This is a genomic window from Rhodopseudomonas faecalis, assembly GCF_003217325.1.
Classification (GTDB): Bacteria; Pseudomonadota; Alphaproteobacteria; order Rhizobiales; family Xanthobacteraceae; genus Rhodopseudomonas; species Rhodopseudomonas faecalis.
Genome location: NZ_QJTI01000003.1, coordinates 111,066 through 167,204, shown reverse-complemented (window position 1 = coordinate 167,204; position 56,139 = coordinate 111,066). Strand labels below are relative to the sequence as shown.

The following is a 56,139-nucleotide window of genomic DNA, read 5'->3' as shown; positions in this document are numbered from 1 at the left end:
CGCTTCGCGCTCGGCGACATCGCGCGGCATCAGATCGCCCTCGCTGATCACGCCGAGCGGCGCACCATCGGCATTGACCACCGGAACGCCGCTGATGCCGTGTTTCAGCAGCGTTTCGGCCACCGCCCGCGCCGGCGTCTCCGGCCGCACCGCGATCACGTGAGTCGACATCACATCGCAAGCTTTCATCACCGTCCTCGTCATTCGTCAGCGTCGCTCCGCGGCACCCCATGCGCGCGCGGGCTGTTGACGTTGATCATGAGCAGGCGCCGTGAAATTTCCTTGGCGGTTTTCCAGCAGCTTCGATTGAATTCTGATCGCTTCGCGTAACTCGGTTGAAAAACAAAGAGCGCGCAGCCCTGCGGCTGCACGCTCTGCGAACGAGATCGGAAATCGCTGGCGCGGCGATACGCCAGCGATTTGAGGGCGCGTTAGCGCCAGACGTCGGCCTGGATCACCGCGTCTTCACGCCAGGCTTCGCGCGCGGCCTTGTTGGCCATCCAGTTCGGCAGGAAGCCGAGCGCTTCATCAATGATATGCGGCGTGTGCAGACCCGGCGAATATTCCAGCGCGCGCTTGTAGTATTCCTTAAGCGCCGGCCGGAAGGTCGGATGCGCGCAGTTCTGGATGATGACCTTGGCGCGCGCCTTCGGGCTCAGGCCGCGCAAATCGGCCAGGCCCTGTTCGGTGACGATCACCTGCACGTCGTGCTCGGTGTGATCGACATGCGATGCCATCGGCACGATGCACGAGATCTTGCCGCCCTTGGCCGCCGACGGCGTCATGAAGAACGACAGGAAGCTGTTGCGGGCGAAGTCGCCCGAGCCGCCGATGCCGTTCATGATGCTGGTGCCCATGATGTGGGTCGAGTTGACGTTGCCGTAGATGTCGGCCTCGATCAGCCCGTTCATCGCAATCACGCCGAGCCGGCGGATCACTTCGGGGTGGTTGGAAATCTCCTGCGGACGCAGCACCAGCCGCTCGCGGTAGAAGTCCAGGTTGCTGGTGAACTCGTCATAACCCTCGGGGCTGAGCGACAGCGCTGTGGCGGAGGCATGGATCAGCTTGCCCTTGCGCAGCAGGTGCAGCATGCCGTCCTGCATCACTTCGGTGTAGGCGGTGAGGTTCTCGAATGGAGCGTCTTCGAGGCCGGCCATCACCGCATTGGCGACGTTGCCGACGCCCGATTGCAGCGGCAGCAGATTCTCCGGCAGCCGGCCCTTCTTCACCTCATGGCTGAGGAATTCCAGGATGTGGCCGGCGATCGCCTGCGAGTTTTCGTCCGGGGCGTTGAACGCCGAATTGCGGTCCGGCAGGTTGGTCTCGACCACCGCGACGATCTTGGAGGGGTCGCAGCGCAGATACTTTTCGCCAATGCGATCGCCCGATTCCAAAATCGGAATCGGCTTGCGATGCGGCGGCAGCTGCGTGCCGTAATAGATGTCGTGCATGCCTTCGAGGCGGATGTCCTGCCACGAATTGACTTCCAGGATCACCTTATCGGCAAGGTCGAGCCAGGTCTTGTTGTTGCCGACCGAGGACGACGGAATCAGGCTGCCATCCTCGCGAATGCCGGCGACTTCGACGATCGCGACGTCGAGCTTGCCGAGAAAGCCGAACCAGACGTGCTGCGCGACATGGGACAGATGGATGTCGATATAGTCCATCCGCCCGGCATTGATGCGCTTGCGGCAGGTCGGGTCGGATTGATAGGGCAGCCGCAATTCGATGCCGTCGACCTTGGCGAGCGCGCCATCCAGCTCCGGCGCCGTGGACGCGCCGGTCCAAACATTGAGCTTGAACTTCTGGCCGCGGGCGTGATGGGCGTTGATGCGTTCTGCCAGCGCCAGCGGCAGCAGTTTGGGATAGCCCGCTCCAGTGAAGCCGCTCATGCCGACAGTAGCGCCGGACGGGATCAATGCCGCGGCATCTGCCGCGGTCATGATCTTGGAACGCAATTGCGGATGGAGAACACGGGACGAGATCGACATGCGGGAATTGCTCCTGGCGCGCGAACGAAACGGATAACGGTGAACCGATTGATCGGTCTGCTGTAATCGGTTCCGCCTGAGGGTCCATCCAACCAACGGCGGAGCTGCTGTCCCGGCTCTGCATAACGGAGCGTTGCAACGGGGCTTTCAGAGCCTCAACGACCGCGAAATATCCGTCTAATTTACTGATTTGCCGAGGAAAAAAATTACGCAACCGGCCCCGTCTCACGATCGATTATTGCGGCATGCTGTTACGCAGAGCAGGGCCGCGTGGGGCGCGGGGCACCAAATTGCTGCCATTTTCCACCGAAAATGCCTCGAAATCGATCCGATTAACGGACAATTAGCCCAATCCCTAACCGAGCACCGTCACGAGGAGCGTCGGGAAACGGCTATTAGGAACTGGCTGCAATGGTGGCCGCATGAACCGCCAGGTCTTGTCAGAGCCGCAAAGCGCCCATCCGACCGTTCGCCGCGAACTGGTCGACCTGCTTTATACTGCCTTCCCTCAGGTGCTGGCGCTGTGTGTCACCTCGGCGATCGTGGCCGTGACCCTCACGCTGGTGACGCCCGACCCGGTCTATGCGCTGACGGCGGTGTTGATCGTGGTGATCGGGGCCGGGCGTCTCCTTAGCCTGTGGCGCTATCCGCGGCGCGCGGCGCTCAGCGACCGCCAGGTGGTTTATTGGGAGCGGGTATACGGCATCGGCGCGGCGTCGTTCGGCTCGGTGCTGGGGCTGTTGGCATCACGTGCGCTGCAGATCGGCGATCTGCCGGGCGCCTGGCTGGCGTTCGGCCTGTCGATGTCGTTCTGCGTCGGCATGGTGTCGCGCGCCGCGGTGCGGCCCTGGGTGGTGTCGCTGACCTCGGGCTTGATGCTGGCGCCGATCCTGGTGACCGCGCTGTGGCAGCCGGAAATTCAGTTCAAGGTCGGTGCGGTGCTGGTGGTGCTGTTCTGGACCACGATGCAGGAGGCATCGCGCCATCTCAGCTCGGCCTTCATCGAGCGGCTGGAGTCCAGGCAGGCGCTGGCGCAGCGCGCCAATCAGGATTTTCTGACCGGCCTGCCGAACCGCGCGGCGTTCCTGTCGGCGCTCGGCGGCGCGACCGGTCACTTCACTATCGTCGCCATCGATCTCGACGGCTTCAAGCCGATCAATGACAAGCATGGCCATCTCACCGGCGATGAACTGCTGCGCCAGGTCGCCACGCGGCTGCGGCAATGCGTGGCCGAACGCGGCCTCGCGGCGCGGTTTGGCGGCGACGAATTCATGCTGTTGCAATATGTGCACCCCGGCCAGAGCGGGCGTGACGAAGCCGCGACGCTGGCGCGCAACGCAATCACCGCGCTGTCGCTGCCGTTCCACGTGATCGGGCTATCCTTGCGGATCGGCGCGTCGGCCGGCGTGATCGTCACCGATCATAAAGCGCTGGCCGCGACCTGCATCGAAGCGGTGCTCGATCAGGCCGATCATGCGCTCTATGTCGCCAAGCGCGCCGGTGGCGGCTGCTGGAATTGGGGCGATTATGTCGACGACGGGCCGGGCGCCGTCGTCCAGCGTCTCTCCGCTTAGCTCGCCCACGCGGCGGCCAGCCAGTCGCTGACCGCGTTCGGCATGGCGTGGACATGGCCCGGCCAGCGCCCGGAAGCAAAGCCGACATGGCCGCCATTGTCGGGTTGCCATAGCGTGACGTAGCCGCCAACCTCATTGGCACTGGGCAGCGAGGCCGCCGGCACGAACGGATCGTTGCGGGCGTTCAGCACCAGCGCCGGAATCCGGATCGTGTGCAGATGCGGCTTGGCCGAGGCGCGTCGCCAATAATCATCGACGCCGGCAAAGCCATGCAGCGGCGCGGTGAAGCAATCATCGAACGCGCGCAGCGTGGTCGCCGCCATCATCCGGTCGCGGTCGAACAGCCCCGGATGGCGCTGCCATTTCTGCAGCGCATTCGGCTTCATGGTGCGCAGGAAATGCCGCGCATAGGCGATGCGGTTAAAACCGCTGTCGATCGCCGCGCCGGCCGCGGTCAGATCAAGCGGCGCTGAGATGGCGGCGATGGCGCGCGCGGTGGCGGCGGCACGGTCGCCGGCTTCTTCGGCCCAGCGCAGCAGCGCATTGCCGCCGAGCGACACGCCCGCTGCCAGCACCGGCGCGGCGGCGCGTTCGCGGATGCGCGCGAGCATCCAGTCGATCTCGGCGAAATCGCCGGAATGATAGCTGCGCGGCGCCAGATTGGGCTCGCCAGAACAGCCGCGGAAATGCGGCACGCTGAAATTCCAGCCGCGCGCCTGCGCTTCCCGCGCGAACGCGATGGCATAGTGGCTCGACGAACTGCCTTCGAGGCCGTGGAACAGCACCAGCCACGGCGCGCCCGCCGTGCAGCCGAAGTGATCGACATCGATGAAGTCGCCATCCGGGGCCTGCCAGCGCTCGCGCTGATAATGCGGCGCTTCGCGGCGATAGGGCCGCGCAAACAGCGCCGGCCAGATGGTCTGGGCATGGCCGCCCGGCAACCAGCGCGGTGCCTGATAATCCCACGCTGCACTCATCGGATTCGAACGATCATCGCGAGGCATGACCGTAATTTTCTATCGGTCGGCGCCAGCGCTTTCCAGTGGCGCGCGCCGCGATTCTTCGCCATCGTGCAAGAAAACAACTGGCGGAAACACCCAATGACCATCCTCAGCGAGGCCGGACGCGGCCGCATCGCGCCGCTTGGCTTTTTGTTCCTCGCGATCGCCTCCGTGGGATGGGGCCTCAACTTCCCGATCATGAAGCAGCTGCTCAGCGAAGTGCCGCCATTGTCGTCGCGCGGCCTTGCTGGGCTGGTCGGCGCCGCGGCGCTGGCGTTGATCGCGCATCACCGCGGCCAGCGCCTCACGGTGCCGAAACCGCTATGGGGGCGGCTGATCCTGGTGTCGATGCTCAATATCGGCGGCTGGGTCGCGTTCATGGGGCTGGCGCTGGTGTGGCTGAAGGCCAGCGATGCCGCGGTGCTGGCGATCACCATTCCGGTCTGGGTGGCACTGCTGGCCTGGCCGCTGCTCGGCGAGACCGTGTCGGTGGTGCGCGGCCTCGCTTTGCTGGTGGCGCTCACCGGCATTTGCGTGCTGCTCGGCGGCGGCGGGATCAGTGTCAGTCTTGAAAAACTGCCCGGCATTCTGTTCGCGCTTGCCGGTGCGATCGGCGTGGCGTTCGGCACCGTGCTGACCAAGCGCTTTCCGCTGACCTTGCAGCCGATCGCGCTGACGGCATGGCAGGTCGGGATCGGCTGCGTGCCGGTGGTGATCGTCGGGCTGGCAATCGAGCAGCCGCATTTCGCGGCGCTGTCGCCGCGCGGCTGGGCGTCGATGGCCTATCTGACCTTCGTGCAGTTCTGCGTCTGTTATGTGTGCTGGTTCGCAGCTTTGGAACGGCTGCCAGCGGCGACCGCCTCGATCGGCACGCTGCTGGTGCCGGTGGTCGGCGTGCTGGCGGCTGCGGCGATGCTGGCCGAGCCGATCGGGTTGCGCGAGTTGCTGGCGCTGGCGGTGACGCTCGGCGGCGTGGCGCTGGCGCTGCGCCATTAGCGTTAAAACGGCAACGCCCGCCGCCTGCTTGATCAGGCGACGGGCGTGCGGCTGGTTCTTGGCTGGCGCGCGTCAGTCTTCGAGCAGGCTGCGCAGCATCCAGGCGGTCTTTTCGTGCACGTCGAGCCGCTGGGTCAAAAGGTCAGCGGTCGGCTGGTCGTTGGCTTCCTCGGTGAGCGGGAACAGCTCGCGCGCGGTGCGCGCGGTGGCTTCCTGCGCGGCGACCAGATGGCGGACCATGTCCATCGCCTTCGGGGTGCCCTCGACCTCTTCGATCGACGCCAGCTTCACAAATTCCTTGTAGGTGCCGGGGGCCGCAAAGCCGAGCGCGCGGATGCGCTCTGCAATCACATCGAGCGCCGTCCACTGCTCGGTGTATTGCGCCATGAACATCGCGTGCAGCGTGTTGAACATCGGCCCGGTGACGTTCCAATGGAAATTGTGCGTCATCAGATAGAGCGTGTAGGAGTCGGCCAGCAGCTTCGACAGCCCTTCCGCGAGCTTGGCGCGCTGCGCCTCCGGAATCCCGATGTTGATCGCCGGGGTCTTCTTCGTCATCTCATTCCCTCATGCATTGTCGACCGCCGCCGGCTTGCAACATGGTTCGCGCTGCGGGGCTTGAGCGCGGTCGGCTTGTCCTGTGCAATCGAGCCGAGCCCTCGATTGCCTGCGAGCAGATAGCATTCTCGCCGGTAAAGGCCACCCTCTCATTCGACTGAGACCACAGCAAGGCCGACATCGCGGTATCATGGTATGATGATCGTCCGACGTGCAGTCTTGAGTTGCCTGCCAAGTCCCCCGTAAAGACAATGTCGGCGCGCGGTGCGAAGGCATGACGGCATGGGTCGCGCCAGTCGGGATCATTGGGGGGTGAATGTCATTTCAGGTCCACGCCGTCCGGCGCAGCCGCAGCGCGCAGCAAGGCGCATCCGCATGGCCGCTGGCGGCGCTGTTGAGCGTCGCCCTGATGCCGACGGCGCAGGCCGGCGATCTGCCACGGGTCTCAAGCGCTGAGGCGCGCGCGGCCGCTGCCACGGCTGGCAAGCCGCTTCCCGCCGCCGATCATGACGAAATCGATACCGAGCATATTTTCGGCATGACGATGGGATCGGACATCGGCGAAAAGGGCGAATTCGAGCTGGAGTTGGAAACCTTCAGCGGCATCGGCAAGCGGTCCGGCTATTATCTCACCACCGCGACCCACACCCATTTCAAATACACGCTGACCGACAATCTGCGGGTGGCGCCGGGCTTCACGCTCGGCACCCACAATATCAGCGGCGTGCCGGAGCTTGAGGATCGCAACGCGATCGGCATTCACGAAGCGTCGGTCGAAATCCGCTACAAGCTGCTCGACCGCCACGTTGCGCCGTTCGGCTTCACGCTCAATTTCGAGCCGATCGTTAGCCGCATCGATGACGTCAGCGGCCGCCGCATCGAAGGCTATGGCGCGGTGCTGTCGGCGCTGATGGATAAAGAATGGGTTCCCAACAAGCTGTTTAGTGCACTCAATGTCGGCTACATCGTCGGCGCCTCGCAGCTGCGCGGCGGCAATCCGTGGTCGCATGATTCCGATCTGATGATCAGCACGGCGGTTTCCTACAAATTCTTCCCATCGGTGCTGTTTGGTGTGGAAGCGCGCTATCTGCAGGCCTTTGATGGCTGCGGCCTCGATCGGCAGAAGGGCGCCGCCTTCTATGTCGGGCCGACCTTTTCCATCGCGCTCGCCAAGAATGTCGGGCTGTCCGGCAGCTGGAACATTCAGGCCGCGGGCAAGGCGCTCGATGATCCGCGCGCGCTCGATCTCAGCAATTTTGAGCGTCATCAGGCCTTGCTGCGGCTGACCGCGCATTTTTAACGTTACGCGCAGCTTGTGTGCCGCGCGTATTGCACGGCGGCCATGCGCCGGCGTGCACCGATAGCCGTGCGTTGAGGCCATGCGCTCGTTCGGCCAGCGCCGTAAGGAAGTTGTCAGGTGAAATAGTGCAAGAAGGAGCCAGCCGCGGCGTCAATGAGCCGTAAGTGAGAGTGTCGATGTCGATCCGTCTGTTTGCCTGGCTTTGCCTGACCTTGATGCTGAGTACGGGTCTGGCCCGTGCAACGGAAGAGGGCGGCGACGGCAAAGTATCGATTTCGCCGGCCCAGGCCGAGCTGGTCGGGATTGAGACCGCGCCGCTCGAGCTGCAACCGGTGATCACCGGCTTGCGGTTCCCCGGCCGGGTCACGGTGCCGCCTGATCGCACGCGCTTGATGAATGCGCCGCTCGGCGGCCGCGTCGAACGGCTATTGGTGCGCGTCGACGCCACTGTGAAGCGCGGCGATGTGATCGCCGAATTACAGAGCCCGGCGCTGGCCAAGGCGCAATCTGATTTTCTCGTCGCCTTTAAGAAGGAAGCCTTGCTGCGCACCACATTGGAGCGCGAGGAGAATCTCGCGCCCTATGGCGCGGTGCCCAAGAAGCAGCTGATCACCACTCAGAATGAATATGAGCAGGCGCGCGCCACCTCCGCGGAATTCCGCCAGGCGCTGCTGCATTACGGCATGACCGAGGATGCGATCGCCAAGCTGGCCGCCAGCCAGTCGCTCGATCCGCGGCTGGTGATTGCCGCGCCGATCGATGCGGTGGTGCTGGAAACATCGGTGGTGCCCGGCCAGACGGTGGAAGCGCTGGCGCCGATTTGCCGATTGGCGCAGCTCGCGCCGCTATGGGTGGAGATCCAGGTGCCGTCAGCGCGCGCCGCCGATTTCGCGATCGGCGCCGAGGTCGCGTTGCGTGATCAGCAAGTAACTGGCCGAGTGGTGTCGATCGGCACCAGCGTCGATCCCTCGGCGCAGACCGTCAATGTTCGCGCTGAATTTGCCGCGCCGGCGGGTGAAGTGCGGCCGGGCCAGGTGGTCGAAGCCGTGGTGTCGCCGCGCGCCCATGCCGGCAGCGAGTGGCGGGTGCGGATCGGCGCGCTGGTGCGGCGCGGCACTGACGCCTTCGTGTTCGTCAAAACCGACGGCGGCTTTATGCCGACCCCGGTCACGGTGCAGGAAGAGATGCCGGAATTCGTGGTGGTGACGGGCCATTTCCAGGGCCATGAGCTGATCGCGGTGCGCGGTCTCGCCGCGCTGAAAGGTGCCTGGCAAGGGCTGGGCGGAGTTGAGTGATGCTCACGCGCCTCGTTGAATTTTCGCTCGGCCATCGACTGCTGGTGATCCTTGCGACTCTGCTGCTGATCGGCAGCGGCATCTATGCGTTCCGGCAATTGCCGATCGACGCCTTCCCGGACGTGTCGCCGGTGCAGGTCAAGGTGATCGTCAAGGCGCCGGGCATGACGCCGGAAGAAGTCGAGACCCGCGTCACCACGCCGATCGAGCTGGAAATGCTCGGCATCCCCAACAAGACCGTGATGCGCTCGGTGACCAAATACGCGCTCGCCGACGTCACCATCGATTTCCAGGACGGCGTCGATATCTACTGGGCGCGCAATCAGGTCGCGGAGCGGCTGACCGGTGTCGTCAAGGACATGCCGCCCGGCATCAACGCGGGGCTGGCGCCGATCACCACGCCGCTCGGCGAAATGTTCATGTTCACCATCGAGGGCGGTGATCTGTCGCTCGCCGAACGGCGCACGCTGCTCGATTGGGTGATCCGTCCGGCGCTGCGCACGCTGCCGGGCGTCGCCGACGTCAACTCGCTCGGTGGCTTTGTGCGCAGCTTCGAGATCGTGCCGGACAATCTGGCGATGGCCGCGCGCGGCATCTCGATCGAGATGCTGCAGAAGGCGGTGGAGGCCAATAATCGCAATGGCGGCGCCGGCCGTCTCACCGAAGGCGAAGAAGTGCTGCTGGTGCGCGTCGATGGCCAGGTGCGCACGCTCGATGATCTGCGCAACATCGTGGTCAGTAATCGCGACGGCGCCATGGTGCGGATCGGCGATGTCGCCGAAGTGCGGATCGGCAGCATCACCCGCTACGGCGCGGTGACCCGCAATGGCGAAGGCGAAGCGGTGCAGGGCCTGGTGCTCGGGCTGCGCGGCGCCAATGCCCGCGACGTGGTCGAGGGCGTGCGCGCCAAGCTCACTGAACTGGCGCCGACGCTGCCCAAGGGCGTCAAGGTCGATATCTTCTATGATCGCGGCGATCTGGTCAGCCGCGCGGTCGGCACGGTGTCGCGCTCGCTGCTGGAAGCGACGCTGCTGGTGGTGGTGCTGCTGGTGCTGTTTCTGGGCGATTGGCGCGCGGCCCTGGTGGTGGCGCTGACGCTGCCGCTATCGGCGCTCGCCACCTTCCTGCTGATGCGTCAGGTCGGCATGTCCGCCAATCTGATGAGCCTCGGCGGCCTTGCGATCGCGATCGGCATGTTGATCGACGCCTCGGTGGTGGTGGTCGAAAACATCGTCGCCCATCTCGACAAGGATCGTTCCGCCGATCGCAGCCCGCTGCTGCATCGCATCTATCATGCGCTGCGCGAAGTCGCGGTGCCGGTGACCTCGGGCATCACCATTATCGTGATCGTGTTCCTGCCGCTGCTGTCGCTGCAAGGGCTGGAGGGCAAGCTGTTCATCCCGGTGGCGCTCGCGATCGTGTTTGCGCTCGGCAGCTCGCTGCTGCTGGCGCTGACCGTGATCCCGGTGCTGGCGTCGCTGCTGCTCAAGACCGGCGGTCATCACGAGACCTGGCTGGTGCGCAACATCAATCGTCTCTACACCCCGGCGCTGCAATTCAGCCTGAAGCATGAACGCGCGGTGGTGGGCTGTGCGATCGCGGCGCTGATTGCGACCGTGTTTGCCTATGGCCAGCTCGGCAAGATCTTCATGCCGACCATGGATGAAGGCACGCCGATCGTCAGCGTGGAAAAGCTGCCGTCGATCGGCCTCGATCAGAGCACCGACCTCGATCTGAAAATTCAGCAGAGGCTGATGAAAGAGGTGCCGGAAGTGGCGGGCATCGTGGCGCGCACCGGCTCGGACGAGCTTGGGCTCGATCCGATGGGGCTGAACCAGACTGACACTTACGTGCTGCTCAAGGAGCCGGACACCTGGCGGCAGCCGTCCGACATGAACTGGCTGCTGGGCGAGCTGCGCAAGGCGCTGGCGCCGATTCCCGGCATCGGCTTCAGCTTCACCCAACCGATCGAAATGCGCGTGCAGGAGATGATCATTGGCGCGCGCGGCGACGTGGTGGTGAAGATTTTCGGCCCCGATATCGCCACCTTGAACAGCCTCGCCGAGCGCATCACCGCAACGCTGCGCGGCATCCGCGGCAGCGAGGACGTGCGCACCACGCTCAACAAGGGATTCCAGTATTTCAGCGCGCGGATCGATCGGCTGCAGGCCGGCCGGCTCGGCCTCGACGTCGATGCGCTCACCGAGGCGCTGCGCACCCAGGTGGAAGGCAAGTCGATCGGCATCGTGGTTGAGGAAGGCCGGCGCACGCCAGTGCTGGTGCGCGGCACCGATGCGCTCCGCGATTCACCTGCGCAATTTGCCGGGCTCAGTCTCGCGCTCGCCGATGGCAAGAACGTGCCGCTCGCCACGGTGGCGCGGCTCGAGCGGCTCGACGGCCCGGTCAAGATCGACCGCGAGAACGGCCGCCGCGTCGCGCTGGTGCAGAGCAACGTCGCCGGGCGCGATTTGGTCGGCTTCGTTGAAGAAGCCAAGCGCATGATCGCCGAGAAGGTGCCGCTGCCGGAAGGCTACACTCTGACCTGGGGCGGCCAGTTCGAAAATCAGCAGCGCGCCGCGGCGCGGCTGGCGGTGGTGGTTCCGATCGCGCTGGCGCTGATCTTCCTGTTGCTGTTCGTCACCTTCGTCTCGGTGCGGCAGGCGCTGCTGGTGTTCGTCAATATCCCGTTCGCGCTGGTCGGCGGCGTGTTCAGCCTGCTGATCTCCGGCGAGTATCTGTCGGTGCCGGCGTCAGTCGGCTTCATCGCGCTGCTCGGCATCGCGGTGCTGAACGGCCTGGTGCTGGTGTCCTATTTCAATCAGCTGCGCGATCAGGGTTTTGACCGCGACCACATCATCATCGAAGGCGCCCAGCGGCGGTTGCGGCCGATCCTGCTGACCGCCAGCATCACCGGGTTTGGCCTGGTGCCGCTGCTGTTCGCCACCGGTCCGGGCTCGGATGTGCAGCGCCCGCTGGCGATCGTGGTGATCGGTGGCCTGGTGACCTCGACGGTGCTGACCTTGATCATCCTGCCGATCCTGTATCGAAGGTTCGGCATTCCTGCGGGCAAGAAACCATGACCAGCGTGCTGCTGACCCTGACCGCACCGGTCGCGCTCGAAGAGCAGCTTACCGGGCTGCTGTCGACCCATGAGCCGTCGTCCCGCGCCGGCTTTCGCATCAGCGATGTGCGCTGCCATGGCGAGAACGTCGCCTATCGCGACGTGTTCGAGCAGATCCGCGGCTATGTGCGCATGATTGAGATCGCGGTGGTGCTAGCGGAGCGCGACCTGACCGAGCTGCTGGCGCTGCTCGCCAAGGAGCTGCCCTTTGCCGAGATCAGCTACCGCGCCACCCCGATCGTGCGCGCCGGCACCGTGAACCCCCGCTGATGGTGTCTGGCTACAGTTTTGCGGCCTTAGGTAGCGAATGCACCAAGTCCCTGGTGGCACGGAAGCTCGCATGACGGCACCTTACTGTCATGAGCGAGCCAACATTGTCAGAACGCTTGAGACCAAGCGGAAAGAAATCGAGCGGACAATCTCTGCGCCAATGAGAAACAGATCGAAATCTGCCGTCGCGATCTGCCGCGCGAGATGGCCACAATCTGCCGCGAAGCCCTAGCCAAAGAAAGGCCGCTAGATGTCCGCGAACTCGCTACCCGTGTCATCCGGGCCAAGGGCTTAGACGTTTATGATCCAATGCCTAAATGCCGGGCACAAAGGAACTCAAAATAGACTAACGCAAGCTAGGCGCCGAAGTCCGTTGGTCCCGTGCTTGAATGATGGGTTTCCATCTTCACAATCTGATAAATCACCTGATAGGTGTCACACAGCACGAGCAAGTTAGTTAGCAGTACAATTAGCCCGAACGAATGGACGAACGACAGCACAAACACAGTCGGCGCCTCATACGCGCCTTTTAAAAATAAAAGTCCGCAAGCGGCAATGAACAGCCAAAACAGAAGCCACCCGTTTTGATTGATTTCACTTCGAACCCTGTTCGCCGCTTCTGTTCCTTTGGCTCGGTCCTTGAAGGCTGCTCTCACTATCCTGTTAAGTGACAGGTGAATATTTGCTATTGAAGCAAGAGTGACCGTCAGAATGACCGCAAGGATGTTCAATAGTTCGAACGTTATAAACGAACCAAGGAATGCATTCTTCGCAAAGAATTCTGGCTCTGCGAATGTTGCACATAGTGCAACAGTGATCATCGCGATTACTGCCGCAACCTTTGTCATTTCGCCATCAACCGTTTGAAGAAATCTCGAACCTTTTCAATGCTGGACGGTTTCGGAATGTCTTCCGAGTTGATCTCTTTGGTTCGTCTGTTTGCTGACGAAGAATAGATGACTTTCTTCCCTGCCCGCATGGTGATCGCCCCGCCACCCGCAGTCGCGGTTGAAACCGACGCTTCCACAAGCGAGCCAGAAGGAACTAAATTTCCATGAGGATTTTTGAGCTTTAGTTCAGTTTCCTCGGAGAGCGCCTCTTCGGACGCGGCCTTAACGAGGTCGTCTATCGCCTCTTTAGCCCCCAGCATGTTTGGGGGCACAAAGACGAAGCTTAGCGACGTGATCTTCCCGGCGTAGTTATTGGCAGCAATCCAAAAATCGGATGCTGACGAAATATACTCAACGCTTGGCTTCCAAGACGCAAATTCTACTGAGCGGACAGCGTGCTCAAGCAAGCTCTTCAACAACCCGTAAGGAGACCCTACTCTCTGGTGGTTCTGAATCGCTGCGATCTGCTCTCGCTCCGCCAAATCTAAGCTTAGGTAGGCAATCGGCCAGTGTCTTTGCTCAATAACATTCCAATGCGTGTCAGGTCCATCGTTTCTGAGTTCCGCGATTTCTCGGCCGATCACGCCCCCGATGTAGTCGCCTGAATCAGGTATTGGATCGTAGGTGTAAACGCGGCGGCGGTAAGAGAAATCCCATCGCCTCGAAAAAATATTTCTTAGAAACTCTTGGCGCGACAATCCAGGATCGAAAAGGTCTGCCTGTTTCGCTAGTGAAATTCGAAGATATTCAAAGGTGGGCATTGTCCCCCTCACACATGCCAAACGAGCATAAGGAGAGTGACACAACCTTTTCACTTCTACGAGATATACCAATTAACGCTGCCATCGCCATTTGACAGCGCCCAGATCCATCATGGTGCTCTACGAAAGGGCCTTGGTGTATCTGCTACCTAAGGCCGCGTTTTGCGCGCTCAAGTTCCATCGCGGCGGCCCGTCCTTGTTGCGAGTCAAATTTAGGATGGTTCTAATTTATTGAACTTACAAAACTAATTCTTTGACTGCGAAGTACTCGCAAATGCATTGGTTCCCCCAGATCAAGTGTTGCAGTCATTGGGGGTTGAATGCGTTTCTCGGCCAAATCGTCGGCGTTGTGGCGTCAGGTCATTGTCAAAACCGGGCTGACGCTCGGCGTGGTGTCCGCGGTCGGGCTGTCGGCGGCAATTGCTCGCGCCGAGGAGCGACCGTCCTGGCTGTCCTATGCGTCCTCGGTGTCACCTGCTGCGCCATTCGGCCAGCCGCGCGCGGTAGCCGCTGCCGCCAAGCATGACGCCGACGACGTCGATACCGAGCACATTTTCGGCTTCAGCATGGGCTCGGACATCGGCAAGGCCGGCGAGGTCGAACTGGAAGTCGAGAATATCGGCCGGTTCGGCAAGCGCTTTGGCTCCTATTTCGGCGGCGGCACGCTGGCGCAGATGAAATTCGTGCTGACCGACCGCTTCCGCGTCGCGCCCGGCGTCAGCTTCGGCACCAATCAGATCAGCGACATTCCCGGCATGGCCAATAATCATCGCAGCGCCTTTGCGGGCGCCTCGATGGAATTCCGCTACAAGGTGCTGGATCGCAACGAGATGCCGTTCGGCCTGACGGTGCATGCCGCGCCGGGCTGGTCGCGGGTCGATGACGCCACCGGGCTCGATCAGCTCAGCTATGGCTCGGAATTCGCAGCGTTGATCGACAAGGAACTGATCGAGGACCGGCTGTTCGCGGCTGTCAATTTCTGGTTCTCGGCCGGCAGCGCGCGTGACCTCGCCAATAGCTGGACCCACGCCTCGGACTTCGCCGTGCACACCGCGCTGTCCTACAAGGTCAATTCCGATCTGATCATCGGCGGCGAAGCGCGCTATGTGCGCGCCTATCACGGCGCCAGCCTCGACAATCTCGCCGGCAACGCGCTGTTCATCGGCCCGACCTTCTCGGTGCATCTGGCCAAGAATGTCGGCCTGTCAGGCACTTTTAGCACGCAGGTCGCCGGCAAGGCGATCAACGATCATAATCGCTACGATCTCGAACATTTCGAGCGTCACGAGGCGCTGCTGCGGTTCAATTATCTGTTCTGAGCAACAGCCCAAGGGATGGCGCGGTGCCTGCGCCATCCCGATGGTTGGTCGTCACCAGCTGGCGAGGTAGGTGCCCTTGAAGCGGGTTTCGATGAACTGCTTCACCGGGTCGGAGTGATAGGCGTCGATCAGCGCTTTCACCCACGGCTTGTCCTTGTCCTCCTCGCGCACCGCCAGGATGTTGACCCAGGGGCCATCGACGCTTTCGCGGGCGATGGCGTCGCGCGACGGGCTGAGCCCGGCCTGCACCGCGTAGTTGTTGTTGATCGACACCAGATCGACATCGCCGAGCGAGCGCGGCAGTTGCGCCGCGTCCAACTCCACGAATTTCAGCTTCTTGGGATTGTCGACGATGTCGGCGACCGACGCGGTGACGCCGGCGCCATCCTTGAGCTTGATCAGCCCTTGCGAGGCCAGGATCAACAGGCCGCGCGCGCCGTTGGACGGATCATTGGCGATCGCCACCGTGGCGCCTTGCGGCAGATCGGCGAGCGTCTTGTATTTTTTGGAATAGACGCCCTGCGGCGACAAGATGGTGCCGGCGACCTTGACGATCTTCCAGTTGCTCTTGGCGGTCTGGTTCAAGAGGTAAGGTTCGTGCTGGAATGAATTGGCGTCCAGCTCCTTGCGCGCCAACGCTTCGTTCGGGAACACGTAGTCGGAGAATTCCACCGGCTTGATGTCGACGCCGCGCTCGGCGGCGACCTTCTTGACCACGTCGATGATCTCGGCGTGCGGGCCGGAAGTGACGCCGACCCGGATGGTTTCGGCATAGGCCGCGCTGCTGAAAGCCAGCGCGACCAGGGACAGCACAATGCGTCGCATGAGTTTTCTATCCTTGTTGTCGTGTCGTTTCTTGTTCGGAGAGGGAAGCTTGGTTCAGGAGCGGCGGCTGCGGTGATCGAGCTTGCGGGCCAGCGTGTCGCCGAGCGTCTGCACGCCCTGCACCAGCACGATCAACACCAGCACCACGGTCAGCATCACTTCCGGCATGAAGCGCTGATAGCCATAGCGGATGCCAAGATCGCCGAGACCGCCGCCGCCGACCGCGCCGACCATCGCCGAATAGCCGATCAGGCTGACCAAGGTCAGCGTCAGCGCCAGCGTGATCGCCGGCAGCGCCTCCGGCAGCAGCACCTTGCGCACGATCTGCAGCGGGCTGGCGCCGAACGCGCGCGCCGCTTCGATCAGGCCATGATCGACTTCGCGGATCGCGGCTTCGATCACCCGGGCGATGAACGGAATCGCGGCGATGGTGAGCGGCACGGTCGCGGCCGCGGTGCCGATCGAGGTGCCGACCACCAGGCGCGTGAACGGCACGATCGCCACCACCAGGATGATGAACGGCGTCGAGCGCGTGGCATTGACGACCACGCCGACGATGCGATTGGCGACCGGCGCGGCGTACAGTTCACCGGCGCGGCTGGTGGCGAGGAAGATGCCGAGCGGCACGCCGAGCACGGTGCCGAACAGTCCGGCGAGCCCGACCATCGCTAGCGTATCGAGCGTGGATTCGACGATCAGACGGATGATTTCAGGCGACATAGCCGAGTTGCTCCACGAGATTGTTGTTAGCCGAGAAATGCGTGATCACCTGCTGCAATTGTTCGGGCGAGGCCGCCGCCGACACGATCAGCGTGCCGAACGGATGGCCGGCGATCATCTCCACCTGGCCGGATAGGATGTTGAGGTCGATGTTCAGCGACCTTGCGATCTGCGACAGCAACGGCTGGCTGGCATCGCTGCCCTTAAAGGTGATGCGCAGTACGGCCTGGCCACCGGGCGGCTGATAGGGTTTTAGCGCCGCCGCCAGCCAATCCGGCGCGGCGCTGCCGGTCACCGAGCTGACGAACCGCCGCGTTAGTTCGTGGCGCGGCGTGGCGAACACGTCGAAGGTCGAGCCTTCTTCCACGATGCGGCCGCCTTCGATCACCGCGACGCGGTCGGCCAGCGCTTTCACCACCGCCATCTCATGGGTGATGAACAGGATGGTGAGGTGCAGTTGCCGGTTGATCTGCTTGAGCAGATCGAGAATCTGATCGGTGGTTTCCGGGTCGAGCGCCGAGGTCGCCTCATCCGACAGCAGCACCGACGGCTCGGTGGCGAGCGCGCGCGCGATGCCGACGCGCTGCTTCTGGCCGCCCGACAATTCCGCCGGATAGCGATGGCGCTTGTCTGCGAGCCCGACCATGTCGAGCAGCGGCAGCACGCGCTTTTCGATCTCGGCTTTCGGCGTGCCGGCGATCTCCAGCGGCAGCGCGACATTGTCGAACGCGGTGCGCGACGACAGCAGATTGAAATGCTGGAACACCATGCCAATCGAGCGGCGCGCCTGGCGCAGCGCGGCTTCATCAAGCGCGGTGATATCAACGCCGTTGACGACCACGCGGCCTTCGCTCGGCTTATCGAGGCCGTTGATCAGCCGGATCAAGGTCGACTTGCCGGCGCCGCTGCGGCCGATCACGCCCAGAATCGTGCCTTTCGGGACGGTGAGGCTGATGTCATCGAGCGCGACCACTTCGGCGCTGCTTTTGCGGGCCGCATAGATCTTGCGGACCTTGTCGATGACGATGCCGGAGTGATTAGTCGCCGTCGCCGATACCAGGTCCGGCGGAGGAGGTTGCCAATGTGCGTTCATTGCGGGTTCGCTCTTTGAATGAAAGGGCCGTCGCTGCGACGGCGTCATCCATCGAGTAGCGGCGCGCGCCGCTGCCTGCAATGCGTGTAGAATAATAACAACGCCGACTGCGCATTGTGACCGTTTTGAAGAAGTAATCCGCTACGGCGCGGCGCTGTATGAAATCAGTTTCTCTGCCGTCAAAACGGAAAGGGGCGCGCCACGGATCACAGCCAGAAATCCGTGACGCGCCGCAGAGGCCAGCCGATCACCAGGATATGAAGACGTCACCTCGTTCTTCCGTCCCACTCAGCGATAGCTGCCAGCCTCGATTACTTCGCTCGCGGTCCCTGTCGGTAGCCGGCATACGAGCCGTCGTGCGCAGCCGCAGACTGCGCAGCGGATTTTTGAACAGGGACGATCGGGGCGTTGCAGCTGTCGAACTCATGGCGCCCCTCCCATCCGGACTGCTTCCAGATGACTATGGTTGCGGCGAATAAATAAGGCAACCAGTAGATGTACTGGGGCGGATCAGTGATCTCAAGTCGCAAACAACGGATCGGGGTGCTGACACAGCACGCGGCAACGCAAGTCCGCGTCAAAGCAGACGGGTGCCGTGCGGGTGATTGAAAGATCGCGCTGCAGGGGGAAATGGCGCTCCCTAGGAGAATCGAACTCCTGTTTTCGCCGTGAGAGGGCGACGTCCTGACCGCTAGACGAAGGGAGCAGCGTGGCAAGGGAATAGCCTTGAAACGCGCGGTCCGCAAGATGGTGGTTGCGGATATCCAGATGCAGCGGCGGCGATCACGCGCCGCTTGGCGATTTTGTCGGTGCGGGTCCGCGCCGCCGCTTGTTCAGCCGCGCGCGGGAAAAATCCGGCTCAGGGCACGTTGACGAAGGTCAGCCGGCCGGTGGGCTTTAAGGTGCGGGCGTCGAAGGTGCGAATCTCGACCGCGCCGCCGACATCAAGCGTCACCACCAGCCGTTCGCCGGCTACCGCGGTCGACACCACCCGCGCGCCCTTCGGCAAAGCGGCGGTGACCTCGGCGGTCACGGTCGGGGCGCTTCCCTCGGCGCGAAAAAGACGATAGCCGATGGCGATCAGCACGGCGCAAACCGCCAGCGCCGTCGTCAGGCCCGCAATCAGCATCATCCGCCGCACGCGCGCGAACAGCGCGGCTTGCTCGGGGGTCGGTTCGGGCGCAACAGTTTCAGTCATGCAAGGCTCACGCGTGGAAAACCCATCTGGGAACGAAGGTCGATTGCTCCGCATCACGGTCGCCGGCGACGAAGGAGAAGTACGGTTGGACCGTATGCTCGCATCGCGGGTGCCGGATCTGTCGCGTTCGCGGCTGAAAGCGCTGATCCTCGCCGGGCGGGTGGCGATCGGAGCGACCCCGCTTCGCGACCCCGCTTATCACGTCGCCGCGGGCGATACGATCACAATCGACGTGCCGCCGGCGGTGGCGGCCGAGCCGGAAGCCGAGAACATCCCGCTCAATGTGGTCTATGAGGACGACGACATCATCGTCATCGACAAGCCGCGCGGCCTGGTGGTGCATCCCGGCGCCGGCCATGACAGCGGCACGCTGGTCAATGCCTTGATCGCCCATTGCGGCGCCAGCCTGTCCGGGATCGGCGGGGTGCGGCGGCCGGGCATCGTGCACCGGCTCGACAAGGACACCACCGGCTTGATGGTGGCCGCCAAGAACGACCGCGCCCACCAGTCCTTGAGCGAGCAATTTGCCGATCACGGCCGCACCGGCGCGCTACGCCGCGGCTACCAGGCCTTCGTCTGGGGCGTGCCGAACCGGCCGTACGGCACCATCGCCGCGCCGATCGACCGCCATCCGTTCAGCCGCGAGAAGATGGCGGTGCGCGAGGGCGGCCGCGAGGCCATCACCCATTGGGAGGTGCTGGAGCGCTTTGACGGCCGCAGCGGCAAGCCGGTGGCGGCGCTGATCGGCTGCCAGCTCGAAACCGGGCGCACCCATCAAATCCGCGTGCATCTGGCCCATATCGGCCATCCGCTGCTTGGCGATGCGGTCTATGGACCACACTTCAAGACCAAGGCCAGTTCGCTGGTGCCAGGCGCGCGCAGCGCGCTGGAAACGCTGGGACGCCAGGCGCTCCATGCCTACCTTTTGGTATTGGAGCACCCGGTCAGCGGCGAGATTCTCGAATGGACCTCTGAGTTGCCGGCCGATCTGGCGGCGCTACAGGCCGCGCTGCAAGCGGCTGAATGACGCAGACCATTCGGAAAAAGTTAAATATACCAGTCGCTTGAGCCCTGCTCACGGCGACTTGAGAGTCGTTCTCCTTCCAAGCTCGCGGAAATCGCGTGTATATTCAGGGTGCGTTGGATGTCCCAACGCGGAACCTCGCAGGCCGGTCGGCTTTTTACAAAGCGACCACTGCCTGGCCCGCCGATCTCGGGGGCCTGAACCTTGGAGGGCGCTGAATGGCCCGTGCAGCCACACTTCCGGTTCTCAACGGAGAGTCCGGTCTATCTAGATATCTTGCTGAGATCCGCAAGTTTCCGATGCTCGAACCCGAGCAGGAATACATGCTTGCGAAGCGCTGGCGCGAACATGACGATCGCGACGCCGCGCATAAGCTCGTCACCAGCCATTTGCGGCTCGTCGCCAAGATCGCGATGGGGTACCGCGGCTACGGCCTGCCGATCTCCGAAGTGGTGTCGGAAGGCAATGTCGGGCTGATGCAGGCCGTCAAGCGGTTCGAGCCGGAAAAGGGATTTCGGCTGGCGACCTACGCCATGTGGTGGATCAAGGCCTCGATCCAGGAATACATCCTGCGCTCGTGGTCGCTGGTGAAGATGGGCACCACGGCGAACCAGAAGAAGCTGTTCTTCAACCTGCGCAAGGCCAAGAGCCGGATTTCCGCGCTGGAAGAGGGCGATCTGCATCCGGATCAGGTCAAGCTAATCGCGAGCCGGCTCGGCGTCACCGAGCAGGACGTGGTCGACATGAACCGGCGCCTGGGCGGCGACGCCTCGCTGAACGCGCCGATCCGTGATGATGGCGAGCCCGGGGAATGGCAGGACTGGCTGGTCGATCAGTCGCCGAGCCAGGAAACCGTGATGGCCGAGCATGAAGAGCTCGATCATCGCCGCGCTGCGCTCAAGGGTGCGATCGGGGTGCTGAACGCCCGCGAACGGCGCATCTTCGAGGCGCGTCGTCTCGCCGAAGAGCCGATGACGCTGGAAGATCTCGCTGCCGAATTCGGCGTGTCGCGCGAGCGCGTCCGCCAGATCGAGGTGCGGGCTTTTGAAAAGGTGCAGGCGGCCGTGAAGGGCGCGATCGCCCGCCAGGAACAAGGCACTTTGCAGCCCGCGCACTAACCTCCGCCGCGGACTGCCACCAAAACCCCGCCGAACCCGGTTCGGCGGGGTTTTTGATTCTGGCGATGTGGCTTGGCACTGTTGGCTTGGCACTGTTGGCTTGGCACTTGTTGGCTTGGCGCGTGTGTTAGAGACGGCGGCGCTGCTTTCCCTCCCCCCGCGTAGCGGTGGGGAGGGTCGGCGCGAAGCGCCGGGGTGGGGGGCTCGCTCAGAGTGATCCATCCGTTTTCCAGCACCCCAGCCTTTGGCCGGCTGGCCCCACCCATCCGACCCGATGAGCATCGGGGCGGCCACCCTCCGCACACGGGGAGGACCATCTTGCAGCGATTTCAAGACGTGGATACCCGCGACAAGCGCGGGTATGACGGTCATTGATACGACCCGATGGTAGCAGTCGCCGGCGAGTGCCGCCTGTCCAGCTCGGCAGCGCCACCCCGGTGCGGCAATGAAAAAGGGCGACCCGAAGGCCGCCCTCAATCGCACTTCTTCGATGGAAGCTGTTATTCGGCCGCGAGCTTGGCCTCGGGCGCTGCTGCCAGCACCTCGGCGTCGACCTTGGACTCGAACTTGGTGAAGTTCTTCTGGAACATCCCGACCAGCGCGCGCGCGGTCTTGTCGAATTCGGCCTTGTCGGCCCAGGTCTTGGCCGGCTCCAGGATGTCGCTCGGCACGCCCGGCAGTGCGGTCGGCACCGCGAAGCCGAAATATGGGTCGGTGCGGAACTCGGCGTTGCGCAGGCTGCCGTTCAGCGCGGCGGTCAGAAGCGCACGGGTCACCTTGATCGGCATGCGATGGCCGGTGCCGTACTTGCCGCCGGTCCAGCCGGTGTTGACCAGCCAGCAGTCAACGCCGTTCTTGGCAATCAGCTCGCGCAGCATGTTGCCATAGGCGGCCGGATCGCGCGGCAGGAACGGCGAACCGAAGCAGGTCGAGAATTCCGGGGTCGGCTCGGTGATGCCGCGCTCGGTGCCGGCGACCTTGGCGGTGTAGCCGGACAGGAAGTGATACATCGCCTGCGCCGGGGTCAGCTTGGCGATCGGCGGCATCACGCCGAAGGCGTCGGCAGCCAGCATCACCACGTTCTTCGGCTGGCCGGCGCGGCCGGTCATCGAAGCGTTCGGGATCGACTCCAGCGGATAGGCGGCGCGGGTGTTCTCGGTCTTCGAGCCATCGTCGAAGTCGGGAGTGCGCGTCACCGGATCGAGCACGACGTTTTCCAGCACGGCGCCGAAGCGCGACGCGGCGGCGAAGATTTCCGGCTCGGCGTCCTTCGACAGCTTGATGCACTTGGCGTAGCAGCCGCCTTCGAAGTTGAAGACACCGTCCTTGCCCCAGCCGTGTTCGTCGTCGCCGATCAGGGTGCGGTTCGGGTCGGCCGACAGCGTGGTCTTGCCGGTGCCGGACAGGCCGAAGAAGATCGCGGTGTCGCCATCCGGGCCGACATTGGCCGAGCAGTGCATCGGCAGCACGCCCTTCTCGGGCAGGTAGTAGTTGAGCGTGGTGAACACCGACTTCTTGATCTCGCCGGCGTATTCGGTGCCGCCGATCAGAACGATCTTGCGGGCAAAATCGATGGCGACGACGTTTTCGGAACGGCAGCCGTGGCGCTTGGGATCGGCCTTGAAGCTCGGCAGATTGATCAGCGTCAGCTCGGGAACGAAGCTGTCCAGCTCGGCGCGCTCGGGGCGGCGCAGCAGCGTGCGAATGAACAGTGAGTGCCAGGCGAGTTCAGTAAAGACGCGGGTCTTGATCCGGAAGGTCGGATCGGCACCGCCATACAGGTCCTGCGCGAACAGCGACTTGCCCTCGGCGTGCTTCAGGAAGTCCTGATACAACGTCTCGAACTGATCAGCAGTGATTGACTGATTGCTACCCCACCACACCGTATTCTCGGTGGTAGCGTCGCGCACCGTGAACTTGTCCTTCGGGCTGCGGCCCGTAAAAACCCCAGTTTCGGCGCACAGCGCACCGTCGGCCGTAATAACCGCTTCGCCAGCGCGGAGCGCGTATTCGTAGAGCTGCGGCGCGCCCAGATTCCAGTTCACGGCCTTGAGATTTTTTAAGCCGAATTTGTCGGCGCCATAGGCACCGTTCCGTACGCCCGTCTCGATCACGAAATGTCCTCCATCGAACCCGCACAAAAAATGCGCCATCTGCGCGAACGCGGGTATGCTGCGGCAACCGTCAATATACCGCCCGACTCCGGTGGCGAACTAATAGTGTTGATTGATGGTTTTGCCAACCCGCCCCCCGCAACATCGCGCTATTCCGGCCGCGTGGTTTGACTAGAATCAAGTTTTCCAACTGTAGCTCGCGCGCGGTCCGCGCTATCCTGCAGGGCTTTTCGCAGTGCAGCGAAAGTGGTGACCCGCTGCGGGAAGGACAGGCGCAAGGTGTCCGCGCCTGCTTGTAGATCAATGCCATCCGGGTCGCAGCCGGTGCAGCGCCAGTCGCCGGGCGCGCCGCCGAGCAGCTCCGCATAAAGTTTCATCGTGCCCAAATGCTCGTCATTCATGTGGTCGATGACGCTTTGCTCGTCTGCGATCAATGCATGCGTATCGGTGAGGTCGGTGAGGAATTGTTCGGGCCGCAGATCGATGATCCGGCCGAAACCTGCGACCAAATGTACGCTGCTCGAACGGATCACAAAAAAACTGAAATCAGTGAATTCTGCATAACCTGCGGCGCCCGGATGAACGTTGAGATAGCGCCGCTTGATCGCTGCAACCGCATCGCCTGCGATGGGCTCCGCTGTTCCGGAAAGCGTGATACGTGCGCCCTCGAGCGGGTCGCCGGCGGTGCGCTCATCAAGCATTAACGACACCCGCGGGTCGGCGAGCAGATTGCGGGTATGGCGCGCCAGCTTGGAAATCAGCAGAATTGGCGAGCCGTCCCAGTGGCTTGCCAGGTTGACCAGCGAGCAATAGGGCGCGCCGCTCGGCGCGGTCAGCGTGGCCAGTGCGCCTTGCCGGCGACGGCGCAGCAGCGATCGGACCAGGGCAGGGGCATCAAAATCGGCGGTCGGCTGCATCGCGTTCCATCAATTCTATTGGACCGTGGACCTTATTTTGAATGGTCCCAATCGTTATATGAGGCGGGAAACCGACGACAGGTTGCGCAGGCACCGTCATTTCGGTCACATTTCGGCCGCGCTTGCATTGTCCGTGGCCGCGTTCGCAAGCCCAATTTCGCGGACCGCCTTTTGGTCCCTCCGTTTCGGGAAGCAACCTTATGCCTACAATCGCCTTGGTCGACGACGACCGCAACATTCTGACGTCCGTCTCGATCGCGCTGGAAGCCGAAGGCTATCGCATCATGACGTATACCGACGGCGCCTCGGCGCTGGACGGCTTCCGGACATCGCCACCAGACCTTGCGATCCTCGACATCAAGATGCCGCGCATGGACGGCATGGAGACGTTGCGGCGGCTGCGCCAGAAATCGGATCTGCCGGTGATCTTCCTCACCTCCAAGGATGAGGAGATCGACGAGCTGTTCGGTTTGAAAATGGGGGCCGACGATTTCATCCGCAAGCCATTCTCACAACGGCTGCTGGTGGAGCGCGTCAAGGCGGTGCTGCGCCGCGCGGCGCCGAAAGACCCGGCGGCCTTGCCGAAGGAAAACGACGCCAAGGCGCTCGATCGCGGTTTTCTGCGCATGGACCCGGAGCGCCACACCTGCACCTGGAAGAATGAGCCGGTGACGCTGACCGTCACCGAGTTTCTGATCCTGCAGGCGCTGGCGACCCGCCCGGGCGTTGTGAAAAGCCGCAACGCGCTGATGGACGCCGCCTATGACGATCAGGTCTATGTCGATGACCGCACCATCGACAGCCACATCAAGCGGCTGCGCAAGAAGTTCAAGGCGGTCGACGAAGACTTCGAGATGATCGAGACGCTGTATGGCGTCGGCTATCGGTTCAAGGAAACCTGAGCCGCTGCGGCGGACACATTGATGACTGACGACGCGGCCGCGGTGGCGTAGGATGACGCCGGCCGCTGCGTCGCGGTCAAGGTGAAACCAATTGGCGGTGTCGCCCATTGCTGGATCGAACGCAGTCTGACCCGATCGATATCGCGGACGACACGTCGCCGCCGCTTGCTCCCGACGGCCAGACCGACGGGAATCGAGGCGTGGTGTGGCCGCGGCCGATGCGCTGGCTGCGCCGCGCCGGGCAGTTCTTCTTCAGCCTCAGCTTCTCCAGCCTGACGCGCCGCATCGTCTCGCTCAATCTCGCCGGCCTGATCGCGCTGGTGGCGAGCATTCTCTATCTGTCGCAATTCCGCGCCGGCCTGATCGATGCCCGCGCGCAGAGCCTGCTGGTGCAGGCCGAAATCATAGCGGGTGCGATCGCAGCCTCGGCGACCGTCGAAACCAATTCCATCACTGTCGATCCGGAACGGCTGCTCGATCTCAAGCCGGGCGAAAGCTACGGCCCCTCGGACGAATATGCGGTGCTGAATTTCCCGATCAATCCGGAGCGGGTCGCGCCGGTGCTGCGACGGCTGATCTCGCCGACCAAGACTAGGGCGCGCATCTATGACCGCGACGGCGTGCTGATCCTGGACAGCCGCAGCCTGTATGGCCGCGGCGACGTGATGCGTTTCGATCTGCCGCCGCCCACCAATGAAAAGCCGGGCTTTGCCGAGCGCACCATGATTGCGATCCGCACCTGGCTCAATCGCGGCGACCTGCCGCTCTATCACGAGCTCGGCCCGGAGAACGGCAACGGCTATCAGGAGGTCGGCCAAGCGCTGAAGGGCCAGAAGGGCTCCATGGTGCGCATCACCGACCGCGGCGAGGTGATCGTCTCGGTGTCGGTGCCGGTGCAGCGCTTCCGCGCGGTGCATGGCGCGCTGATGCTGTCGACCCAGGGCGACGACATCGATCAGATGGTGACCGCCGAACGGCTGGCGATCCTCAAGGTCGGCGGCGTCGCGGCCGCGGTGATGATGGTGCTGTCGCTGCTGCTGGCGTCCACCATCGCCGGCCCGGTGCGCCGGCTCGCCGACAGCGCCGAACGGGTGCGGCGCCGGATCAAGACCCGCGTCAAGATTCCCGATTTCACCGGGCGCCGTGACGAGATCGGCCATCTGTCCGGCGCGCTGCGCGAAATGACCGAGGCGCTGTACAACCGCATCGAGGCGATCGAGCGTTTCGCCGCCGACGTGTCGCACGAGTTGAAGAACCCGCTGACCTCGTTGCGCTCGGCGGTGGAAACCCTGCCGCTCGCCAAGAACGAGCGCAGCCGCGCCCGGCTGCTCGAGGTGATCGAGCATGACGTCAAACGGCTCGACCGGCTGATTTCCGACATTTCCGACGCCAGCCGGCTCGATGCCGAGCTGCAGCGTCAGGATGCCGCACCCGTCAATCTGCGCCGGCTGCTGACCACGCTGACCTCGGTCGCCAACGAAACCCGGCTCGGCGATAATGTCGCGGTCGAGGTGCGGTTCGAGGGCGCCGCCGGCGATTCCTTCCAGGTGCCGGGCCACGATTCACGGCTGGGACAGGTGATTGCCAACCTGCTCAGCAACGCGCAGTCGTTCTCCAGCGCCGGCGGTAAGGTGCGGATCGTGTGCCGGCGCCGCAAGAACCAGATTGAGATCGTGGTCGATGACGACGGTCCTGGCATTCGTCCGGATGCGCTGGAGAAGATCTTCGAGCGGTTTTATACCGACCGCCCGCATCAGGGATTTGGACAGAATTCCGGGCTCGGGTTATCGATCTCCAAGCAGATCATTGAAGCCCATGGCGGCAAGATCTGGGCTGAGAACCGCCCCGGGCCAGTCGATGCCGAAGGCGAGCCGACCGTGCTCGGCGCGCGTTTCGTGGTCCGGCTGCCCGCGAGTTGACAAGGAGTTTTTGCGGCATGTCCAGCATTCATGCGTCGGCCGTATTGGTCGGCGACCGAGCGATTCTGATTCGCGGCCGTTCCGGAACCGGCAAGTCGCGGCTCGCTTTCGATCTGATTCTGGCCGGCCGCTCCGGTCAGATCGGCAAAACCGTGCTGATCGGCGACGACCGGGTCGAGGTCGCCGCCACGCCGCAGGGGCTGGTGGTGAGTCCGGCCGAACCGCTCGCCGGCTTGATCGAGATCCGCGGCCTTGGGGTGCGGCGCTGCGACTTTGCCGCGCAGGCGGTGGTTGGCCTCGTGGTCGATCTGTCCGCTCCTGATGCCGAGCGGCTGCCGCAACCGGCGGCGCTGCGCACCACCATTGCCGGAATTGAGCTGCCGCGCCTGCCGATTGCCGCCGGCTTTGATGCTCTACCCGTGGTGGTGGCGGCGCTGACCACAGCCGAGGTGTCCGCGTAAACCGGTTCGCTTAAGCCCGGTCCAGGTATGATTGCCGGAAGGGGTTTGGTAACCATATAAATCACAGTATTGTGCCCCAACGAGACCACTGCGCCCGCTCACGAAGGTTCAGTACGGAAAAATGGCGCAGTCCTCTTGAATGAGGGCTATGGATGGTCAAAGTGGCCCGTTCGCGCGGTGCGCCGATCGCACGCGCGTGGAGTTTTAGATGATTGGTCTGGTACTTGTGACCCATGGGCGCCTTGCCGACGAATTCAAGGCAGCGCTTGAACACGTGATGGGGCCGCAAAAACAAATCGAAGCCATCACAATCGGTGCGGAAGACGATGCCGATCTGTGTCGCAGCGACATCATCGAGGCGGTGAACCGCGTCGATAGTGGCGACGGCGTGGCGATTCTCACCGACATGTTTGGAGGCACCCCCTCCAATCTGGCGATCTCGTGTATGAGTCGGCCAAAGGTCGAGGTTCTCGCGGGCATCAATTTGCCCATGCTGGTGAAGCTCGCCAAAGTGCGTGAGGAGCGGACGCTGGTCGAAGCGATCGCCCTGGCACAGGAAGCCGGGCGCAAATACGTGACGATCGCCAGCCGGGTGCTTGCCGGCAAATGATCGGTTCCGGAGGCAACATGCAGCAGGTTTCCGCCGAATCTCCGGCGACCACCGATTCGGTATCGCGCGAAGTGCCGATCACCAACAAACGCGGCTTGCACGCCCGCGCCTCGGCGAAGTTCGTTCAGACCGTCGAACGCTTCAATGCCGAGGTCTCGGTCACCCGCAATGGCGAAACGGTCGGCGGTACCTCGATCATGGGGCTGATGATGCTGGCGGCCGGGATCGGCACCAGCGTGGTGATCTCGGCGGTCGGGCCGCAGGCCCAGGAGGCGCTCGACGCCCTGACCGAGCTGATGGCCACCAAATTCGGCGAAGAAGAGTAGCCGCTGCGCGGTTCTGGGCAGAACCGCTGCGATCGCGAACGCCTCAACCCCTCCCGTCAGCCTCGTCATGCCCGCGCTGATCGCGGATTTTCACGTTCGTCGTTGGGGCGTCGACCGCCACGGCGCTCACCTATGGCGATTGATACCAACCACTCCGCACGTCATGGCCGGGCTGGTCCCGGCCATCCACGTCTTTGATCTTGCAGAGCTTTTAAGACGTGGATACCCGCGACAAGCGCGGGTATGACGGTCATGGATACGGGTGCTGGTCTCAGGGCTGCGAAGGCGCTGCCGGCGCGATCAGCCAGAACACGTCGCGCACCGTTCCCCCCGCAAAGCCGAACAACGGCCGCGACAGCCGCACCTCGCTGCGCACGATTTCCGTCTGGCCGGCGGTGATCTGCTCGGCGGTGGCGATGCAGCCCGAATCGGTCGCCGGGCACACCAGCACCGCGCCCTGGCGGCGCGCGGTCGCGGTCAGCGCCGCCAGATCGCGGGTGTCGAACGAGCGGGTCGCGGTTTTCAGGTAAAACGCGGTATTGGCGGCCAGCACGGTGTCGCCGGCGACCAGCGGCACCGCGTTGTTGCTGCGCGCCTGCCATTGCTGCTCGACGCGCTGCGCCAGCAGCGAGGCATATTCGAACGAGCCGGGCGGGTTGGTGAGATGGATCGCCAGCGCCACGCCCGGCGCCGCCGCCAGCATCGCCAGCGTGAACAAAGCGGTGCCCGCGACCAGCGGCCGCAGCGCGTCGCGGGTCACGGTGATCAGCGGCGAGGCCAGCAGCACGATCGGCAGCAGCGTCCAGGCCGGCATGGTCCACAGCGGCACGATCTTGGCGCCGAGCAGCAGCGCGGCCGGCGCCGGCAGCGCGATCAGCATGAGCTGGATCAGCACCACCAGCCGGCGATCGGGATCGGACGGCCAGGCGAGGTCACGCAGCGCCGCGGCAGAGGGACGCAGCAGCCAAAAGCTCGCCAGCAGCGGCACCGCGATATAGCCGAGATTGCCCAAAAGGTAGCCGGCGGTGACGGCGATGTTTTCCGAGGTGCTGGCGCTGCCGCGCGCCGCCGCATAGGCGAAGGTCGGGAAATTGTGCTGCACCAGCCACCATAGATGCGGCGCCAGCACCAAGAGCCCCACCGCGGCCATCAGCCACGGCGCCGGCGACCGGAAGAACTGGCCGCGGCGCGGATCGGCGAGCGCGGCGAGGCCGAGCGTCGCCACCAGCACCGCCGACCAGTATTTGCCCAGCATCGACAGCCCGGCCAAGGCGCCGGCAGCGGCGGCCCAGATCGCCTGGCGCTGCTGATAGGCGCGCAGAAAGGCGTCGATGGTCAGCGCCCACAGCGGCAGCAGCACGGCATTGGCGTTGTATTTCAGCGCGATGAAGTTGAAGAACGGGATCAGCATCAACAGCGCCAGCCCGAACACCGTTTTGCCCGGCGACAGGTAACGGCGCATGGTCCGCCAGGCGATGTACAGCGTCAGCGCGATATTGGCGGTGGCCAGCAGATGCAGGCTGAGGTCGCTGACCGGGAACAAGGTCAGCCAGGCCTTGGCGACCACGGCGCTGAACGGTGGGTGCTTGTCATAGCCGAACGCCAACTCGCGCGACCAGCCATAGAGTTCGGACACATCGGCATGGATGTCGCGCGGCAACGTCGCGATGGTCCGGTAGGCGGTCCAGATCGCGCCATAGGCCAGCAGCGTCCAGATCACCGCACGGTGCTGCCGCCGCGGATCGAGCAATGCGTCAAGCCAGTGCTCGAAACCGAGCCGGAGGCGGGCAGTGAGAGATTTCATTGTTGCAACTGATTTTCGCGGCGGGCGCCGCCGAGATGCACCGCCCGGGAACAGCTCGTCAAGCGCGCCGGATCATCTTGCTGGTGAGAGGCGCCAATGCTATCCCGCCGCCATGAGCACCAAACCCATCGAAAACATCCGCAATTTCTCCATCGTCGCCCATATCGACCATGGCAAGTCGACGCTGGCCGATCGTCTGATCCAGATGACCGGGGCGATGACCGACCGTGAAATGGCGGGCAAGGAACAGGTGCTCGATTCGATGGATATCGAGCGCGAGCGCGGCATTACCATCAAGGCGCAGACCGTGCGCCTCACTTACCGCGCCAAGGACGGCAAGGACTACGTGTTCAATCTGATGGACACGCCCGGCCATGTCGACTTCGCCTATGAGGTGTCGCGCTCACTGGCCGCCTGCGAAGGCTCGCTTTTGGTGGTCGACGCCAGCCAGGGCGTGGAAGCGCAGACGCTGGCCAATGTCTATCACGCGCTCGACGCCAATCATGAGATCGTGCCGGTGCTCAACAAGGTCGATCTGCCGGCGGCCGAGCCTGACAAGATCAAGCAGCAGATCGAGGACGTGATCGGCCTCGACGCCTCCGACGCGGTGATGATTTCTGCCAAGACCGGCCTGGGCGTGCCCGACGTGCTGGAAGCGATCGTCAACCGGCTGCCGCCGCCCAAGGGCGACCGCGACGCCACCTTGAAGGCGCTGCTGGTTGATAGCTGGTACGACGTCTATCTCGGCGTGGTGGTGCTGGTGCGCGTGGTCGATGGCGTGCTCAAGAAGGGTCAGCGCATCCGCATGATGGGCACTGGCGCGGCTTACGATGTCGAGCGCGTCGGCTTCTTCACGCCCAAAATGGTCAATGTCGATGAACTCGGCCCCGGCGAGGTCGGCTTCATCACCGCGGCGATCAAGGAAGTCGCCGACACCCGGGTCGGCGATACCATCACCGACGACAAGAAGCCGGTGTCGGACATGCTGCCGGGCTTTAAGCCCGCGGTGCCGGTGGTGTTCTGCGGACTGTTCCCGGTTGATGCCGACGACTTTGAAACGCTGCGCGCCGCAATGGGCAAGCTGCGGCTCAACGACGCCAGCTTCTCGTTCGAGATGGAAACCTCGGCGGCGCTCGGCTTCGGTTTCCGCTGCGGCTTCCTCGGGTTGCTGCATCTGGAGATCATTCAGGAACGGCTGTCGCGCGAATTCGATCTCGATCTGATCGCGACCGCGCCGAGCGTGATCTACCGGATGCGGATGACCGACGGCACCGAGCTCGAAATTCACAACCCGGTCGATATGCCGGATGTGGTGAAGATCGCCGAGATCGAGGAGCCGTGGATCGAAGCCACCATCATGACGCCGGACGAGTATCTCGGCGCGGTGCTGAAGCTGTGCCAGGACCGCCGCGGCAACCAGAAAGAACTCACCTATGTCGGCGCCCGCGCCATGGTGAAGTACGATCTGCCGCTCAACGAAGTGGTGTTCGATTTCTACGATCGGCTGAAAAGCGTGTCGAAGGGCTACGCCTCGTTCGACTATCACCTGACCGACTACAAGGCGGCCGATCTGGTCAAGATGCAGATCCTCGTCAACAACGAGCCGGTCGACGCGCTGTCGATGCTGGTGCACCGCACCCGCGCCGAAAGCCGCGGCCGCGCCATGGTCGAGAAGATGAAGGAGCTGATCCCGCCGCACATGTTCCAGATCCCGATTCAGGCGGCGATCGGCGGCAAGATCATCGCGCGCGAGACGGTGCGCGCGCTGCGCAAGGACGTCACCGCCAAATGCTATGGCGGCGACATCACCCGTAAGCGCAAGCTGCTCGAGAAGCAGAAGGAAGGCAAAAAGAAGATGCGGCAGTTCGGCAAGGTCGAAATCCCGCAGGAAGCCTTTATTGCCGCGCTCAAGGTGGATAGTTGAGCTTTGCCTGCCTCTTGGCGCGCTGAGATGTTGCTCATCATTTAAGCGACTAGCTCACGATTGAAGGTGCCGCTGGTTCAAAGACGTGGATGGCGCGGGACGCGCCCGGCCATGACATGTGCAGAGGCTGGCCGGACCTAGCGGCTCCCTCCAGCGCAACGACATCCGACCTGATTCTTGCTATCGCTTGCCGGATCAATCCTACCCGCTAGGTGATTCGCATGGCCAAGATCGCTCGGTTGTTGGTGTCATATGCCTTCGCGCTGCTGGTCGGCGCCGGTTTGGCGATTGCCGATCCGATTTTGCCCGCGGGCAAACAGATCGCGCAGGACGCGCAGGGCCGCCCGATCTATCAGGTCGACGCCAATGGCATCGCGATCGGCTACAAGCTGATCGGCCAGGGCGAGCCGATGGTGATGATCATGGGGCTGGGCGGCACCGCCGAGAACTGGCCGCCCCAGGTCGTCGAGGCGCTGGCGCAGAAGTATCAGCTGATCCTGATGGACAATCGCGGCATGGGGCACACGACCGCCAACGACACCACTTTCAGCTATCCGCTGTTCGCCGCCGACGTGATCGGTCTGCTCGACGCGCTCGGCGTCAAGCGCAGCCATGTGCTCGGCTATTCGATGGGCAGCACGATCACACAGCAATTGCTGTTGCTGTACCCCGATCGCTTCAACAAGGCGCTGATTCACGCGACCTCGACCGATGGCAGCAACGTCGTCAAGGCGCTGCACGGCCGCGTGCCGCCCGATCCGATCGTGGCGCGGCAGGTCGAAGCCACCACGCATTGGAAAACGCCGCTCGATAAGCTGCCGTTGATCAACAATCAGGTGATGCTGGTGGTCGGCACGGCTGACAATGTCGTGGGTACTGACAGCTCGAAGACGCTAGCGGCGGCTATCCCCGGCGCCTGGCTGGTGCAGTTCAAAGGCGCGACTCATCATCTGATGTATGAGACGCCGCAAGGCTTTTCCGCAGCGGCGCGCACCTTCTTCGACACTGACGAAACGGTTACCGTGACGGCACAGCCGGACGCCTCCGTGGCTCCGCCAGCCGCGCGCCCATAATCGCCAGAGGGTTAGGAGCGCTACCCGCCGTTAGCGGCGATCGACAGCAGCCCCGGCACCTGCGCGCGGATTTCGGCGGTGATTTTGCGGTCGAGCCGCGCCAGCCATTTTGGCGGGATCGCCGCCATTCCATAAGTGGCGCCGGCCAGCATCGCCGCCAGCGCGCCGGTGGTGTCGGCATCGCCGCCCTGGTTCACGGTGCCGACCAGACAATCGGCAAAGGAGTCGGTGCTGAAATAATAATGCAGCACAGTTTTGAGCGTATCGACCACATAGGCGGTCGACTGGCCGTCATAGGGCTCGAATTTCAGCAGCCTGTGCTCGGCGATGATCTGATCGGCAATGGCGCGCGCGCCGGCCTTGTCGCCGCCCTGCAGCAGATGCTGCACCATGCGCACCAGCATGATCGCCGCGGCGTCGGATAGCGGGTGATGATGGGTGATGCGGCACTGGATCAGCGCCCAGCTTTCCGCGGTCTCCGGCTGGCCAACCGTCGCCAGCGCCACCGGCAGCACCCGCATCGCCGCGCCATTGCCGGCATCGCCCTCAAAATATGGCCCCTGGGTCGTGCCGTCGGTGATGTAGCGGCGAATGCCGCGCCGGCAGGTCGAGCCGACATCGATCGGCCGGCTTTTCAGCCAGGCGGCGAATTCCTCGCACACATCGACGACTTCCAGGCCGTTGTGGCGCAGCAGCGATCGGCCGAGCGCGATCGCCATCTCGGTGTCGTCGGTGATCTGTCCGGGTTTCAGCTTAAGCCAGCCGCCGCCGATGATGTCGCGGTGGATGCCATATTGCGCGGCGATTTCGCCCTTGGTCATGAATTCCACGGTGGCGCCGAGCGCATCGCCGATCGCAAAGCCGAGATAGGCGGCGAGCGCGCGGTCTTCGAGGCTGGCGGGGGTCATCGCGCGGCTCCGGTCATGTCAGCAACAGCTCGGCTAAAAATAGCTGGCATGGACGCGGCATTCGCCACCGATCACCAGATATTCGCTTTCGCCCTTGAGCGGGTGGGTGGCCAGCAGCGTGTTGAAGAACGCCACTTTTGGAACCGGAATCTTCGCGGTGAGGATGGTGTCGCCAAAGCAGCCGGCGATATCGCGGTCCGACGAAAACGAGGTGAGGTTGTTGAGGCGCAGCAGCACGTTATGCTTGTCGATCCGCTCGATGATCTGATGTTCCTCGAACGAATTGACGCCGCGATACAAGGTCAGGTGACTGGCGCCGGGCGCCACGAACCGGCCGAACGCCCATTGGCAGAACTCGTATAGCAGATCGAGCTGCACGTAGATCGCGTTGTTGTGGAAGCGGCTCGACATCTTCTCTTCCACATAGGTGGTCCAGGTGCGGCTGGAGATCTGCCGGATCGGCGCCTTGTGAAAGGTCGGGAAGATGCCGAACCGGCTTTCCACCCAGCCTTTCAGCACCGCGCCTTCCGGGCCGTTGCTGTCATAGCCCCAGCCTTTGATCAGGCGCAGGAACGACGACCGATAGCGGCGCTGGCCGTTGCCCCGGCCTTCCTCGCGCTGTTCGGGATCGATGCCGAACATCGCCATCATGTAGCAGGTGAACGCTTCGCCGGCTTCGGCAAGGTCGGCGGCCAAAGACAGCATCTCGAACAGCGCCGGATTCATCTCGCGCACGCCGGAGATATGCAGCGGCACCGGCTGGTCGTTGAAGCCGGCATGCGCCAGAAAATCCATCGGCACCCCGACCAGATTGGTCGAGTGGCCGATCGCGGTCGGTGCGGCCTCGGGCGTCGCGAACGGTTTCATGGCAACATCCAGGGTGCGCCGTCGCCGGCGGCCTTTCGCGCTCCATCGATGGCGGGCAAAGGGCGCCGCCGTCAAGAGCCGGAGCGGGCGGCGCGGCCTAGCCGTTAGTCGGCAGGCTCCTTGCATGAACGGGGCACGCCGGCTGCGGCACAGGATGAGGAAAGGGCACTATGCGGTTTCTGGTCTTTCAGCATGTCGCGATCGAGCATCCGGGCATTTTCCGCGAATTCTGGCGCGAGGCCGGCATTGAGTGGGATGCCGTCGAACTCGATGAAGGCGAGCCGATCCCGGAACTGAGCAATTACCAGGCACTGGTGGTGATGGGCGGGCCGATGGATGTCTGGCAGGAGGCCGAGTATCCCTGGCTGGTGCCGGAAAAAGCGGCAATTCGACGCTTCGTCACCGAACTGCAGCGGCCTTATCTCGGCATTTGCCTTGGCCATCAGCTGCTCGCGGCGGCGCTCGGCGGCACGGTTGGGCTCGGCCGCACTCCGGAGGTCGGGCTCGGCACGGTCACGCTCAGTGCCGACGGGCTGGCTGATCCGCTATTTGCCGGCTTTGCCAATCCGGTCGAGACCTTTCAGTGGCATAGTTGCGAGGTGCAGCACTTGCCGCCCGATACCGTGGTGCTGGCTGGCAATGAAGCCTGCGCGGTGCAGGCGATGCGGGTCGGGCGCCACGCCTATGGCGTGCAGTACCATGTCGAGATCACCGCGGAGACCGTACCGCAATGGCGCGAGCTGCCGGCCTATGCCGCCTCGCTCGATGCCGCGCTCGGGCCGCAGCGCGCCGCGAAGCTCACCGACGACACCGCGGCGCGGCTGCCGGCCTTTGCGCAAGCGGCCAGGCGTTTGAATGATAATTTTCTGAAGTTGGTGGCCGCGGCCAAGACCTTGGCCTGAAGTGCAAATCTTGCACAGCCTCCAAGACGCCGATGCCCGTGGCCAGTGCGGGCATCGGGAGTTAAACCAGCGGTTCCTACCATCGACACGTCATGCCCGCGCTTTGTCGCGGGCATCCACGTCTTAATAGTGGTTCAAGATGATAGTCGTGGATGGCCGGGACGAGGCCCGGCCATGACGTGCTGAGTGCTTGGTATCAATCGTCGTTGGCATAATAGGTCGTTGCTATCAGTTGGTCTTGATCAGCGGGCAGTTGCCGTCCTTGAGCGGCCGGAACGCCTGCTCGCCCGGCACTTCGGCCAGCAGCTTGTAGTAATCCCAGGGCGCTTTCGACTCTTCGGGCTTCTTGACCTCGAACAGGAACATGCTGTGCACCATGCGGCCGTCTTCGCGCAGATAGCCGTTGTCGGTGAAAGCATCGCGCACCGGCGTCTCGCGCATCTTGGCCAGCACCGGCGCCGTGTCCTTGCTGCCGGCGGCTTTCGCCGCTTTCAGGTAATGCAGCGCGGCGCTGTAGGTCGCGGCCTGGTTCATGGTCGGCATCCGCTTCATGCGCTCGAAGAACCGATTGCCAAAGGCGCGGGTGCGATCGTTGAGGTCCCAATAATAGGCTTCGGTGACGATCAGCCCCTTGGCCATCTTCAGCCCAAGGCTGTGAATATCGGAAATGAACATCACGATGCCGGCCAGCTTCTGGCCACCGGCGACGAGGCCGAATTCGGTGGCCTGCTTGATAGTGTTGATGGTGTCGCCGCCGCCATTGGCCATGCCGACGATCTTGGCTTTCGATGATTGCGCCTGCAGCAGATAGGACGAGAAGTCGGCGTTGTTGAGCGGGTGACGGGCGCTGCCCAGCACCTTGCCGCCCGCCGCCTTCACCACCTCGCCAGTGTCGCGCTCGATCGAGTGGCCGAACAGATAGTCGGCGGTGATGAAGAACCAGGTATCGCCGCCATTCTTGACGATCGCGCTGCCGACCGTGTGGGCGTTAGAATAGGTGTCGTAGGTCCAATGCGCGGTGTAGGGCGAGCACGACTTGCCGGTGATGTCCGACGACGCCGCGTCGGTGACGATCATGATCTTCTCAAAGCGCTTCGACATTTCCATCGCAGCGAGCGCGGTTGCTGAGGTCGGCAGATCGATGATCATGTCGACGCCCTCGTTCTCGTACCAGCGCCGCGCCAGCGAGGCGGCGATGTCGGCTTTGTTCTGGACATCGGCGTGGATGAATTCGATCGGCCGGCCGAACATGGTGCCGCCCATGTCCTCGATCGCCATCTTCACCGCTTCGACATTGCCCATACCGCCAATGTCGGAATAGACCGAAGAGAAATCACCGAGCAGCCCGATCTTGACGGCGCTGCCGGTTTGCGCGCTGGCGCTGCCCCCGAAAGTGATAGCAACGCACAGCGCGGCCGCGGTCGCGGCTTTCGCAAAGAACATCGTTTCCTCCGAGATTGCTGTTTTTCATTTTTTGAAATGCAATCGGCGCAGGCGCGATGTCATATGCGGCGGCGCCGTCCGTGCCGGTGGTCGCCGGCCATCCCTCCCTGATTGAGCCGTGTCGGTCCGCTCGGCTGTTTGCAGCAATCGTGGCGGTTCTGATCAGATCAGAACCGCCACGGCCGAGGCTGATGTGGGCTGAGCGTTGCGCAGTTTTTTTCCCGGCGCGAAAAGCTATTCCGCGGCCTGGCTGGCGGTTGCCTCGTAAACCCGGCGCAGGTCGCGCTTCAAGATCTTGCCGCTTGGATTGCGCGGCAGCGCTTCGGCGAAGATCACGCGCTTGGGCGATTTGAAGCCGGCGAGCTTGCTCTTGCAATGCGCGATCACTTCCTCTTCGGTGAGGGTGACGCCGCTGCGCGGCACGATGATCGCCGTCACCGCTTCGATCCAGCGCGGATCGGCAAGGCCGATCACCGCCACTTCGGACACGCCATCGAGCAGATAGATCGCTTCTTCGACCTCGCGGCTGGCGACGTTTTCGCCGCCGGACTTGATCATGTCCTTCTTGCGGTCGACCACGGTGAGATAGCCCTCGTCATCGAGCACGCCGAGATCGCCGCTGTGGAACCAGCCGCCCTCAAACGCTTGCGCGGTGCGTTCCTCATCGCGGAAGTAACCGATCATCAGTTGCGGCGAGCGATGCACGATCTCGCCGACTTCGCCGATCGCGACGTCATTGCCGAATTCGTCGATCACGCGGGTTTCGACATTGAGCACCGGCTTGCCGGCCGAGCCAGCCTTGCGGATCTGATCCTCAGGGCCGAGAATGGTCGCGGTCGGCGCAATCTCGGTCTGACCATACAGGTTCCAGAACCGCACCTGCGGCAGCCGTTCCTGCATTTCCATCAGCACCGCAACCGGCATGATCGATGCGCCGTAATAGGCTTTGCTCAGCGAGCGCAGCCGCGCCGGATCGAAAGCCGGCGAGCGCAGCAGCGCGATCCACACCGTCGGCGGCGCGAAGAACGAGGTCGCCTGATAGCGCTCGATCAGGTCGAACACCGTTTCCGGCACCGGCGCGTCGATGATGATATTGGTGGCGCCGAGCTGCACCATTGGCCCGACAAACACGTCGAGCTGCGCGCAATGGAACATCGGCATGGCGTGCACCATGATGTCGGTCGGCTTGAACTCGCAGGCCGCCACGCAGCTGGCATATTGCGCGATCACCGCGTCATGGGTCAGCATCGCGCCCTTCGGCAGCGACTCGGTGCCGCTGGTGTAGAGGATTTGCGCGAGCGCATCGTTCGGAATTTCGACCGATGCCGCTGGCGCCGCAGCGCCGCGCGCCAGCAGCGTGTCGAAGGTGATCATGCCATCCGCCGGCTCGCTAGCGCGTAGGCTCGGCAGCCAGACGAAATGCTCGACGCTGGTGTCGAGCTTGGCGGCGGCGCGAGCGGTGTCCGCCATGCCGCTATCGGTGCACAGCACCCGCGCGCCGGAATGGCGCAGGATATAGCCGATCTCCTGGGCGTTGAGCATGAAGTTGATCGGCACCAGCACCGCGCCGGCGCGCGCCACCGCGTAGCGCATCGCAGCAAAGGCGTGCGAGTTGCGCGCCAGCAGCGCGACGCGGTCACCGGGCTTGACGTCGAGCGAACCGATGCCGCGCGAGAGCTGATCACAGACCTCGTCGAACTGGCGATAGCTCCATGACAGCTCGCCGCAGATCACCGCGGTCTTGTCCGGCATGCGCCGCGCGGTGCGCCGCAGCAGCTCGGAAATAGTATGTCGTCGCGCCTGGCTGGAAATCAATTCGTCCTCCCTGGCAGCGCCCATTACGCGGCGCTGTTTTTGTCTGGCATGGCTGCCTTTTGATCGCCGACCATAACCGGATTTGCGCACCCGTCACAACAAATCCGTGTAGCAACTACCAATTGCGTCTGACGGAAAGTTGAGCCGTTGCGTGCGGAACTAAATGGGCTAAGCGATTGACAGACGGCGCCAGACGAAGGCGCGCACGTATGCCGCGCGTCGCTGCATCCCGCGGCGATGCGCGTCGCGACGCAGCGATCAGGTCGCTGCGTCGGCCTCTTCAGGACGGTGATCTGGAAGTAATCAGCTGTCGCCGAGGATCAGGTCGGCGCACACGCCGGCCGATTGCACCACGCCGCTATAGCCGCCGAGCCCGGCGAATGCCGAGGCCAGATAGAGCCCCGGCACCACGGTCCGCGGCGAGCGCGCCGGTTGGCCGGTGAGCGGCGCAAAGCCATAGACCGCGCCGCCCGGGGCGTTGAGATATTGCTGCACCGACAAAGCAGTGTTGAACGCGCTGTGCGTCACCGCGTCGGCAAGGCCCGGATAGAGGGCGTCCAGCGCCGCGACGATCGCCTGCTGCCAGCGGCTGCGCCGCGCGCGGTAATCGTCGGGCGGCACGCCCTGCCAATTGGCCGGGCTGTCGGGCCCGACCACCGACAGCACATAAGGCGGCGTCGGCACGCCGGAGTCGATTGCGGCGTAATCGACGATCGCCAGCGGTGGCAGCCGTCCGTCCGGCTCGCCGGCCATCAGCTGCGTGCCCTGCGCGTAGTCCGCAAGCCGCGTCATCCAGCTCGGCAGCACATGGGTGGAATAGGCATCGACGCCGAACTGCGTCGGCGGCTGCGACAGGCCGAGCGTCAGCGCGAACAGTGAGATCGAGGGCGGCAATGCCGCATAGCTCTCGGTCAGGGTTGCGGCTGCGGTCTCCGGCATCAGCCCAGCCAGCACCGGCGGCGCGGCGCTGCCGATCACGCATGCCGCTTCGACCTGCTGCGGATCGGAGCCATCGCGCGCGGTGTGCACGATGCCGCACGCGGCACCATTGCCATCGAGCGTGATGGCGCTGACCACGCGGCGCAGCTGCACCTCGCCGCCAGCGCGCATGATGGCGCGGGCGAGCGCACTCGACAGCCGCTGCGAGCCGCCTTTCACGAAGCGGCCGCCGCTCTGCAAAAAGCTGCCCTGCACGGCAGCGAATGCGTTCCAGGACAGTTTGGCCGGATCATCATGCAGGTAGCAGAGATTGCCGGCGATCGCGCATTTCACCGCTTCGTCGTCGCCGAACAATTGCTGAAGCCGCTGCGCCAGCGACAGTTCGCCAGCGGCCGGCAGCGCGGGCGCGGCGGCACTGGTCTGCAATTCATCGAGCAGCGTGGTGATGCCGGCTTCAGCGTGCGGGAAGCGCGCGATCAGCGCGGCGCGGGCGCGCGCAAAATCATCGGGTAGCACGAATGGCTGGCCGAGCGGGCCGCCGCGCACCTGGTACAGCGCGCCGGACGGCACCCATTCCACCATGTCGAGCACGCCAGCGCGGGTCAGCACGTCATGCTTGGGGTCCTGCGGATGCTGCGGGGCGCTGGTCAGCTGCAGCGAGCCTTCCACGAACAGGTCGCCGACCTTGTAGCTCGACGCCGCGCCGCCGACCGAATTGCCGCGCTCGATCACCAGCACCTTGCGGCCTTGGCGCGCCAAAATCGCCCCGGCGGTCAGGCCACCCAGCCCGGCGCCGATTACCACTGCGTCATAGCGCGCCATCGATCGTCACTTCCTGCCGAAATTGTTGTGGGGCGTTCATCGCGGCTTCGCCGCGGGGTGTCAAATCGGGCGATACCGAGGGTGTCACCGCTGCTCGCGCGGAAGCTACGCCATCCAGGAGCCTGGGGCGGCTTCCGGATGGCGTGCGTCAATGGCGGCTCACCGCGTCACTTCCAGGACGAATTGTCGGCGTCCCAGCGCTGCGCCTTGAATTCCTTGGCGAGCGCGTCGATCGAGTTGTTGTCGCTCTTGGGCTCGGTCTCTTCCTCGCGCGAGGAATCGTCGGACAGGCCGAGCTTGGCGCCATTGGCCTCGTCGGCGGTGGTCACGGTCGGGGTCGAGACATAGAGCATCATCTGGTCGGTGGCGCCCGGACGGTCGGGCGAGGCCAGCGCGGTGATCTCCACGGTCTCGGTCAGGCCGAGCGCCGGCATGATCGGGCTCGGCCGCTTGAAGGTCAGTGTCAGCTTGCCGCTGTCGTCGCTCCAGATCGAGGACGCCAGCGTCGCGTTCAGGGTCTTGCTGAGCACGTCGGCGACCGCCATCGCCAGCTTGTCGCGGTTGACCTTGTCGCCGCTGCGCCATTCGGCGGCGGCAAAGCGGATGGTGCGCTCCATATCGACCATGCCGCTGGTCCAGCCGGCGCTGACCACGCCCGGCGCGCTCTTGGCGCGCGCCACCAGCGCGGCGGCATGATCGGGATCGACCGCGATATTGATCACCTGATGGCCGGCGCGCAGCGCTTCGCAATTCGGGTTCAGGCTGGCGAACGACACCGCGAGGTTCTGGCCCTTCAGGCTCTTGAGGAAATCGACCGCGGCATAGAGCTTGACCCGCACCGCGACCGCTTCCGGCGACACCTCGGTAAAATCCTTGGGCGCCGCTGCGATCACGTCGTCGCCGGAATGGCTTTCCAGAAATTCCTTTTCCGACTGGTCGGAATTGTCGGTCGAGACCAGCTGCGTGGTGGTGCGGCCGATCGTGACCTCGCCTTTGAACTCAAAGGTGTCTCCGGTCGGCTTGCGGGTCATCTTGACCGCGACCGGCAGCTTGTCGACCTGGGTCTGGGTCGAGCCGCTCATGGTGGCGCCGCTGACGGCGAGATCGACCACGAAGCGGTCCTTGCGCTCAGAGCCCTTTTCGGCGGGATAGCAGACGTCGAGCGTCGCCCCGGTCACGTTTTTGCCCTGCCGGACCTCTTTCAGGATGATGTCGGCATTGCCCTCCAGCAGCCCATCCAGGGTGGTGAAATAGCGGGTTTCGCTGGCCGGGATCGCGGGAGCCTTCGGCGGTGTTTTGCCTTGTGCGAGCAGCGGCGAGGTGGCGGGAAGCAGGCAGATCAGGCCGAACAGCAGAGCGCGCATCGGAGGTCCTCGCGAGGCAAATGGCTGGATCGATCGGTGGCTGGAACGCACCACCTGAATCGGCAACGCAGTGTCCTATCAAATCCGCGCCCTCACGCCAAAAAAGAAGGCCGCCCGGAGGCGGCCTTCGCAACATTGTCAGGGGAGGGGGAGGGCTTAGAAGCCCATGCCCCCCATACCGCCCATGCCACCGCCGGCCGGCATCGCCGGGGCGTCGGCCTTCGGCAGCTCAGCGACCATGGCTTCGGTGGTCACCAGCAGCGAGGCCACCGAGGCGGCGTCCTGCAGTGCGGTGCGCACCACCTTGGCCGGATCGACGATGCCCTTGGCGAGCATTTCGACATACTCCTCGCTCTGCGCGTCGAAACCGAAGGTCTCCGACTTGCTCTCGAGGATCTTGCCGACCACGATCGAGCCTTCGACACCGGCGTTGTCGGCGATCTGGCGCACCGGGGCTTCCAGCGCCTTCAGCACGATGTTGATGCCGGCCTGCACGTCGGCATTGTCGTTGTTGATGCGGCCGACCGCCTTCTTGGCGCGCAGCAGCGCAACGCCGCCGCCCGGAACGATGCCTTCCTGCACCGCGGCGCGGGTGGCGTTGAGCGCGTCTTCGACGCGGTCCTTCTTTTCCTTCACTTCGACTTCGGTGGCGCCACCGACGCGGATCACCGCGACGCCGCCAGCGAGCTTGGCAAGACGCTCCTGCAGCTTCTCACGGTCGTAGTCCGAGGAGGTTTCCTCGATCTGCGCCTTGATCTGGGTGACGCGCGCCTCGATGTCGGCCTTCTTGCCGGCGCCGTTGACGATGGTGGTGTTTTCCTTGTCGATCACCACCTTCTTGGCGCGGCCGAGCATCTTCACGTTGACGTTCTCGAGCTTCATGCCGAGGTCTTCGGAGATCAGCTGGCCGCCGGTCAGGATCGCGATGTCTTCCATCATCGCCTTGCGGCGATCACCGAAGCCCGGCGCCTTGACGGCCGCGACCTTGAGGCCGCCGCGCAGACGGTTCACCACCAGGGTGGCGAGCGCTTCGCCCTCGACGTCCTCGGCGATGATCAGCAGCGGCTTGCCGGACTGCACCACCGCTTCCAGCACCGGCAGCATCGACTGCAGGCCCGACACCTTCTTCTCGTGCAGCAGCACATAGGCGTCGTCGAGCTCGGCGGTCATCTTCTCGGCGTTGGTCACGAAGTAGGGCGACAGGTAGCCGCGGTCGAACTTCATGCCTTCGACGATGTCGACTTCGGTCTGCAGCGACTTGTTTTCTTCGACGGTGATCACGCCCTCATTGCCGACCTTCTGCATCGCCTGGGCGATCATCTTGCCGATCGCGGCGTCGCCATTGGCGGAGATGGTGCCGACCTGGGCGATTTCGGCGGAGGAGGCGACCGGCTTGGCGCGCTTCTCGATGTCCTTGATCACCGCGGCGACCGCGGTTTCGATGCCGCGCTTCAGGTCCATCGGGTTCATGCCGGCGGCAACCGCCTTGGCACCCTCGCGGACGATCGCCTGGGCCAGCACGGTGGCGGTGGTGGTGCCGTCACCAGCGAGGTCGTTGGTCTTCGAGGCCACTTCGCGCACCATCTGCGCGCCCATGTTCTCGAACTTGTCCTCGAGCTGGATCTCCTTGGCGACGGTGACGCCGTCCTTGGTGATGCGCGGGGCGCCGAACGAACGCTCGATCAGCACGTTGCGGCCCTTCGGGCCGAGCGTCACCTTGACGGCGTTGGCGAGGGTGTCGACGCCGCGCAGCATGCGCTCGCGCGCGTCGGCGGAAAACTTAACTTCTTTGGCAGCCATAAAAATTGCTCCTGAAAGAGGGGCCCGATGGAGCGTCGTGCTCACCAATCCGGGCCGCAAAAAAAACCGAACGCCTAAACCGTCATTGCGAGCGGCGAAGCGGCCAAGCCATTGAGGGCTCGGGGCTTACGATCCGCAGCTTGCGGCGCGGGCTCGCAATGACGGGGATAGGGCCGTGTTCAAAGTCGAAGCGGGTGGGTGGCTTACGCCAGCACGCCCATGATGTCGGATTCCTTCATGATCAGCAGCTCTTCGCCGTCGAGCTTGATCTCGGTGCCCGACCACTTGCCGAACAGCACGCGATCGCCGACCTTGAGGTCGATCGGGATCAGCTTGCCGGCTTCGTCGCGGCCGCCAGGGCCAACGGCGACGATCTCGCCCTGCGACGGCTTTTCCTTGGCGGAATCTGGAATGATGATGCCGCCCTTGGTCTTGGTCTCGGCATCGATACGCTTGACCAGCACGCGGTCATGCAGGGGGCGGAAGTTGGTCTTGGCCATGGGAAATCCTTTTGGAGGAGGTTGCTTGTCACAACTCGGGTGCTGTCGAGTACCTGGTCGCAGCTCGGTTTGCGCCGGCGGGCCCGATCAGCGTGCACCCTTTGGCAGTCTCGCTGCAGGAGTGCTAATAGCGTGTCCGGGAATATGGTGTGGACCCGGTCCTGTCAAGCAAGGGCTTCTGGCGATGGTGAAGCTGGCGTAACATGCTACAGCGTCGCAGCCGAGTCGCCGTGTCCTCACGTTCGTGTCTCACGTTCACATTAGTACCGCATTGCTCAGGCAGCGGATTTGCGCTTGTCTGCGCCCGGGCGCAGCCAGCACGAGGTTTTGGGAAAATCATGGTCAGCACACGCAGCAGCGCACGCACATTCATTCATCTGGGCGCGGCCTGTCTCCTGGCGCTCTCGCTCGGGGGATGCGGCACGTTTGGCGGGTTTGGTTCGTCACAGTCGGCAGCGCCGGCCGAGCCGCCGCCGGAGCCCGAACTTCCCGCAACCATCCGGCCCGATGAGATCGTGGGGCGCTGGGGGCTGGCCTCGTTCCAGAACCCGAATGACCGCGCCCGCACCGAGGCCGCCGCGCGCAGCCAGTGCAAAAATCCCTATGTGATCGGCGCTGGCGCTTCCGGCGGCGTGATCATGCATCTCGCCGACCAGGCCACCCCGCAGGAATTGCGCCTCAAGGGCAGCAGCAGCGGCAAGAACTATATCGGTCCGCCCGGCCCGGCCGGCGGCGATCTCGACCGTGAAATCCTGTCGTTCGACGGCCGCGTGCTGGTGACCCGGTTCATCGACAAGGATGCCGCCAATCGCTACGGCAACATGGTCTACGTGCGCTGCGCGCCGCGGGCATGACGCTGAGACGGTCCGCGGCTTTCGCGCCAGGCTGACGGCGTGGTGCTGGAACTGGCGCCGCTCGGCGTGGTCGCGGCGCTGGCCTGCCTGTGGGCGCTGCGAGCGCCGGCGAGAACCCGCTAAAACAAAACCGGCCGCTTTGCAGCGGCCGGCTCGATCGATCGTATTTGGCGTTTGAGCTTAGTCGAACATCGCGTCGATGTCGTCCTGGGAGGCGTGGCCTTCCTCGCCGATCGCGCGCGGGCCGTTCAGCAGCTTGGCATCGCCTTCGCGGGTGTCGACGATCGGCGTCGAGTGCGCCTTAATGGCGTCGACGCCGCCCCAGATGTCCATCATGGTGTTGATGTGATGCTCGATGAACTTCATCGTCTGCATCACCTTGTTGATCCGCTGGCCGGTGAGATCCTGGAAGTTACAGGCCTCGAAGATCGAGATCACCTTTTCCTGGATTTCCTCGGTGAGCATCTGCTGCTGCTCGGGCGAATTAACCTTGGTCAGAGCGGTCGCTGCCTGATCGATCGCCTCGGTCGCTTCCAGAATTTGCTGGGTCGCTTCTTCCGTGCCGCCGACCACCGCGCCGAGTTCGCCGTTCAGCTTGGCCATCTCCTCGCCGGAGAAGCTCTTGCCGTGCAGCACAGCGATTTCGCGCTTGGTGCGGTTGATGGCATCGTGGATCAGGTCGAGTTCGACCTTGAGCTTTTCGCACTGCTCGATCTGAGCGCGATAGCTTTCCAGCAGCGCGTGCGCCGCGGCCATCTGCTCGTCCTTCGAAGCTTCAATCACGGCTGCGGTCGCGTCCTCGCCGGAACTGGCGGCGCGCGGTGCGTTCGCGTACTTGGCCATCTGTTCACGGATGGCGCGAAGCTCGTTCATGATCTCGCGGTGCCCTTCGCTGGTATCTTCCTCGGCAGTCAATGGCACCGGCGTGCTCCCAAGGTGAATTTCTTCAATACGAAAACGCTTGCGCTGAACGGGCATCGGGCGTGTCCTAACCTCTATCGAGAATTCCACTGATAGCGGCATCTATTTAACGACGCGTTCACGCGCCGCTGTCGCGCGAATATTGCCGCGAAAAGTCCGATTACTTGAGGTTAACCATGCATGATCGTCTTCATGCAAAATAAACTTTGAATCGACAATCCGCGGCGCTCTGCGCGCTTGGTGAATCGGAACTGAGCCGGCGTTTACCAAAGCGATGCAATTTTAAAATCAGTTGTTCACGTCCATGGCGCGGCCGTGGGCGGTTGCTGACGAACCAGTTCCGACGAAACAGTACAGAGTACGTCGATGTTGAAGAAAGCCACTCTCGCCTTGCTGGCCGGCGTGTCGTGTCTCGCCGCTGGACTGCCTTCTGCCGCTGCGCGCGATGTCTATGCTGTGGATCGGTCGCCGACCCTGTTTTACGCCGATGATCCGGCGCCGCCGCCGGTGCGGATGGCGTCGGCCCAGCGCGGCCGGATGGGCGGCGGCTTCATCGAATTCTTGTTCAGCGACGGGCCGGCGCAGCCGGGCTATGAGCCGGAACCCTATCAGCGGCAGTCGCCCTATGGCGCGCGGCAACGGCCGCTCTACGATCCGCAGCAGGTGGTGCGCGAACCGGACGACATGATCGAAGGCGCGCAGCATTCGTTCGATCCGAAATACGAAAAGCAGTTAGTGGCCTATGACGGCCGCGAAAGCGCCGGCACCATCGTGATCGATACGCCGAACAAGTTTCTGTACCTGGTGCAGGGCGATGGCCGCGCGCTGCGCTACGGCGTCGGCGTTGGCCGGCCAGGCTTCACCTGGTCGGGCGTGAAACACATTTCGGCGAAGAAGGAATGGCCGGCCTGGACGCCGCCGCCGGAAATGCTGGCGCGCCGTCCCGATCTGCCGCGCCACATGGAAGGCGGCCCGCAGAATCCGCTCGGCGCGCGCGCGATGTATCTCGGCTCGTCGCTGTATCGCATTCACGGTTCCAACGAGCCGTGGACGATCGGCACCAACGTGTCATCCGGCTGCATCCGCATGCGCAATGAGGACGTCATCGACCTCTACGAGCGCGTCAAGGTCGGCGCGCGGGTCGTGGTGATCTGATCTCGGCTCCAATTCATGAGCCGTCATGCCCGCGCTTGGTCCCTAGCATCGACGTCTTATACCAACGGCAATTGATACCAACCACTCCGCATGTCATGGCCGGGCTCCGTCCCGGCCATGACGTCTTTGATCTTGCAGCGCTTTCAAGACGTGGATGCCCGCGACAAGCGCGGGCATGACGAGTCAATGGTAGGAGCCGTTGGTATTACCAACGACAACGGCCGCCGAAATCGGCGGCCGTTGCATTGATGAGCAGTGACGGATGGCTCAGGCGTAGTCGCTGTCGCCGCCGTCGTCGAAATCATCAAAGCCCGGGTCGTCATCGTAGGACGCCTGGTCATAGGAACCCTGGTCGACCAGGCCGGCGCGCGAACTCTCTTCGCCGCCGCGGCCGCCCGACGAGCCGATGTCGTTGAGGCCGGCGTCGCGGGCGAGATCACCGCCCGAACCGGACGACGAGCCCCACGGGCCGCCGCCACCGCCACCGGCCTGCGCATCGGCAAGACTCTGCTGATGGCCGCCTTCGCCGCCGCCCATCATGCCGCGGATGCTCGACAGCAGCAGCGAACCACCGATCACGCCCGCCGCTGCCGCGGCCGCGGTGCCGAGGAATGAGCCGCCGCCACCGCCCGCGGCCTGCTGGCCGAACGGGCCACCGCCGCCTTGTCCAAAGCCACCCTGGCCCAAGCCACCCTGGCCCAAGCCGCCCTGTCCCATGCCTCCCTGGCCAAAACCGCCAGCGGGGCCGCCCTGCGGCAGCACCTGCCCGGTGTTCCAGGCCGGTCGGCCGCCATCGTTGTTCGGGCGGACATTGGGCACCGAACTGCGCGGCTGCTCGCCGCCGCCAAACAGCGTCGAGCGCATGGTGTCGAGGAAGCTGCCGCCGTGCTCGGGCTGCTGCGGCGCGGGGCCGGCTTCCAGTTCCTTGATGCGCGCATCGGCGCGCTTCAGCGCCTCGTCCTGCAACAGCACGGTCTGCACCAGCGTATAGACCGCGTTCGGCGCGTACCGCAGTCCCTCGGCGATCGCGGCAGCGGCCTCGCGGTCGCGCGGCGCGTTCTCGACGCGGGCGAGCCGCTCAAACAGCTCGTCGATCAACTGACGTTCTTGCGGGGTCATCTTGTTCTCCACGACAACGTGTCACCGCCGCGCGCTATCGTCCGACAGCGCATGCGGCGCGCTTCACAATGTAATCGTCGCCGCGCGCGCCAGAAGTGTGGCTGTTCATTAAATTTTGGTAGGCGAACCCGGCCGTTGCCGCTCGCTAGCTGAGCCGAACCTGCTGCTCGGCGAGCAGTCGAGCAAACGCATCGCCGGCGAGATAGGCCAGTTCGCGTTCGCGCTGGTCGGTGACCGGGTCGAGGCTGATCAGGGTCTGATCGACATAGCCCGGGTGACACATCACCAGGCCGCCATCGGGCAGCCCGTCCAGGAAGCCGCGCATATGCGCGCCGAAATCGCTGGTTTGGCCAAAATCATAGGCGCCGGCAAAGCCCGGATTGAACGCGATGCCGGCGCGGTGCGCCCGGGCGCGAAACTGCACGCTCAGACTATCGAGTAAAAGCGCCTTCGGCTGGCTCAGCCGCCGGGTCAGCGCCTGGTTGCGCCCGCATTGCCGCACCCAGGCGCGCGGCGCGGCGCGCTGCACTGCGGAGAGGAAAGCGTCGCGGATCTGCGGAAACAGTTGCACATGCTGATGGCCGTCGACATAGTCTGGTAGCCGGCCGAACGCTTCCTTGAACGCGGCGAGTTGCGCGGCGATTTCGGCGCGCACGATCTCGCGGTCGTAGCGGCGCAGCAAACTCGATTGCAGCTTCTTGGCCAGCGGCAGAAACATGCCGCCCGCCAGCGGCGCAAAATGCAGGCTGAGCGGATAGAACGGCGCGGTCAGCGTGACGTGCAGGCCGATCGCGGCGCCGGGCTGGCTGTCGGCCGCGGCGGTCAGCGCTTTGACTTCATCGCGGCCGATCGCCGGGCCGACCATCATCACCGAGGTGGCGTTGATGCGGCCCATGGTCAGCAATTGCCGGATCGCGCGATTGACGCCGGGGCTGATGCCGTAATCGTCGGCGCACAGCCAGATGCGGCGCGGCCCGGCCTCGCTCATTCGGCCGCGGTCCGCTCGCCGCTGGCGGCGTCGGGGCTGGCGCGGCGCACATTGTGTTCGGCGACGAAGTAGATCGGCCGCGCTTTCAGCTCGGACAGGATTTTTCCGATGTATTCGCCAACGATGCCGATCATCAGCAGCTGCACGCCGCCGATCGTCATCATGCCGACGATCAGCGACGGATAGCCCGGCACCGATTTGCCGTCGATCCAGGTCTCCCACAGGATCGAGATGCCGAACAGGAACGCGCCGAGCGCCAGCAGCACGCCGAGCGCGCTGGCGATGCGCAGCGGCGCCACCGAAAACGAGGTCAGCCCTTCGATCGACAGCCCGATCAGCCGCGCCGCATTGAACGAGGTGATGCCGTGCGCGCGCGGCTCCGGCTCGTAATCGACCCGGATCTGGCGGAAGCCGATCCAGCTCGCCAGGCCCTTGAAGAAGCGGTTGCGCTCCGGTAATTGCCGCAGCGCCGCGGTAGCGCGCGGCGACAGCAGCCGGAAATCGCCGGCGTCCTCGGGGATCTTTTGCCGGGCGCCCCAATTGATCAGCGCGTAGAAGCCGCGCACCGCGGTGCGCCGCGCCCAGGATTCGTTATCGCGATGGGCCTTGGCGGTGTAGACCACGTCATAGCCATCGACCAGCCAGTGCTGCACCAGTTTTTCGACCAGCGCCGGCGGATGCTGGCCGTCGCCGTCCATGAACAGCACCGCGCCCTGGCCGGCATAATCGAGCCCGGCCATCAGCGCCGCTTCCTTGCCGAAATTGCGCGACAGCGACACCACCTGCACGTCGAGCGCAGGGGCGGCGGGCAGGCCGCGGGCGATCACCAGCGTGTCGTCGGCGCTGCCGTCATCGACATAGATCACTTCGCAGCGCAGCCGGTAGCACTGCTGCAGCGTGGTGGCCAGCGCCTGCAGCCGTTCGTGCAATTGCCGCAGCCCCGCCGCTTCATTGTAGAGCGGCACCACCAGATACAGCGATTGCTCCGGCGCTGCCGTCTGCCGGCCGGAGGGGTCAACAGCAAGCGTCATCGATCGGGTCCCAGGCGCATCTCGTCAGCAAATGATCTCGCGATACTATATGGCACCGGTCACCACCTTTCGCCATCTCGCGCCAAGCCGTGCGTTGCCCCGGGCTACACGCGCAAAAAGGCCTCGAGCTTGGCGAATAGCGGGTTCTCGCGGTCCATCACATAATCCAGCGACACCACCGACACCGTGTCGGCGCCGTGCTGCCGCAGGAAGCTCGACAGGCCGTACAGCTGCGCCGGCGGGCAGTGCAGCGTCAGCATGCCCGACGAGGTCGGGCCGCCGAACGGCGACACCACGCCGAACCGGCTGTGCGCTTCGGTGAGCAGGGCGTCGTTGCAGCCAGCGAACCGCGTGCGCACTTCCTTGTATTTGCTGGCGCGGGCGCGCGAGGCGATGTGGTCGAGAATGACGCGCGCGGTCTCGCGGGTGTCGTCGTTCCAATCGGCCTCGCGCGAGGCAACCAGATTGGCCTGGCTTTTCAGCATCACGCCGTCGTCGAGCACGCGCAGGCCGTTGGCGGCCAGCGTCGCGCCGGTGGTGGTGATGTCGACGATCAGCTCGGCACTGCCGACCGCGGGCGCGCCCTCGGTGGCGCCGGCGCTTTCCACGATCCGGTAGTCGACCACGCCATGGGCGGCGAAGAAGTTGCGCGTCAGGTTGATGTATTTGGTCGCGACCCGCATCCGCCGGTTGTGCTGGGCGCGGAAGCCGGTGGTGACGTCGTCTAGATCGGCCATGGTGCGGACATCGATCCAGGCCTGCGGCACCGCCACCACCACATCGGCGCGGCCAAAGCCCAGGCCCTCGATCAAGGCGACGCGCTTGTCGGCATCGACGATGCTCTCGCGGATCAGGTCTTCGCCGGTGATGCCGAAATGCACGGTGCCGCGCGCCAGATTGGCGGCGATCTCGCTGGCCGACAGATAAGCGACCTCGACATTGTCGAGCCCGGGAATGGTGCCGCGATAGTCACGGGCGCCGCCGGGCTTGGTCAGGTTCAGGCCGGCGCGCGCGAAGAAGTTTTCGGCGTTTTCCTGCAGGCGGCCCTTGGAGGGAACGGCGAGAACGAAAGGCGAGGTCATGATGCGCTCCCGGCGACAGAGGTTGCGGGGCCGGACTTGGTCAGCGCTTCGATCCAGATCGCAAAGCCGACCGCCGGAATCGGTTCCGGCGCGCCGAGCTGGGTCATCAGCCCGTCATAGCGGCCGCCAGCGACCAGCGGCTCATCGCCATTGTCCTTGCGGTGCAGCTCGAATTCAAAGCCGGTGTAGTAATCGACGCCGCGGCCGAACGAGGTCGAGAACCGGGTGGCGCCGATATCGATGCCGCGGCTCTGCATAAAGCCGATCCGGCTTTCGAACTGATCGATCGCCGGGCCGATCGCGAGCTTGGCGTCGGCAGCCAGCGCGCGCAATTGCGCAAGCGCCTCTTGCGGCGAACCGGTGATCGCCAGGAAGCGCTGCAGCTTGTCGAGCGTCTCGCGCGGCAGCGTGCCGCTTTTCAGCGTCGATTGTTCCAGGAAGCGATCGGCGATTTCCGCGACCGTGCGGCCGCCGAGCGCGGTGGCGCCCGCGATCGACATCAGGTCGGTGACCAGCGCCAGCGCCGCCTTGCGGTCGGAGCCGGCCAGCGCCGCCAGCACGCCCTCATATTCGTTGCGGCTCGCCGAGGTGGCGAGCGTCAGCCGGCCAAGGTCCTGGGCGAGATCGGCCTTGCGGTTAAAATCCTTCATCAGCCGGCGCCGCCAGGCCGGCACCAGGTCGAGCGCGTCGAGCAGCGCGGTGAACAGCGCCACGTCGCCGGTGCGGATGTCGATCTCGGTCAGGCCGCAGGCGGTGGTGGCTTGCAGCGCCAGCGCCAGCATCTCGGCGTCGGCGGCGGCGCGGTCCTGGCGGCCGAACGATTCCACGCCGGCCTGCAGGAATTCGCTGGTTTTGCCGCCGCGATAGCGGAACACCGGGCCGAGATAGCAGAACCCGGCCGGCTGGCCGGCCTGCGCCGAGGCCAGATAATCGCGGGCCACCGGAATGGTCAGGTCGGGCCGCAGGCACAGTTCCTCGCCGCCGGGATCGGTGGTGAGATACAGGCTCCTGCGGATATCCTCGCCGGACAGGTCGAGAAACGGTTCTGCGGGCTGCAGAATCGCCGGGTGGGCGTGGCGATAGCCGGCTTGCCCGAACGAGGTGAGCAGCGCATCCGCCCATGCGGCGGTTCCGGTCGCGCGAAGGGCGGCGGTTTCAGTCATCATTCAGTCCAGCGTGGCGATTTCCCAAGGTCGGCGCAGCCCTTAGCATGGCCGCACGACAGTTTCGACCACCGATTGGGCTATGTCTCATAGCGTTTTCGAGCGAAGTGGCCCCCGGTTCGCGTTAAGAAAACGCGTCAGAACATAAGGTTAGCCCAACGGTTCGGAGTTCGTCAGAGCCGAAGCGCGCCCGGCTAAGGCTGCTTCGGGCTATGGCAAGGGCGCGCGCCAGTCGCCGAGCACCGCCTGCACCAGCGCCAGCGCCGCCACCGCGGCGGTGTCGGCGCGCATGATGCGGGGGCCGAGCGCCAGCCGCAGCACGGTCGGCTGCCGCAGCAGCAGCGCCCGTTCTTCCTCGGCAAAGCCGCCTTCCGGGCCGATCAGCACGTCGATTCCGGCGGCCGCCTGGGCCGCAGCGCCGGTTAATGCCTGCACCGGATCGGCGACATCGGCGGCCTCGTCGCAAAAAACCAGCAGCCGGGCGCCGTCGCGCTCGCTGAGGAAGCGCTCCAGTTTGACCGGCTCCTCGACCGCGGCGATGCTGAGAATGCCGCATTGCTCGGCGGCTTCGACGACATTGGCGCGCATCCGCTCGGTATTGACCCGGCTGACCTGGGTGAACCGGGTCAGTGCCGGTATCAGGGTGGAGGCGCCGAGTTCCACCGCCTTCTGCACCATGTAATCGAGCCGGGCGTGCTTTAGCGGCGCGAACACGTAACGGAGGTCCGGCAGCCGATCCTGGGCGCGGGTCTGCGCCAGCATCGCGAGCCGATCCACTCGCTTGCCGCCGCCAAGCTGCGCCTGCCACTCGCCGTCGCGGCCGTTGAACGCCAGGATGGTGTCGCCCGGGCCGAGCCGCAGCACATTGCCAAGATAATTGGCCTGCTCGCGGTTCAGCGGCGTCTCGATACCGGCGGCAAGCGGTGCATCAACATACAGCCGGGGGCTGCGGAATTCGATCTGAGGCATTGAAAACACCCATGGTTGCGCGGGCTTGTAGCCCAATCCGCGGGTTTTGCCAGACGGTTATCGGCCGGGATGTCGTGCTGCCGCCCCAATCGGCGGGTTGTTATGGCGTCGCAGGAATCGTAAAAGGCCTTGAATTACGGTCCGCATTGTTTCGATGCCGCATCGCCCTCGGCGATTTTCGCAAAGCTGGGGCTCGACCTTGCCGGAGGAGCAACCTTGACCATCCGCCATCTCAGCCTGCCGATGATGCTCGCGGCACTGGCTACGTCCACCGTCGCGGCGCTGGCGCAGGGCGCGTTTCCCGCGCCGCTGCCCAATCAGAGCGCCTCGCCGTTCCCGCCGGTGAACGGCGCGCCGACGGCAACGATCGGCGCACCGCCGAGCGGGTTCCCGTCGGCTGGGGCGCCACCGGTCTCAGGTGGCGGCGCGTTTGGCCCGCCGCCCGGTCAGCAGCAGCAGGCTGGCGGCGACGACGACTGCATGAAGAAGTTTCTGCCGCTGCGCGAAGAAGCGGAAAAGCGCGGCAAGGCGATCAAGGCGGCCGGCGAACGCCGCGCGCCGCCCGATGAAGCCTGCAAGCTGATCGGCAATTTCTCGCAGGCCGAGCTGAAGATGCTGAAATTCATTGAGGGCAACAGCGCGCGCTGCGGCATCCCGGCCGAGATCGGCAAGCAATTGCGCGCCAGCCACAAGAACACCGAGCAGATGCAGCAGAAGGTCTGCAACATGGCGCAGCAACAGCAGCGCGGCCCGGCCGGTCCGAGCTTCAGCGATCTGCTCGGCTCCTCGGCGGCGATGCCGGAAGCCAACACGACGAAGCGCAGCGGCGGCAGCACTTTCGACACTCTCAACGGCAACGTTCTGGCGCGGTAACTAGTCATGATCATCGAGGCAGCACCACGGGTCGCCGATTCGACGGGCAATTGGGTCGATAGCCACGCCCCGCTATGGACGCGGCCTTATCTGCAACTGGCGCGCTTCGATCGGCCGATCGGCTCCTGGCTGTTGCTGCTGCCGTGCTGGTGGTCGGCGGCGCTCGCCGCCGGTGTCGCCGGTGACGTCAGTCAGTTGCCGTGGTTCGCGGCGCTGTTTTTCGTCGGCGCGTTCGTGATGCGCGGCGCCGGCTGCACCTGGAATGACATCACCGACCGCGATCTCGACGACAAGGTCGAGCGCACCAAGTCGCGGCCGATCCCGGCGGGCCTGGTCACCACCAAACAGGCCGCGGTGTTCATGGTGCTGCAATGCCTGATCGGCCTTGTGGTGCTGCTGCAGTTCAACGGCTTTGCGATCGCCACCGGCATCGCCTCGCTGATCATCGTCGCCGCCTATCCGTTCATGAAGCGCATCACCTATTGGCCGCAGGTGGTGCTTGGGCTCGCCTTCTCCTGGGGCGCCTTGATGGGTTTTGCAGCGACCTTTGCGCGGATCGATCCCGCGGCGCTGTTGCTCTATGCCGGCTCGATCGTCTGGGTGATTGGCTACGACACCATCTACGCCCATCAGGACGCCGAAGACGATCTGATGGTCGGCATCAAATCGACCGCGCTGAAATTCGGCGAACGCACCCACACCGCGCTCGCGGTGTTGTACAGTCTGGCGGTGCTGCTGATCGGCGGCGCGCTGTTCATGGCCCATGCCGGCTGGCCGGCCTGGATCGGGCTCGCTGCCTTCGCGGCGCATCTGGTGCACCAGATCGTGCGGCTCGATATCAAGAACTCGCCGCTGTGCCTCAAGCTGTTCAAGTCGAACCGCGATGCCGGTCTGCTCTTGACCGCGGGCCTTGTGGTGGACGCGGTGCTGCGCTCGCTCTGAGCGCTGCCGACCGCGCCTTCCTGCTAACTCAATGATGCTGCGGGTGCAGAGCGGCAGGTGATCCTGCCGCTTAGTTGCGGGCGATGATCTCGCGTTCGCCGCGGAAGATCGAAGCCGGATTGAGCAGCGCACCGATCCTGCGGCGCAGCAGGAAGCGCGGACGGCGCGTCTTGACCGCATTGCGACGGCGACGGCGCGGCGTCGGCTCGCGGTCGGCATCCTTCTGCAATTGCGGCAGCGCGAACAGCTCGCTCCAGTTCTGCCACGCCGTTTCGATTTCATCGACGTCGCAGCTGATGCACAGCGGCACCGACAGCGATGGATCGCGATGCATCAGCAGCACCATCTCGCCATCGGCCAAGCGGCGACGCTCGACGCCGGCGAAGTCGCTCACCCGTACATTGACCGCCATCTGCATGCCGGCCACCGCACGACGCAACACCACGCGCTCGCGATGCAATTCGATCTGCCGAACCCCGCCATCAGCGCGATCATCATGCGCGTTGAAGCGGATCGGTAGTGAGAGTGGGTCGAGCCGCAGTTTGCGGCTCGACCCGGCGGGCTGAGCTCCGCCTGTT

At 64.2% G+C, this 56,139-nt stretch carries 51 protein-coding genes and 1 tRNA gene (2 of these 52 running past the window's edge); 22 read left to right on the top strand and 30 right to left on the bottom strand.

Going from position 1 to position 56,139, the window contains the following annotated elements; all coding sequences use genetic code 11:
* Positions 1-189: the 5' end (the start) of a CBS domain-containing protein gene (locus tag BJ122_RS04200; RefSeq protein WP_110779895.1), read on the bottom strand. It extends 810 nt beyond the left edge of the window; only the first 189 of its 999 coding nucleotides appear in the window; the start codon lies at positions 187-189; its stop codon lies off the left edge, out of view.
* Between the two features lie 242 nt (positions 190-431).
* Entirely contained in the window at positions 432-1,991 is a 1,560-nt protein-coding gene (gene scpC, locus BJ122_RS04195) for a succinyl-CoA:acetate CoA-transferase ScpC (RefSeq protein WP_110779894.1), read from the bottom strand.
* Positions 1,992-2,413: 422 nt separating this feature from the next.
* Here scpC and BJ122_RS04190 point away from each other — a divergent pair, with 422 nt between their 5' ends.
* Entirely contained in the window at positions 2,414-3,565 is a 1,152-nt protein-coding gene (locus tag BJ122_RS04190) for a GGDEF domain-containing protein (protein WP_110779893.1), read from the top strand.
* Here BJ122_RS04190 and BJ122_RS04185 read toward each other — a convergent pair.
* Complete coding sequence (locus BJ122_RS04185; protein WP_110779892.1) at positions 3,562-4,542, bottom strand: YheT family hydrolase; 981 nt, start codon at positions 4,540-4,542, stop codon at positions 3,562-3,564. The two genes, BJ122_RS04190 and BJ122_RS04185, sit on opposite strands and share 4 nt — an antisense overlap.
* A 123-nt stretch (positions 4,543-4,665) precedes the next feature.
* On the opposite strand from BJ122_RS04185, the gene BJ122_RS04180 reads away from it, so the two are divergent.
* Positions 4,666-5,562: a DMT family transporter gene (locus BJ122_RS04180; RefSeq protein WP_110779891.1), complete on the top strand. Its 897-nt coding sequence runs from the start codon at positions 4,666-4,668 to the stop codon at positions 5,560-5,562.
* 72 nt (positions 5,563-5,634) lie between these two features.
* Here the strand turns inward: BJ122_RS04180 and BJ122_RS04175 are convergent, their stop codons facing one another.
* Positions 5,635-6,120: a Dps family protein gene (locus BJ122_RS04175; RefSeq protein ID WP_110779890.1), complete on the bottom strand. Its 486-nt coding sequence runs from the start codon at positions 6,118-6,120 to the stop codon at positions 5,635-5,637.
* Positions 6,121-6,436: 316 nt separating this feature from the next.
* Between BJ122_RS04175 and BJ122_RS04170 the strand changes: the two genes are divergently transcribed.
* The 4 genes from BJ122_RS04170 (at position 6,437) to BJ122_RS04155 (ending at position 12,106) form a co-directional block, all read left to right on the top strand.
* Positions 6,437-7,420, top strand: a complete 984-nt coding sequence (locus BJ122_RS04170; protein WP_245407604.1) for a DUF6662 family protein — start codon at positions 6,437-6,439, stop codon at positions 7,418-7,420.
* A gap of 176 nt (positions 7,421-7,596) precedes the next feature.
* Complete coding sequence (locus tag BJ122_RS04165; RefSeq protein WP_110779889.1) at positions 7,597-8,715, top strand: efflux RND transporter periplasmic adaptor subunit; 1,119 nt, start codon at positions 7,597-7,599, stop codon at positions 8,713-8,715.
* Positions 8,715-11,795 (top strand): efflux RND transporter permease subunit, encoded by a 3,081-nt coding sequence (locus tag BJ122_RS04160; RefSeq protein ID WP_110779888.1) that lies wholly within the window; start codon positions 8,715-8,717, stop codon positions 11,793-11,795. Before BJ122_RS04165 ends, BJ122_RS04160 begins: the two co-directional genes overlap by 1 nt.
* Positions 11,792-12,106: a DUF3240 family protein gene (locus tag BJ122_RS04155; protein ID WP_110779887.1), complete on the top strand. Its 315-nt coding sequence runs from the start codon at positions 11,792-11,794 to the stop codon at positions 12,104-12,106. The genes BJ122_RS04160 and BJ122_RS04155 overlap by 4 nt, the downstream gene beginning before the upstream one ends.
* Before the next feature lie 356 nt (positions 12,107-12,462).
* On the opposite strand, the gene BJ122_RS04150 is transcribed toward BJ122_RS04155, so the two are convergent.
* Positions 12,463-12,954 (bottom strand): hypothetical protein, encoded by a 492-nt coding sequence (locus BJ122_RS04150; RefSeq protein ID WP_110779886.1) that lies wholly within the window; start codon positions 12,952-12,954, stop codon positions 12,463-12,465.
* Positions 12,951-13,757: a hypothetical protein gene (locus BJ122_RS04145; protein WP_146227151.1), complete on the bottom strand. Its 807-nt coding sequence runs from the start codon at positions 13,755-13,757 to the stop codon at positions 12,951-12,953. The genes BJ122_RS04150 and BJ122_RS04145 overlap by 4 nt, the downstream gene beginning before the upstream one ends.
* 320 nt (positions 13,758-14,077) lie before the next feature.
* Here BJ122_RS04145 and BJ122_RS04140 point away from each other — a divergent pair, with 320 nt between their 5' ends.
* Positions 14,078-15,076, top strand: a complete 999-nt coding sequence (locus BJ122_RS04140; RefSeq protein WP_245407603.1) for a DUF6662 family protein — start codon at positions 14,078-14,080, stop codon at positions 15,074-15,076.
* Positions 15,077-15,127: 51 nt separating this feature from the next.
* On the opposite strand, the gene BJ122_RS04135 is transcribed toward BJ122_RS04140, so the two are convergent.
* The 5 genes from BJ122_RS04135 to BJ122_RS04115 form a co-directional block, all read right to left on the bottom strand.
* Positions 15,128-15,901 (bottom strand): MetQ/NlpA family ABC transporter substrate-binding protein, encoded by a 774-nt coding sequence (locus tag BJ122_RS04135; RefSeq protein WP_110779884.1) that lies wholly within the window; start codon positions 15,899-15,901, stop codon positions 15,128-15,130.
* 54 nt (positions 15,902-15,955) lie between these two features.
* Entirely contained in the window at positions 15,956-16,621 is a 666-nt protein-coding gene (locus BJ122_RS04130; RefSeq protein WP_110779883.1) for a methionine ABC transporter permease, read from the bottom strand.
* The gene (locus BJ122_RS04125; protein WP_110779882.1) at positions 16,611-17,714 is read right to left on the bottom strand and encodes a methionine ABC transporter ATP-binding protein; all 1,104 of its coding nucleotides are present in this window, start codon (positions 17,712-17,714) and stop codon (positions 16,611-16,613) included. The genes BJ122_RS04130 and BJ122_RS04125 overlap by 11 nt, the downstream gene beginning before the upstream one ends.
* A gap of 631 nt (positions 17,715-18,345) precedes the next feature.
* Positions 18,346-18,420, bottom strand: a tRNA-Glu gene (locus tag BJ122_RS04120).
* Positions 18,421-18,573: 153 nt separating this feature from the next.
* Complete coding sequence (locus BJ122_RS04115; RefSeq protein ID WP_245407602.1) at positions 18,574-18,912, bottom strand: hypothetical protein; 339 nt, start codon at positions 18,910-18,912, stop codon at positions 18,574-18,576.
* Here BJ122_RS04115 and BJ122_RS04110 point away from each other — a divergent pair.
* Together BJ122_RS04110 and rpoH are read left to right on the top strand one after the other, a co-directional pair.
* Complete coding sequence (locus BJ122_RS04110; RefSeq protein ID WP_430694752.1) at positions 18,911-19,939, top strand: RluA family pseudouridine synthase; 1,029 nt, start codon at positions 18,911-18,913, stop codon at positions 19,937-19,939. The two genes, BJ122_RS04115 and BJ122_RS04110, sit on opposite strands and share 2 nt — an antisense overlap.
* A 215-nt stretch (positions 19,940-20,154) precedes the next feature.
* Positions 20,155-21,054 (top strand): RNA polymerase sigma factor RpoH, encoded by a 900-nt coding sequence (gene rpoH / locus BJ122_RS04105; protein ID WP_110779879.1) that lies wholly within the window; start codon positions 20,155-20,157, stop codon positions 21,052-21,054.
* A 500-nt stretch (positions 21,055-21,554) separates the two neighbouring features.
* Here rpoH and BJ122_RS04100 read toward each other — a convergent pair whose 3' ends face one another.
* The gene (locus BJ122_RS04100) at positions 21,555-23,168 is read right to left on the bottom strand and encodes a phosphoenolpyruvate carboxykinase (RefSeq protein WP_110779996.1); all 1,614 of its coding nucleotides are present in this window, start codon (positions 23,166-23,168) and stop codon (positions 21,555-21,557) included.
* A 3-nt stretch (positions 23,169-23,171) separates the two neighbouring features.
* Here BJ122_RS04100 and BJ122_RS19175 point away from each other — a divergent pair, with 3 nt between their 5' ends.
* A complete protein-coding gene (locus BJ122_RS19175) occupies positions 23,172-23,339 on the top strand; it encodes a hypothetical protein (RefSeq protein ID WP_181418874.1) in 168 nt (55 codons plus the stop codon).
* Here BJ122_RS19175 and BJ122_RS04095 read toward each other — a convergent pair.
* Entirely contained in the window at positions 23,318-24,085 is a 768-nt protein-coding gene (locus BJ122_RS04095) for a HugZ family pyridoxamine 5'-phosphate oxidase (RefSeq protein ID WP_110779878.1), read from the bottom strand. The genes BJ122_RS19175 and BJ122_RS04095 overlap by 22 nt on opposite strands.
* Before the next feature lie 200 nt (positions 24,086-24,285).
* Here BJ122_RS04095 and BJ122_RS04090 point away from each other — a divergent pair, with 200 nt between their 5' ends.
* From BJ122_RS04090 to BJ122_RS04070, 5 genes are all read left to right on the top strand, one after another.
* Positions 24,286-24,987 (top strand): response regulator transcription factor, encoded by a 702-nt coding sequence (locus BJ122_RS04090; protein ID WP_110779877.1) that lies wholly within the window; start codon positions 24,286-24,288, stop codon positions 24,985-24,987.
* Between the two features lie 218 nt (positions 24,988-25,205).
* Positions 25,206-26,906, top strand: a complete 1,701-nt coding sequence (locus tag BJ122_RS04085; RefSeq protein ID WP_245407613.1) for a sensor histidine kinase — start codon at positions 25,206-25,208, stop codon at positions 26,904-26,906.
* 17 nt (positions 26,907-26,923) lie between these two features.
* Positions 26,924-27,367, top strand: coding sequence for an HPr kinase/phosphorylase (locus tag BJ122_RS04080; RefSeq protein ID WP_110779875.1), 444 nt, complete (start codon positions 26,924-26,926; stop codon positions 27,365-27,367).
* A gap of 208 nt (positions 27,368-27,575) precedes the next feature.
* On the top strand, positions 27,576-27,977 hold the full coding sequence (locus BJ122_RS04075) for a PTS sugar transporter subunit IIA (protein WP_027278503.1): 402 nt from the start codon (positions 27,576-27,578) through the stop codon (positions 27,975-27,977).
* A gap of 17 nt (positions 27,978-27,994) precedes the next feature.
* A complete protein-coding gene (locus BJ122_RS04070; RefSeq protein WP_110779995.1) occupies positions 27,995-28,303 on the top strand; it encodes an HPr family phosphocarrier protein in 309 nt (102 codons plus the stop codon).
* 271 nt (positions 28,304-28,574) lie between these two features.
* On the opposite strand, the gene BJ122_RS04065 is transcribed toward BJ122_RS04070, so the two are convergent.
* Positions 28,575-30,107, bottom strand: a complete 1,533-nt coding sequence (locus BJ122_RS04065; protein ID WP_110779874.1) for a glycosyltransferase family 39 protein — start codon at positions 30,105-30,107, stop codon at positions 28,575-28,577.
* Positions 30,108-30,219: 112 nt separating this feature from the next.
* On the opposite strand from BJ122_RS04065, the gene lepA reads away from it, so the two are divergent.
* On the top strand, positions 30,220-32,031 hold the full coding sequence (lepA, locus tag BJ122_RS04060; RefSeq protein WP_110779873.1) for a translation elongation factor 4: 1,812 nt from the start codon (positions 30,220-30,222) through the stop codon (positions 32,029-32,031).
* A gap of 221 nt (positions 32,032-32,252) precedes the next feature.
* Positions 32,253-33,104: an alpha/beta fold hydrolase gene (locus BJ122_RS04055; RefSeq protein WP_110779872.1), complete on the top strand. Its 852-nt coding sequence runs from the start codon at positions 32,253-32,255 to the stop codon at positions 33,102-33,104.
* Between the two features lie 20 nt (positions 33,105-33,124).
* Here BJ122_RS04055 and draG read toward each other — a convergent pair whose 3' ends face one another.
* Positions 33,125-34,012 (bottom strand): ADP-ribosyl-[dinitrogen reductase] hydrolase, encoded by an 888-nt coding sequence (gene draG / locus BJ122_RS04050; protein WP_110779871.1) that lies wholly within the window; start codon positions 34,010-34,012, stop codon positions 33,125-33,127.
* 33 nt (positions 34,013-34,045) lie between these two features.
* Positions 34,046-34,879 carry an NAD(+)--dinitrogen-reductase ADP-D-ribosyltransferase gene (locus BJ122_RS04045; RefSeq protein WP_110779870.1) on the bottom strand — a complete coding sequence of 278 codons (834 nt, stop codon included), beginning with the start codon at positions 34,877-34,879 and terminating at the stop codon, positions 34,046-34,048.
* Positions 34,880-35,049: 170 nt separating this feature from the next.
* Here BJ122_RS04045 and BJ122_RS04040 point away from each other — a divergent pair, with 170 nt between their 5' ends.
* Positions 35,050-35,781 (top strand): type 1 glutamine amidotransferase, encoded by a 732-nt coding sequence (locus tag BJ122_RS04040; protein ID WP_110779869.1) that lies wholly within the window; start codon positions 35,050-35,052, stop codon positions 35,779-35,781.
* Between the two features lie 228 nt (positions 35,782-36,009).
* Here the strand turns inward: BJ122_RS04040 and BJ122_RS04035 are convergent, their stop codons facing one another.
* The 6 genes from BJ122_RS04035 to BJ122_RS04010 form a co-directional block, all read right to left on the bottom strand.
* Entirely contained in the window at positions 36,010-37,224 is a 1,215-nt protein-coding gene (locus tag BJ122_RS04035) for an ABC transporter substrate-binding protein (protein WP_110779868.1), read from the bottom strand.
* A 234-nt stretch (positions 37,225-37,458) separates the two neighbouring features.
* Positions 37,459-39,063 (bottom strand): acyl-CoA synthetase, encoded by a 1,605-nt coding sequence (locus BJ122_RS04030; RefSeq protein WP_181418873.1) that lies wholly within the window; start codon positions 39,061-39,063, stop codon positions 37,459-37,461.
* Positions 39,064-39,342: 279 nt separating this feature from the next.
* Positions 39,343-40,800: a phytoene desaturase family protein gene (locus tag BJ122_RS04025; RefSeq protein WP_110779867.1), complete on the bottom strand. Its 1,458-nt coding sequence runs from the start codon at positions 40,798-40,800 to the stop codon at positions 39,343-39,345.
* A gap of 167 nt (positions 40,801-40,967) precedes the next feature.
* The gene (locus BJ122_RS04020) at positions 40,968-42,164 is read right to left on the bottom strand and encodes a hypothetical protein (RefSeq protein WP_110779866.1); all 1,197 of its coding nucleotides are present in this window, start codon (positions 42,162-42,164) and stop codon (positions 40,968-40,970) included.
* A gap of 156 nt (positions 42,165-42,320) precedes the next feature.
* Positions 42,321-43,964: a chaperonin GroEL gene (gene groL, locus BJ122_RS04015; protein ID WP_110779865.1), complete on the bottom strand. Its 1,644-nt coding sequence runs from the start codon at positions 43,962-43,964 to the stop codon at positions 42,321-42,323.
* A 203-nt stretch (positions 43,965-44,167) separates the two neighbouring features.
* Positions 44,168-44,464: a co-chaperone GroES gene (locus BJ122_RS04010; RefSeq protein WP_027278488.1), complete on the bottom strand. Its 297-nt coding sequence runs from the start codon at positions 44,462-44,464 to the stop codon at positions 44,168-44,170.
* 338 nt (positions 44,465-44,802) lie between these two features.
* Between BJ122_RS04010 and BJ122_RS04005 the strand changes: the two genes are divergently transcribed.
* Positions 44,803-45,318: a hypothetical protein gene (locus BJ122_RS04005; RefSeq protein ID WP_103012220.1), complete on the top strand. Its 516-nt coding sequence runs from the start codon at positions 44,803-44,805 to the stop codon at positions 45,316-45,318.
* A gap of 180 nt (positions 45,319-45,498) precedes the next feature.
* Here BJ122_RS04005 and BJ122_RS04000 read toward each other — a convergent pair whose 3' ends face one another.
* A complete protein-coding gene (locus BJ122_RS04000) occupies positions 45,499-46,296 on the bottom strand; it encodes a protein phosphatase CheZ (RefSeq protein ID WP_110779864.1) in 798 nt (265 codons plus the stop codon).
* A 309-nt stretch (positions 46,297-46,605) separates the two neighbouring features.
* On the opposite strand from BJ122_RS04000, the gene BJ122_RS03995 reads away from it, so the two are divergent.
* On the top strand, positions 46,606-47,394 hold the full coding sequence (locus BJ122_RS03995) for a L,D-transpeptidase (RefSeq protein WP_110779863.1): 789 nt from the start codon (positions 46,606-46,608) through the stop codon (positions 47,392-47,394).
* Between the two features lie 267 nt (positions 47,395-47,661).
* On the opposite strand, the gene BJ122_RS03990 is transcribed toward BJ122_RS03995, so the two are convergent.
* The 6 genes from BJ122_RS03990 to BJ122_RS03965 all read right to left on the bottom strand — a co-directional run bounded on the left by BJ122_RS03990 (position 47,662) and on the right by BJ122_RS03965 (position 53,746).
* Entirely contained in the window at positions 47,662-48,513 is an 852-nt protein-coding gene (locus BJ122_RS03990; protein WP_110779993.1) for a DUF2076 domain-containing protein, read from the bottom strand.
* A 145-nt stretch (positions 48,514-48,658) separates the two neighbouring features.
* The gene (locus BJ122_RS03985; protein ID WP_110779862.1) at positions 48,659-49,501 is read right to left on the bottom strand and encodes a ChbG/HpnK family deacetylase; all 843 of its coding nucleotides are present in this window, start codon (positions 49,499-49,501) and stop codon (positions 48,659-48,661) included.
* Complete coding sequence (locus BJ122_RS03980) at positions 49,498-50,532, bottom strand: glycosyltransferase family 2 protein (protein ID WP_110779861.1); 1,035 nt, start codon at positions 50,530-50,532, stop codon at positions 49,498-49,500. Before BJ122_RS03980 ends, BJ122_RS03985 begins: the two co-directional genes overlap by 4 nt.
* 104 nt (positions 50,533-50,636) lie before the next feature.
* Positions 50,637-51,614 (bottom strand): ATP phosphoribosyltransferase, encoded by a 978-nt coding sequence (hisG, locus tag BJ122_RS03975; protein ID WP_110779860.1) that lies wholly within the window; start codon positions 51,612-51,614, stop codon positions 50,637-50,639.
* Positions 51,611-52,777, bottom strand: a complete 1,167-nt coding sequence (locus BJ122_RS03970) for an ATP phosphoribosyltransferase regulatory subunit (protein ID WP_110779992.1) — start codon at positions 52,775-52,777, stop codon at positions 51,611-51,613. The genes hisG and BJ122_RS03970 overlap by 4 nt, the downstream gene beginning before the upstream one ends.
* Positions 52,778-52,987: 210 nt before the next feature.
* Positions 52,988-53,746, bottom strand: coding sequence for a 16S rRNA (uracil(1498)-N(3))-methyltransferase (locus BJ122_RS03965; protein WP_110779859.1), 759 nt, complete (start codon positions 53,744-53,746; stop codon positions 52,988-52,990).
* 243 nt (positions 53,747-53,989) lie between these two features.
* Here BJ122_RS03965 and BJ122_RS03960 point away from each other — a divergent pair, with 243 nt between their 5' ends.
* Both BJ122_RS03960 and ubiA read left to right on the top strand, forming a co-directional pair.
* Positions 53,990-54,619: a hypothetical protein gene (locus BJ122_RS03960; RefSeq protein WP_110779991.1), complete on the top strand. Its 630-nt coding sequence runs from the start codon at positions 53,990-53,992 to the stop codon at positions 54,617-54,619.
* 6 nt (positions 54,620-54,625) lie between these two features.
* Entirely contained in the window at positions 54,626-55,561 is a 936-nt protein-coding gene (ubiA, locus tag BJ122_RS03955; protein ID WP_181418872.1) for a 4-hydroxybenzoate octaprenyltransferase, read from the top strand.
* Positions 55,562-55,631: 70 nt separating this feature from the next.
* Here the strand turns inward: ubiA and BJ122_RS03950 are convergent, their stop codons facing one another.
* Positions 55,632-56,139, bottom strand: partial view of a DUF6101 family protein gene (locus tag BJ122_RS03950; RefSeq protein ID WP_110779858.1) — the 3' portion only. It continues 17 nt past the right edge of the window; 508 of the gene's 525 nt are visible here — the last part of the coding sequence; its start codon lies beyond the right edge, outside the window; its stop codon occupies positions 55,632-55,634.

Excerpts from the sequence above, each read along its gene's own strand:
- BJ122_RS04080 (WP_110779875.1), top strand. The coding sequence starts at position 26,924 with ATGTCCAGCATTCATGCGTCGGCCGTATTGGTCGGCGACCGAGCGATT.
- BJ122_RS04005 (WP_103012220.1), top strand. The coding sequence starts at position 44,803 with ATGGTCAGCACACGCAGCAGCGCACGCACATTCATTCATCTGGGCGCG.
- rpoH (WP_110779879.1), top strand. The coding sequence starts at position 20,155 with ATGGCCCGTGCAGCCACACTTCCGGTTCTCAACGGAGAGTCCGGTCTA.
- BJ122_RS03985 (WP_110779862.1), bottom strand. The coding sequence starts at position 49,501 with ATGAGCGAGGCCGGGCCGCGCCGCATCTGGCTGTGCGCCGACGATTAC.
- ubiA (WP_181418872.1), top strand. The coding sequence starts at position 54,626 with ATGATCATCGAGGCAGCACCACGGGTCGCCGATTCGACGGGCAATTGG.
- BJ122_RS04180 (WP_110779891.1), top strand. The coding sequence starts at position 4,666 with ATGACCATCCTCAGCGAGGCCGGACGCGGCCGCATCGCGCCGCTTGGC.
- BJ122_RS04160 (WP_110779888.1), top strand. The coding sequence starts at position 8,715 with ATGCTCACGCGCCTCGTTGAATTTTCGCTCGGCCATCGACTGCTGGTG.
- BJ122_RS04030 (WP_181418873.1), bottom strand. The coding sequence starts at position 39,063 with ATGGGCGCTGCCAGGGAGGACGAATTGATTTCCAGCCAGGCGCGACGA.
- BJ122_RS04020 (WP_110779866.1), bottom strand. The coding sequence starts at position 42,164 with ATGCGCGCTCTGCTGTTCGGCCTGATCTGCCTGCTTCCCGCCACCTCG.
- BJ122_RS04110 (WP_430694752.1), top strand. The coding sequence starts at position 18,911 with ATGCAAGGCTCACGCGTGGAAAACCCATCTGGGAACGAAGGTCGATTG.
- BJ122_RS04115 (WP_245407602.1), bottom strand. The coding sequence starts at position 18,912 with ATGACTGAAACTGTTGCGCCCGAACCGACCCCCGAGCAAGCCGCGCTG.
- BJ122_RS04040 (WP_110779869.1), top strand. The coding sequence starts at position 35,050 with ATGCGGTTTCTGGTCTTTCAGCATGTCGCGATCGAGCATCCGGGCATT.
- BJ122_RS04130 (WP_110779883.1), bottom strand. The coding sequence starts at position 16,621 with ATGTCGCCTGAAATCATCCGTCTGATCGTCGAATCCACGCTCGATACG.
- BJ122_RS03960 (WP_110779991.1), top strand. The coding sequence starts at position 53,990 with ATGATGCTCGCGGCACTGGCTACGTCCACCGTCGCGGCGCTGGCGCAG.
- BJ122_RS04095 (WP_110779878.1), bottom strand. The coding sequence starts at position 24,085 with ATGCAGCCGACCGCCGATTTTGATGCCCCTGCCCTGGTCCGATCGCTG.
- BJ122_RS04000 (WP_110779864.1), bottom strand. The coding sequence starts at position 46,296 with ATGCCCGTTCAGCGCAAGCGTTTTCGTATTGAAGAAATTCACCTTGGG.
- BJ122_RS04075 (WP_027278503.1), top strand. The coding sequence starts at position 27,576 with ATGATTGGTCTGGTACTTGTGACCCATGGGCGCCTTGCCGACGAATTC.
- BJ122_RS03970 (WP_110779992.1), bottom strand. The coding sequence starts at position 52,777 with ATGACTGAAACCGCCGCCCTTCGCGCGACCGGAACCGCCGCATGGGCG.
- BJ122_RS03990 (WP_110779993.1), bottom strand. The coding sequence starts at position 48,513 with ATGACCCCGCAAGAACGTCAGTTGATCGACGAGCTGTTTGAGCGGCTC.
- draG (WP_110779871.1), bottom strand. The coding sequence starts at position 34,012 with ATGACCCCCGCCAGCCTCGAAGACCGCGCGCTCGCCGCCTATCTCGGC.
- BJ122_RS04045 (WP_110779870.1), bottom strand. The coding sequence starts at position 34,879 with ATGAAACCGTTCGCGACGCCCGAGGCCGCACCGACCGCGATCGGCCAC.
- BJ122_RS04025 (WP_110779867.1), bottom strand. The coding sequence starts at position 40,800 with ATGGCGCGCTATGACGCAGTGGTAATCGGCGCCGGGCTGGGTGGCCTG.
- BJ122_RS04175 (WP_110779890.1), bottom strand. The coding sequence starts at position 6,120 with ATGACGAAGAAGACCCCGGCGATCAACATCGGGATTCCGGAGGCGCAG.
- BJ122_RS04145 (WP_146227151.1), bottom strand. The coding sequence starts at position 13,757 with ATGCCCACCTTTGAATATCTTCGAATTTCACTAGCGAAACAGGCAGAC.
- BJ122_RS04070 (WP_110779995.1), top strand. The coding sequence starts at position 27,995 with ATGCAGCAGGTTTCCGCCGAATCTCCGGCGACCACCGATTCGGTATCG.
- BJ122_RS04165 (WP_110779889.1), top strand. The coding sequence starts at position 7,597 with ATGTCGATCCGTCTGTTTGCCTGGCTTTGCCTGACCTTGATGCTGAGT.
- BJ122_RS03980 (WP_110779861.1), bottom strand. The coding sequence starts at position 50,532 with ATGACGCTTGCTGTTGACCCCTCCGGCCGGCAGACGGCAGCGCCGGAG.
- BJ122_RS04125 (WP_110779882.1), bottom strand. The coding sequence starts at position 17,714 with ATGAACGCACATTGGCAACCTCCTCCGCCGGACCTGGTATCGGCGACG.
- BJ122_RS04185 (WP_110779892.1), bottom strand. The coding sequence starts at position 4,542 with ATGAGTGCAGCGTGGGATTATCAGGCACCGCGCTGGTTGCCGGGCGGC.
- BJ122_RS04055 (WP_110779872.1), top strand. The coding sequence starts at position 32,253 with ATGGCCAAGATCGCTCGGTTGTTGGTGTCATATGCCTTCGCGCTGCTG.
- BJ122_RS04150 (WP_110779886.1), bottom strand. The coding sequence starts at position 12,954 with ATGACAAAGGTTGCGGCAGTAATCGCGATGATCACTGTTGCACTATGT.
- scpC (WP_110779894.1), bottom strand. The coding sequence starts at position 1,991 with ATGTCGATCTCGTCCCGTGTTCTCCATCCGCAATTGCGTTCCAAGATC.
- BJ122_RS04085 (WP_245407613.1), top strand. The coding sequence starts at position 25,206 with ATGCGCTGGCTGCGCCGCGCCGGGCAGTTCTTCTTCAGCCTCAGCTTC.
- BJ122_RS19175 (WP_181418874.1), top strand. The coding sequence starts at position 23,172 with ATGTCCTCCATCGAACCCGCACAAAAAATGCGCCATCTGCGCGAACGC.
- BJ122_RS04155 (WP_110779887.1), top strand. The coding sequence starts at position 11,792 with ATGACCAGCGTGCTGCTGACCCTGACCGCACCGGTCGCGCTCGAAGAG.
- lepA (WP_110779873.1), top strand. The coding sequence starts at position 30,220 with ATGAGCACCAAACCCATCGAAAACATCCGCAATTTCTCCATCGTCGCC.
- groL (WP_110779865.1), bottom strand. The coding sequence starts at position 43,964 with ATGGCTGCCAAAGAAGTTAAGTTTTCCGCCGACGCGCGCGAGCGCATG.
- BJ122_RS03965 (WP_110779859.1), bottom strand. The coding sequence starts at position 53,746 with ATGCCTCAGATCGAATTCCGCAGCCCCCGGCTGTATGTTGATGCACCG.
- BJ122_RS04135 (WP_110779884.1), bottom strand. The coding sequence starts at position 15,901 with ATGCGACGCATTGTGCTGTCCCTGGTCGCGCTGGCTTTCAGCAGCGCG.
- BJ122_RS03995 (WP_110779863.1), top strand. The coding sequence starts at position 46,606 with ATGTTGAAGAAAGCCACTCTCGCCTTGCTGGCCGGCGTGTCGTGTCTC.
- BJ122_RS04035 (WP_110779868.1), bottom strand. The coding sequence starts at position 37,224 with ATGTTCTTTGCGAAAGCCGCGACCGCGGCCGCGCTGTGCGTTGCTATC.
- BJ122_RS04190 (WP_110779893.1), top strand. The coding sequence starts at position 2,414 with ATGAACCGCCAGGTCTTGTCAGAGCCGCAAAGCGCCCATCCGACCGTT.
- BJ122_RS04065 (WP_110779874.1), bottom strand. The coding sequence starts at position 30,107 with ATGAAATCTCTCACTGCCCGCCTCCGGCTCGGTTTCGAGCACTGGCTT.
- BJ122_RS04140 (WP_245407603.1), top strand. The coding sequence starts at position 14,078 with ATGCGTTTCTCGGCCAAATCGTCGGCGTTGTGGCGTCAGGTCATTGTC.
- BJ122_RS04090 (WP_110779877.1), top strand. The coding sequence starts at position 24,286 with ATGCCTACAATCGCCTTGGTCGACGACGACCGCAACATTCTGACGTCC.
- BJ122_RS04170 (WP_245407604.1), top strand. The coding sequence starts at position 6,437 with ATGTCATTTCAGGTCCACGCCGTCCGGCGCAGCCGCAGCGCGCAGCAA.
- BJ122_RS04010 (WP_027278488.1), bottom strand. The coding sequence starts at position 44,464 with ATGGCCAAGACCAACTTCCGCCCCCTGCATGACCGCGTGCTGGTCAAG.
- hisG (WP_110779860.1), bottom strand. The coding sequence starts at position 51,614 with ATGACCTCGCCTTTCGTTCTCGCCGTTCCCTCCAAGGGCCGCCTGCAG.